Here is a 57671-nt window from a genome sequence, read left to right on the forward strand (position 1 = left end):
CCGGGGCACGGGAGGCCTGTCCCGGCGGGACGACGGCACGTACGCCGTCGAGGCCGAGGCCACCGAGGCGCGCGGCACCGGCGCGGTCCGGCTCGCGCTGACGCTGCGGGTGTCGGACGCCGGGGGCGGCCGGGGCGGCTCCACCCTCGCCTTCACCGGGACGGCCACGGCGGACGGGCGCGTCACGGACCTGCCGGCGGAGGCGGTCGCCTCGGCCGCGACCCGGCTGCTGGACCGGTTCGCGGAGAACCTGGGCCATGCGGCGCGACCGCACCCGGAGACCGCCGAGACCCTGGCCACCGAGGACTTCGAACCCTCGGCCGCCGGCGACTTCGACGCCGCCCCGGACGCGGACGACGCCCCCGTCCCGCCCGCGAGCCCAGCCGAGCCCGCCGCCGGCCCGCCCCCGGGCGCCGCCTCCGTCTTCGACACCGAGGTCCCCCCCTCCTCCCTCGACCCCACCACCGACGACGAGGGCGTCGACGCCGGGGAGGACATCGGCGCCGGGCAGGACAGCGACGCGGGCGAGGACTTCCCCGACGCCGCCGAGCCGCCCGCCGAGGCCGCGCACGCCCGCCGCACGATGATCGGGCGCAGCGCCGAGGAGGTCGACCACGCCCCGCCGCGCGGCCGGTACGCCCCCGTCCCGGCGCCGCAGACGGTCACCGTGTCCACCTCCCTGCGCTGGGCGGCCCCGGCCGCCGCGCTGGTGGTGGCGTCGGCGATCGTGGTGGGCCGCGTGCTGCGCAGGCGCCGCTGAAGCCCGCGTACCGGGTGAGGCCGCCCGGCGGCCCCAGTAGGGTCGTGCCGTGACCATCGAACCCATCACGCTGACCGCGGGCGACGCGGAGGCGACCGTGCTGCCGGGCAACGGCGGCCGGATCGGCGGGCTCCGCGTCGGCGGCACCGAACTGCTCCGCCAGGGCGACCGCTACGGCTGCTTCCCGATGGTGCCCTGGTGCGGCCGGATCCGCGAGGGCCGCTTCCGGGACGGCGCCGTCGTCCACCGGATGCCGCTGAACTCCCCGCCGCACGCCATCCACGGCACCGCCCGCGACGGCGCCTGGCGCACCGCCCGCGCCTCGGGTCGCGAGGCGGTCCTCACCCACGACCTGACCGACCCCTGGCCCTACCCCGGCCGGGTCACCCAGGTCGTCACGCTCGCCGAGGACGCGCTGACGCTGACGATGGCGATCGAGACGTACGAGTCGTCGTTCCCGGCGCAGATCGGCTGGCACCCCTGGTTCAACCGCGCCCTCGGCGGCGGCGAGGGCGTGCGGATCGACTTCGCCCCCGCCTGGCAGGAGGAGCGCGGCGAGGACCACCTGCCCACCGGCCGGCGCGTCGACCCCCGGCCCGGCCCCTGGGACGACTGCTTCGGCATGCCCGGCGGCGTCGACGTCACCCTCACCTGGCCCGGTCGGCTGGAGCTGAAGGTGACCAGCCCCGAGGAGTGGGTGGTGGTCTACGACGAGCAGGAGGCCGCCGTGTGCGTGGAGCCGCAGACCGGCCCGCCGAACGGGCTGAACACCGCGCCGCGCCTGGTCACGCCGCTGGAGCCGCTGGAGGCCACGACGGTCTGGAGCTGGCGGCGGCTTTAAGCTGGCCGGTATGACGGACGTACGCGGCGCGCTGCTGCAGCAGATCAAGGACAAGGCCGTGGTGCACGGCAAGGTGACCCTCTCCTCGGGCCTGGAGGCCGACTACTACGTCGACCTGCGCCGCATCACCCTGGACGGCGAGGCCGCGCCGCTGGTCGGCCAGGTGCTGCTGGACCTGACCGGGGAGCTGGAGTTCGACGCGGTGGGCGGCCTGACCATGGGCGCCGACCCGGTCGCCGCCGCGATGCTGCACGCCGCCGCCGCCCGCGGGCGGAAGCTGGACGCCTTCGTGGTCCGCAAGGCCGCCAAGGCGCACGGCCTCCAGCGCCGTGTCGAGGGCCCGGACATCGCCGGCCGCCGCGTCCTGGTCGTCGAGGACACCTCCACCACCGGCGGCTCGCCGCTGACCGCCGTCGAGGCGGTGCGCGAGGCCGGTGCCGAGGTGGTGGCCGTGGCCACCATCGTCGACCGGGCGACCGGCGCCGCCGAGAAGATCCAGGAGGGCGCGGGGGTGCCGTACCTGTACGCCTACTCCAAGGACGAGCTGGGCCTGGACTGAGGGCCTCGCCGGGGGCCCCGCCGAGGTCCGCTCGGAGGTTTCCGGTTCGTCTGGAAAGATGGGGCCGACGATGACGTCGCCCCAAGGTCTAGGTCAGGGCCGTAAGCACGCACCACACAGCCCACCCGCACATACAAGGAGCGGACAATGCCCATCGCAACTCCCGAGGTCTACAACGAGATGCTGGACCGGGCGAAGGCAGGCAAGTTCGCCTACCCGGCCATCAACGTGACCTCCTCCCAGACCCTGCACGCGGCGCTGCGCGGTTTCGCGGAGGCGGAGAGCGACGGCATCATCCAGATCTCCACCGGCGGTGCCGAGTTCCTGGGCGGCCAGCACAACAAGGACATGGTGACCGGCGCGGTCGCCCTGGCCGAGTTCGCGCACATCGTCGCCGAGAAGTACGACATCAACGTGGCCCTGCACACGGACCACTGCCCCAAGGACAAGCTGGACGGGTACGTCCGCCCGCTGCTGGCGCTCTCCGAGAAGCGCGTCCAGGCCGGGCTGAACCCGCTGTTCCAGTCCCACATGTGGGACGGCTCCGCCGAGACCCTCGCCGACAACCTGGCCATCGCGCGGGAGCTGCTGCCCCGCGCCGCCGCCGCGAAGATCATCCTCGAGGTCGAGATCACCCCGACCGGCGGCGAGGAGGACGGCGTCACCCACGAGATCAACGACTCCCTCTACACGACCGTCGAGGACGCCATCCGCACCGCCGAGGCCCTGGGCCTGGGCGAGCAGGGCCGCTACCTGCTGGCCGCCTCCTTCGGCAACGTCCACGGCGTGTACAAGCCGGGCAACGTCGTGCTCCGCCCCGAGCTGCTGAAGCAGCTGAACGACGGCGTCGCCGCCAAGTTCGGCCGCCCCGCCGACAGCAAGCCGTTCGACTTCGTCTTCCACGGCGGCTCCGGCTCCACGGTGGAGGAGATCCACACCGCGCTGGAGAACGGCGTGGTCAAGATGAACATCGACACCGACACCCAGTACGCCTTCACGCGTCCGGTCGTCGACCACATGTTCAAGAACTACGACGGCGTGCTGAAGGTCGACGGCGAGGTCGGCGCGAAGAAGACCTACGACCCGCGGACCTGGGGCAAGCTCGCCGAGGCCGGCATGGCCCAGCGGGTCACCGAGGCCTGCCAGAGCCTGCGCTCGGCCGGTACGAAGATCAAGTAACGGCTCCCGCCGCACGGGCCGCGACGCCCGGCCGTACCGTTCGCCGGTACGGCCGGGCGTCGCGCGTTGCGGCGATACTGGTCCCCATGGCCATTCACGAGAACCTGCTCGGGGGACCGCCCCCGACCCACCTGCCCGACGACCCCGAGCCGCGCGAGCTGCTGGCGAACGGCACGGCTCCCGCCGACGTCGCCGCCCGGTACCCGGCCTCCTCGCTCGCCTGGGCCCAGCTGGCCGACGAGGCGTTCGAGCGGGGCGGCGCCGTGGAGTCGTACGCCTACGCCCGCACCGGCTACCACCGGGGCCTGGACGCGCTGCGCCGCAGCGGCTGGAAGGGCCACGGCCCGGTGCCCTGGGAGCACGAGCCGAACCGCGGCTTCCTGCGCGCCCTGCACGCCCTGGCCCGCGCCGCGCGGGCGATCGGCGAGAAGGAGGAGTACGAGCGCTGCTCCCAGTTCCTGCGGGACTCCTCGCAGACGGCCGCCGAGGTACTGGGCTGATCCGCCGGTCCTCCGTTGCCCGTGGGCCCGCCTGTGCACAGGCGGGCCTTGCGGTTTCCTGGGACGATTGCGGAGGATGCCCGTGGGGACCGGGGCCCCCGTGCCGGTAACGGCAGGGGCGGACCGCTACCCGGAGTGCACAGCAGGAGACAGCGATGTCCCAACAGGCTCACGACATCCCTCAGGACCCGAAGAACCCTGAGACCCACGAGCCCGAGACCCCGCATCTCGACTTCGACGGCACGACGCCGTACGAGGACTACGTCAAGGCGGACGTGCTCACCCACCTCCAGCACACCCTCTCCGACGATCCCGGGGAGATGGTCTTCCTGGTGACCACCCAGGTGATGGAGCTGTGGTTCACCGTCATCGTCCACGAGTGGGAGACCGCCGCCCGCGCCCTGCGCGAGGACCGGGTGCGGCCCGCGATCGACGCGCTGAAGAGGTCGGTACGGGAACTGGAGGCGCTCAACGCCTCCTGGAAGCCGCTCGGCCAGCTCACGCCCGCGCAGTTCAACTCCTACCGGGGCGCCCTCGGCGAGGGCTCCGGCTTCCAGTCGGCGATGTACCGGCGCCTGGAGTTCCTGCTCGGCGAGAAGTCCGCGGCCATGCTCGTCCCGCACCGCGGCAGCCCGCGCGTCCACGCCGAGCTGGAGAAGGCGCTGCACGAGCCGAGCCTGTACGACGAGGTCCTGCGGCTGCTCGCCCGGCGCGGCCACGCCATCCCGGACGCGGTGCTCAGCCGCGACCTGACCCGGCGCTACGAGCCCTCGCCCGAGGTGGAGGCCGCCTGGACGGCCGTCTACGAGGGCGACCAGAACGGCGAGCTGGCCCGGCTCGGCGAGGCGCTGACCGACGTCGCCGAGCTGGTGTGGCGCTGGCGCAACGACCACCTCGTCGCCACCCGCCGCGCGATGGGCGCCAAGACCGGCACGGGCGGCTCCGCCGGGGTGGCCTGGCTGGAGAAGCGGGCGCAGAAGAGCGTCTTCCCCGAGCTGTGGACGGCGCGGTCGTATGTCTGACCTCATGAGGAAGGCCGGGGAACTGGACGCCGCCGATCCGCTCGGCGCCCTGCGCGCCCGGTTCGTCCTGGACGACGCGGTGTACCTGGACGGCAACTCGCTGGGCGCGCTCCCGGCCAACGTCCCCGCCGCCGTGGACGACGTGGTGCGCCGCCAGTGGGGCGAGCTGCGCATCCGCTCCTGGGAGGAGAGCGGCTGGTGGACCGCGCCCGAGCGGATCGGCGACCGGATCGCCCCGCTGGTCGGGGCGGCCCCCGGGCAGATCGTCGTGGGCGACTCCACCAGCGTCAACGTGTTCAAGGCGCTGGTCGCGGCGGTGCGGATGGCCGGGGAGGGGCGGGACGAGATCCTCGTCGACGCCACGACCTTCCCGACCGACGGCTACATCGCCGGGTCGGCGGCCCGGCTGACCGGCCGCACGCTGCGGCCGGTGGCCCCGGCCGAGGTGCCGGCCGCGCTCGGGGAGCGCACCGCCGCCGTGCTGCTCAACCACGTCGACTACCGCACCGGGCGGCTGCACGACCTGCCCGCGCTCACGGCCGCCGTCCACGCGGCGGGGGCGTACGCCGTGTGGGACCTGTGCCACAGCGCGGGCGCGCTGCCGGTCGGACTGGACGAGCACGGCGTCGACCTGGCGGTCGGCTGCACCTACAAGTACCTCAACGGCGGCCCCGGGTCGCCCGCCTACCTGTATGTGCGCCGCGACCTCCAGACCCGCTTCGACTCGCCGCTGCCCGGCTGGACCTCGCACGCCGAGCCGTTCGGCATGCGCGCCGCCTACGAGCCGGCCTCCGGCGCTCCGCGCGGCCGGGTCGGCACCCCGGACATCCTCTCCATGCTCGCCCTGGAGGCGGCGCTGGAGGTGTGGGACGGGGTCTCCGTCGAGGCGGTGCGGGCCAAGTCGCTGGCGCTGACGGACTTCTTCGAGGAGTGCGTGCGCGCGTACGCCCCGCCGGGGCGGGTGGAGTCGGTGACCCCGGCGGCGCACGCCGAGCGCGGCAGCCAGGTCGCCCTGCGCTGCGACGACGTCGGTGACGTCATGAAGCGGCTGATCGAGCGGGGCGTGGTCGGCGACTTCCGCGCCCCGGACGTGCTGCGCTTCGGCTTCACCCCGCTGTACGTCGGGTTCGCGGACGTGGAGCGGGCGGCCCGGGTGCTGGGGGAGGTGCTCGGAGAGGTGCTCGCGTAGGCCGGTGGCCCCGCCGGGCGGCCCACGGCCGCTTTTCGGGGTCACGCGGGGGGCGGCCCGGCATCCGGTGCCGGGTCCCCGGTGACGTACACCCCGGCCGCCGCGGCGGCGAAGGCGGCGCGGGCCGCGCGGTCCGCGGCGGCCCGGTCCGGGGCCTCGCCGGTGGTGAGCAGCGTGTAGTACAGCGGGGCGGACACCGCGCGGACCACCGCCGCCGGGTCCGTGCCCGCGGGCAGCTCCCCGCGCGCCACGCCCTGTTCGACGCAGGGTGCCCACTCGGCCACCCGCACCTCGTAGAACCGCCGCAGCGCCCGCGCCGTCCGGGGGTCGCAGGCCGCGGCGGCGATGACCGCGCGGAACAGGGCGCCCTGCCGTGGGTCGGCGAGGGTCCGCCGGACGAGGTCCGCGTTGGCGCTCAGGTCGCCGAGGACGGAGCCGGTCTCGGTACGGGGCAGCGACTGCTCGGCCATGTCCGCCAGGAGGTCGGCCACCAGGCCGGTCACCGAGCCCCAGCGCCGGTACACGGTCGTCTTGCCGACCTCGGCCCGCCGCGCGACGTCGGCCAGGTCGAGCCGGTCCAAGCCCTGCTCGGCCAGCACGTCGCCGGCCGCGCGCAGCACGGCGGCACGGACACGGGCGGTACGTCCGCCGGGACGTACGGTGCCGGGTTCGGCGGGCATCTCGGCCTCCTCCAGGTGAGCCAGGGCCCCGGTGCCGGGTACCCCGCCAGCGTAACGGCACAAAGGGACCGTTTAACCCTCACCCAGCGTGACATCCCCGTATCCGCGCACGTCACCGGCCTGGTACCGTCCCGCCAACGGCCGAAGTCCCGACCCCGGTCCGCCAACGCCGTGATGTCGCTGAGAGGTTGGAGCATGCCGGACGCCGCAGCACCGCAGAACGCCGCCGTCCCCGCCGGCGACCCGGCGGCCCGCGCCGCCGCGGAGGAGAAGTCGGCCTTCTCGCACCCGGCGGCGGCCCCCGACGCCACCGCCGCCTACGGCGGCCACCCCGACCAGGTGATCGACTTCTACGCCCCGCGCGGCCCGGCGGCCCCCGGCGGCCCGGCCCCCGTGGTGGCGGTCCTGCACGGCGGTGCCTGGCGGGCCCCGTACGACCGCCGCCACGTCAGTCCGTTCGCCGCCTTCCTGGCCCGCCGGGGCTTCGCCGTCGCCAGCGTGGAGTACCGCAGGGGAGCGGTGGACGCGGGCGGTGGCGCACCGGTCGCGGGGCGCTGGCCCGACACCTTCGACGACGTGGCCGCCGCCCTCGACGCGCTCCCCGGGCTCGTCCGCCGCTGCCTGCCGCGGGCCGACCCGGGGCGCACGGTGCTCACCGGTCATTCGGCGGGCGGCCATCTCGCCCTGTGGGCGGCGGCCCGGCACGTCCTGCCCGAGGGCGCCCCCTGGCGCACCGACGGGCCGCCGCCGCTGCGCGGCGTGGTCGCCCTCGCCCCGATCGCCGACTTCGCCCTCGCCGACGAGCTCGGCGTGTGCGGCGGCGCGGTGCGGCAACTCCTCGGCGGCGACGAGGGGTTCGCCCGGCACCGGCCGTACGCCGACCCGGCGCTGCTGCTGCCCACCGGCATCGCGACCACCCTCGTCCAGGGCCGCGCCGACATCGACGTGCCGCAGGCGGTCGCCGAGGCGTACGCGGACGCGGCGGCCGGGGCGGGCGAGGTGGTGGGCGTCACGCTCCTGGAGGACGTCGGCCACTTCCCGCTCATCGACCCGGCGGCGGACGCCTGCGCGGTGGTCGCGGAGGAGATCGCGCAACTGGCGTGGTGACCGGCGCCCCGGGCGCCCCGGCACGCACGGTCCCGGGCCGACGTCATACCTGAGAGCCACCTCGCGGAAGAGCTCTCCGGCGGGACGCCGACGACGCCGCCCGCTCCGTACCTTCCTTCCCGGCGGGCCCGAGGGGCGGGCGCCGGAAGGGAGGGCGGCGATGCGGCCGGAGACGATGGCGGGCGGGACGCGGCGGGGCGGGGGGCGCGGCAGAGGCAGACCGCGCCGCACCGTGTGCGCGGCACTCGTCGCCGGTGCCCTGGTGCTGCCCCTGTCGGCCGCCGCGCAGCCCCGGATCCCGGCCCCGGCACCCGCCGCGTCCGCGCCGGCCACGGCGGCCGCGCTGGACGAGGCGTACGCGGCCCACCGGGCGGGCGCGGCCGAGGCGGCCCGGATGGCCGCCGCCCACGGCGACCACCACCGGGCCGCGGCGGACCGTGCGCTGGCCGCGCCCGCCCGGCAGCTGCTCGCCTTCGACGGCCGCGGCGCCGGCCGGGCCACCGAGGTCCTCGGCGACCTGGCCCGCGCCCGCCACGTCGCCGTCCTGGTCCCCGGCTCCGACACCGGCCTCGACACCTACGGCCGTTTCCGCGCCGCCGCCGTCGCCCTGTACGACCGGCTCCGGGCGCGGGCCCCCGAGGGCACCCGTGTCGCGGTCGTGGCCTGGCTCGGCTACGAGACGCCCGGCACGGTGAGCGGCGCGGTCGCCACGACCGGCCGCGCCGAGCGGGCGGCACCCCGCCTGCGCGCCCTGGTCCGGCAACTGCGCGGCATCACCGGCCCCCGGGCACACCTGTCGCTGCTGTGCCACTCCTACGGCTCCGTGGTCTGCGCCCGCGCCGCCGCCGGTCTGGACGTCGGCGACATCGCCCTCGTCGGCAGCCCCGGCACCGGCGCCGACCGGGCCGCGGACCTGCGCAGCCCCGCCCGCCTCTGGGCGGCGCGCGGCACCGGCGACTGGGTGGAGCACGTGCCCCATGTGCGCGCCCGCCTGTTCGGCACCACCGTCGGCTTCGGCACCGACCCCGTCTCCGGGCGCTTCGGGGCCCGGGTCTTCGCCGCCGGCGACGGCGGGCACAGCGACTACTTCGCCCCCGGCTCCCGCTCCCTGGCCAACCTGGCGCGGATCGCGCTGGGCGAGACGGCGGAGGTGTCCCGTGCCTGAGCTTCGCGGCCCGCGCGGTGCGCGGCAGGCCCTGCGGCGGGGCGCGGCGCGTCTCGACGCCGCCACCCCCGAGGGCCGGGACCGCGCCCTCGACGCCCTGCGCGCCGCCGCGATCCTCGGCGTCGTCGTCGGGCACTGGCTGGTGACGGCGCTGGTCGCCGACGGCCGCGGCCTGCGCGGGGCCGGCCCGCTCGCGCACATGCCGTGGCTGGCGCCCGTCTCCTGGGCCTTCCAGACCCTCGCCGTGTTCTTCCTGGTCGGCGGGCACGTCGCCACCCGGGGGTACGCCTCGGCCCGCGCCCGCGGCACCTCCTACGGCGGCTGGCTGGCCGCCCGCCTGTCCCGGCTGTTCCGGCCGGTCGCCGCCCTCCTCGCCCTGTGGACCGTCACGGCGGCGGCGCTGCTGCTCCTGGCCGGCGCGGAGTTCACCACCGTCCGCACGCTGGTCAAGCTGGCCCTGTCCCCGCTGTGGTTCCTGCTGGTCTTCGCCGCGCTGACGGCGGCCACCCCGCTGCTGTCCCGGCTGCACCCGCTGTGGCCGCTGGCCGTCGTCCTCCACGTGGACCTGCTGCGCTTCGGCTTCGGCGCCCCGTCCTGGCTGGGCTGGGCCAACCTGCTCGCGGGCTGGCTGGTGCCGTACACCCTGGGCGCCGCCTGGGCCCGCGGCGAGCCGGACCGCCGCCGCGCGGGCGTGACCCTGCTCCTCGGCGGTACGGCGGCCACCGCGGCGCTGGTCGCCTGGGCCGGTTACCCGGCCTCGATGGTCGGCGTCCCCGGCGCGGAGATCTCCAACCTCAACCCGCCGACGCTGGCCGCCGTCACCTTCGGCCTGGCCCAGTGCGGGCTGGCGCTGCTGCTGCGCGAGCGGCTGCGGCGCGCGATGCGGCGCCCGGTGGCGTGGGCGGGGGTGGCCCTGGTCAACCTGTCCGCGATGACGGTCTTCCTCTGGCACCAGACGGCCCTGATGGCGACGACCGCCCTGGGCCTGACCGCCGGCCGCCTGCCCGGCCTGCACACCCCGCCCGACGGCCCGGGCTGGGTCGCGGCCCGGCTGCTGTGGCTGCCGGTCTTCGCCGTCGCCCTGGCGGGCTGCCTGGCGGCGTTCCGGGGCTTGGAGCACGGCGGCGGGCCCGGCCGCTCGCGCGTGGTCCTGCGCCACCGCCCGGCGCGACGCGGCGCGACCCGGGGGACGCACCATGTCTAGGGTGGACCAGGCGAGGGGGACGCGGAGGGGGAACCGGAACGTGGACGTGAGCCGTGCCGTGCGCGGGCTGCGAGTGCTGCGCGAGGACCTGTGGACCGTACGGGCCGATCCGCTGCCACCGGCCGCGCGGCTGCGGTGGCTGCCGCACGGGATCGTGTGCCTGGCCGCCTTCGGGGTACTGGCCGGCGGGCTGGCCCAGTTGGAGGACAACGGGGAGCTGGACCTCGGGTACGCCTTCGCGGTCGCCCTCGGCCAGGCCGGGGCCATGGTGCTCGCGCTCCGGCGGCCGGTCCCGGCGTGGTGGCTGTCGACGGCGGCCACGGTGCTGGGGGCGGCGGGGCTGCACCACCTGCTGCTGTCCGGCGTGGTGCGGAACTTCACCTGGCCCTGGACCGCGGCCGGGATCATCGCCCATCTGGTCGTCCTGCTGCTGCTCGCCCTGCGCGTCCGCACCCGCGTGGCCGCCGAGGCGCTCGCCCTCACCGCGCTGGTCACCTACGTCCTCCAGGGCCTGTGGGGCGCCGCGGGCTACCAGTCCACCGGCGTGGTCGCCGTGGCCCTGTCCGCCGTCGCGGTGGTGGTCGGCACCGCCCTGCGGGGCCGCCGCGAGGCGCGCGCCGAACTCGGCCGGCAGGCCACGCTCACCGCCGAGGAACGCGCCCGCCGCACCCTGCTGGAGGAACGCAGCCGCATCGCGCGCGAGCTGCACGACGTGGTCGCCCACCACATGTCCGTCATCTCCATCCAGGCGCAGGTCGCCCCGCACCTGGTGAAGGACCCGCCCGAGGAGCTCAAGGAGAACCTGGCGGGCATCCGGCACAACGCGCTGGAGGCGCTGACCGAACTGCGCCGCGTGCTGGGCGTGCTGCGCTCGGAGCAGCCCGGGGAGGAGGGCACCGCGGAATCCGCCGCCCGGCCCGGCGCCGGCGCCGAGGCGCACGCCCCGCAGCCCACCCTGGACCGGCTCGACGCGCTGGTGGAGAACACCCGGGCGGCCGGCCTGACCGTGGCCAAGACGGTCACCGGCGAGGTCCGGGACCTGCCGCCCGGGGTGGAGCTGTCGGCGTACCGGATCGTGCAGGAGGCGCTGAGCAACGTCCTGCGGCACGCGCCCGGCGCGAGCGCCGAGGTCCGCGTCGACCACGTGGCGCGGGGGCTGCGGGTGGAGGTCGCCAACACGCCTCCCACGCGCGCGGCGCCGCCGTCCCCCGGCGCGGGCCACGGGCTGCTCGGCATGCGCGAGCGGGCGGCCATGCTCGGCGGCACCCTGTCGGCGGGGCCGCTGCCGGACGGCGGCTACCGGGTCACCGCGTTCCTGCCCGCCGACGCCACCGATCTCTCCGCCCCCCACTCCCTCGAGGACGGCACCGCATGACGAGCAGCGACCCCATCCGCCCCATCCGGGTACTGATCGCCGACGACCAGCAGATGGTCCGCCAGGGCTTCACCGTGCTGCTCGACGCCCAGCCCGACATCGAGGTGGTAGGCCAGGCGGTGCACGGACTGGACGCCGTCGCCCGGGTCGCCGAACTCGCCCCGGACGTCGTGCTGATGGACATCCGCATGCCCGAGCTGGGCGGCATCGAGGCCACCCGCCGCATCACCGGCGCCCACCCGGACATCCGGGTGCTGGTGCTGACCACCTTCGACCTCGACGAGTACGTCTACGAGGCACTGCGCGCCGGCGCCTCCGGCTTCCTGCTCAAGGACGCCTCCGCCGAGCAGCTCGCCGAGGCGGTCCGGGTGGTGGCCGCCGGGGACGCGCTGCTCTCGCCCGGCATCACCCGCCGCCTGATCGCCGAGTTCTCCCGGCTCGGCGGCGACCGCCCGCACACCCCGCCGAAGGAACGCGTCGGCGGGCTGACCGAGCGGGAGACCGAGGTCCTCGCCCTCATCGCCGGCGGCCTGTCGAACGCGGAGATAGCCGAGCGCCTCGTCGTCGCCGAGCAGACGGTCAAGACGCACGTGGGCCGCATCCTGGTGAAGCTGGGGCTGCGGGACCGGACCCAGGCGGCGGTGTTCGCCTACGAGTCGGGACTGGTCCGGCCGTCCGGGTACTGACCGGGAGGCGGCCCGCGTAGTACTTGAGAGGGACCCGGCGGAACCGTCTCACAGGTGACGACCGGGCCGCCGTACCGGCCTACCGTTGCCGACGTGACCGAGACGACGACGCAGAAGCAGCCGATACCGCCGCGCGGCGAGTTCGGCGCGTACCAGCCGCGCAGCCCGGAGTTCCGGGCCGCCGCCGACGCACTGCGGGGCCTGCGCCAGGAGCTGTTCCACGACGCGTTCGCCTACCGCCCGCTGCCCCGGGCGGCCGCCACCGGGCGGGCGGCCCGGCTGCTTCCCGGCCGGCTGCGGCCCGGTGCGGCCTACGCCCCGCACCTGGCGGTGGGGCTGGCCGTCCTGGTGGCGTTCTGGGCCGGATCCGTGGCCAGCGGCACCTCCCAGGGCCCGTTCGCCCTGCTGCGCGGGCTGCTGTGCGCGGTGCCGGTGGCGGTGACGCTGTTCCGCCCGGTCGGCGCGTTCTGGCTGTCCATGGCGTCGACCCCGGTGGTGGCGGGCCTGGGCAGCGAGTCGTCGGGTGACTGGCCGTGGCTGCCCGGCAGCTTCGTCTGCCATCTCGTGGTCCTGGTCGTCGTGGCCCTGCGCACCCGGCCGCGCACGGCCGCCTGGATGTGGATCGTGACGGCCGCCTACGCCTTCGCCGTGGGGGTCGTGCTCGGCTGGGGGTACTACGACTCCAACACCGCGCCCATGCTGTTCGTCTCCGCGCTGGCCCTGCTGGCGGCCGCCGTCTGGCACATCCGCCGCGACGCCCGCCGCGAGGTGACCGCCCAGCGGACCGTCACCGCGCACGAGCGCTCCCGGCGCACCCTGCTGGAGGAGCGCACCACCATCGCCCGCGAGCTGCACGACGTGGTCGCCCACCACATGTCGGTGGTCGCCATCCAGGCCGAGGCCGCCCCCTACCGGGTGCAGAACCCGCCGCCGGAGCTGGAGCGGGCCTTCGCCACCATCCGCGAGAACGCGGTGGCGGCCCTCACCGAACTGCGCCGCGTCCTGGGCGTCGTACGCGCCGAGGACTACGAGGCCCCCCAGGACCCGCAGCCCACCCTCGCCGACCTGGACGGACTGCTCGCCAACGTGCGGGACGCGGGCCTGAGCGTGGAGAAGGCGGTCACCGGAGCGGTCCGGGACCTGCCGCCCGGGGTGGAGCTGTCGGCGTACCGGATCGTGCAGGAGGCCCTCAGCAACACCCTGCGGCACGCGCCCGGCGCGAGCGCCCGCGTGGAGATCTCCTACGTCCTCGGCGGCCTGGGCCTGCGCGTCGTCAACGGCCCGGTGCCCGCCCCGTCCCTCGTCAAGCCCTCGACCGGCGCCGGGCACGGCATCACCGGCATGCGGGAGCGGGTGTCCATGCTGGACGGCGAGATGACGGCGGGCCCGGCGGACGACGGGGGCTACGAGGTGGCGGTGTTCCTGCCGGTCGCCACCGTGAGCGACGGTGGCGCATGACCATCCGCGTGCTGATCGCGGACGACCAGATGATGGTGCGCGAAGGCTTCTCCGTCCTGCTGAACGCGATGCCGGACATCGAGGTCGCCGGCGAGGCGGTCGACGGCCGCGAGGCGGTGGACAAGGTCCGCGAACTGGCCCCCGACGTCGTCCTGATGGACATCCGCATGCCCGGGCTGAACGGCATCGAGGCCACCCGGGAGATCGTCGCCGCTGACGTCACCGCGAAGGTGCTGGTCCTGACCACCTTCGACCTCGACGAGTACGTCTACCAGGCGCTGCGCGCGGGCGCCTCCGGCTTCCTGCTGAAGGACGCCTCGGCCCGCCGGCTCGCGGACGGGGTCCGGGTGGTGGCCTCCGGTGAGGCCCTGCTGGCGCCCTCGGTCACCAAACGCCTGATCACCGAGTTCTCCCGGCTCGCCGGCACCCCGCGCCGGCCGGGCCCCGCCCCGGCGGCGTACGGCGAGCTGACCGAGCGGGAGACGGAGGTGCTGGTCCTGATCGCGCAGGGCCTGTCCAACGCGGAGATCGCCGGGCGGCTGGTGGTCGCCGAGTCGACCGTCAAGACCCACGTCAGCCGCATCCTGGTCAAGCTGGGGCTGCGGGACCGGACGCAGGCGGCGGTGTTCGCGTACGAGGCGCGGCTGGTGACGCCCGGCTGACCCTGGCCGGGCCCGGGGCCGGACGGGTAGCGTCCGGTCATGGCCGCCTTCGACCCGTGGGACCCCGCGTTCGTCGCCGACCCCTACCCCGCCTACGCCGAGCTGCGGGCCCGGGGACGCGCGCACCGCTACGAGCCGACCGGCCAGTGGCTCGTCCCGCACCACGCGGACGTCTCCGCGCTGCTGCGGGACCGCCGCCTGGGCCGCACCTATCTGCACCGCTTCACGCACGAGGAGTTCGGCCGCACCCCGCCGCCCCCGGAGCACGAGCCGTTCCACACCCTCAACGACCACGGCATGCTCGACCTGGAGCCGCCGGACCACACCCGGATCCGCCGCCTGGTGTCGAAGGCGTTCACGCCGCGCACGGTGGAGCGGCTCGTGCCGTATGTGCGCGGCCTCGCCGACGAACTGGTGTCCGGCCTGGCCGAGGCGGGCGGCGGCGACCTGCTGACGGACGTGGCGGAGCCGCTGCCGGTCGCGGTGATCGCCGAGCTGCTGGGGATCCCCGGGGCCGACCGGGCGGCGCTGCGGCCGTGGTCGGCGGACATCTGCGGCATGTACGAGCTGAACCCCTCCGAGGAGGCGGCACGCCGGGCGGTCCGCGCGTCGGTGGAGTTCTCGGACTATCTGCGCGAGCTGATCGCCGCGCGGCGCGAGAAGCCCGGCGAGGACCTGATCTCCGCCCTGATCGCGGCCCACGACGAGGACGACCGCCTCACCGAGCAGGAGATGGTCTCCACCTGCGCCCTGCTGCTGAACGCGGGCCACGAGGCCACCGTGAACGCCACGGTCAACGGCTGGTGGACCTTGTTCCGCAACCCCGCCCAGCTCGCCGCCCTGCGCGCCGACCACGCCCTGGTCCCCTCGGCCGTGGAGGAGCTGCTGCGCTACGACACCCCCCTCCAGCTCTTCGAACGCTGGGTCCTGGAGGACATCGAGATCGACGGCACGGTCATCCCGCGCGGCGCGGAACTCGCCCTCCTCTTCGGCTCCGCCAACCACGACCCGGCGGTCTTCACCGACCCCGGCCGTCTGGATGTGACCCGCCGCGACAACCCCCACGTCTCCTTCAGCGCCGGCCTCCACTACTGCGTCGGCGCCCCGCTCGCCCGCATCGAGCTGGCCGCGACGATGACGGCGCTGCTGGAGCGGGCCCCGGCCCTCTCCCCGGCGGCGGAACCGGAACGCAGGCCGAACTTCGTCATCCGGGGGCTGACGGGGCTACCGGTGTCGCTCTGAGCGCCGCCTCCGGCTCAGCAGGTACGCGACCAGCCCCCAGGCGAGCGCGGGCAGGACGGCACCGGCGACGGCGACGAGGGGCAGTTCGGTCCACAGGACACCGTAGTCGGTGCCCTCGCCCTCGAAGCCGTTGCCGAGGTGGCGCCGCGTGCGGCCGGAGGTCCCCCACCACAGCGTCGCCACCGTGGCGCCGGCCGCCGACAGCAGGCATCCGCCGCAGGTCATCGCGTCCCTCGTCACGACCGGGGAGGACGCCCCCGCACCGGCCGCGGTTCCGTCACGACGTCATGTCCCGGCGCCGCAACGCCACCAGTCCCGAGACGGACAGTGCCGCCGCCAGCCCCGTCAGCACCAGCACCGGTGCCCACGCCATCTCCCCGCCCGGCACCTTCGGCAGATGCCCGAACGGCGACACCTCCAGCACCGCCCGCGGCAGGTCCAGCGCCGGACCGACCCAGCCGAGCAGCAGCACCGCCCCGGCCACGCCCCACGCCGCCACCGCCGCCCGCGGCAGCAGCCCGTGCAGCAGTACGGCCGCCCCGCCGATCACCCACACCGCCGGGAGCTGGACCAGGCAGGCCGCCAGGAGGGGGCCGGCGTCCCTGCCGTAACCGAGGGCGTACCCGGCACCGGCGAGCAGCAGGATGAGCGCGGCACCGCCGAAGGCGATCACCAGGTGCCCGGCGGCCCAGCGCAGCCGCCCCACCGCCCCGGCCAGCACCGGTTCCGCCCGCCCCGAGGTCTCCTCGCCGTGCAGCCGCAGCACCGACGCCACGACGTACAGGGCCGCGACCAGGCCGAGCGTCCCGGTCATCGCCGAGACGAACGCGTCCGCCAGCCCGGCCCGCCCGCCCATCCGCGCGATGATCTCCCGGGCCCGCTCGTTGCCGCCGACCAGATCGGCCGCGCCTTCGGTGATCGCGCCGTAGACGGCCCCGGCGAGGAAGAAGCCGACGCTCCAGCCGAGCACGCCGCCCCGCTGCAACCGCCAGGCCAGGGCGCCGGCCGTGCCCAGGCGCCCGGTGGCGGGCCCCGGCCGGGCCGGCCGGAAGCTCATGCCGAGGTCCCGGCGCCCGGCCAGCGCGTACGCCACCGCCCCCTGGGCCAGCGCCGCGCCGGTGAACAGCAGCAGCACCCACCAGCGCTCGCCGGCGTACGCCCGCAGGTTCTCCAGCCAGCCCAGGGGCGACACCCAGGTCAGCACCGAGGAACCGTCGTCCGTGGCCGAGTCGCCCGCCGCGCGCAGCACGAACGCCGCGCCCAGCACCGCCGCCGTCAGGCCCCGGGCCGGCCGGGCGCTCTCCGTGAGCTGGGCGACGATCGCCGCCATCGTGGCGAAGACCATGCCGGTGCCGGCGATCCCGAGCCCGAGGGCCAGGGCCCCGGCGGCTCCCCGGCCGGCGAGTCCCGCCGTCACCAGCGCCGCCAGGACCGCGTTCGCCACCGCCGCGGCCAGCAGGGCCGCCGTCAGGGGGGCCCGCCGGCCCACCGCTCCGGAGACGATCAGCTCCTGCCGTCCGCTCTCCTCCTCGTCCCGGGTGTGCCGGACGACGACGAGCAGGCTCATCACCGCCGCCAGGGCGCCCGCGTAGACGCCCACCCGCCAGGCCGTCAGGGCGCCCAGGGAGTCGCCGAAGACCGGGCCGACCATCGCGCGCAGCGAGGAGTTGGTCTCCAGCTGCCCCATCAGGCCGGCGCGTTCGGCCGGGGTGCCGTACAGGCCCTCCAGGGTGTTCGGCATGGAGAGGACCATGAGGGCGTTCACCGCGACCCACACCGGGATCACCAGCCGGTCGCGGCGCAGCGCGAACCGCAGCAGCGTGCCGGTGCCGGCGAGCCGGCGGGCGCCGCCGGACCCTGCCGCGAGCGCCGTCATCGGGCCACCGCCTCCGCCTCGTCCTGGTAGTGGCGCAGGAACAGTTCCTCCAGCGTCGGCGGCGTCGATGTCAGCGACCGCACCCCCGACCGGCTCAGCGATCTGAGCACCGCGTCGAGCTTGTCGCTGTCCACCTGGAGCCGGACCCGCCGCCCCCGTATGTCGAGGTCGTGCACGCCGGGCAGGTGCGCCAGCCCGTCGGGCGGGCCCGCCAGCTCGGCGGTGACGCTGGTCCGGGTCAGGTGCCGCAGGTCGGCGAGCGACCCGCTCTCCACGGTCCGCCCCTTGCGGATGATGCTCACCCGGTCGCACAGCTCCTCGACCTCGCTGAGGATGTGGGACGACAGCAGCACGGTCCGGCCCCGGTCGCGCTCCTCGGCCACGCAGCGCTGGAAGACCTCCTCCATCAGCGGGTCCAGACCGCTGGTCGGCTCGTCCAGGATCAGCAGGTCGACGTCCGAGGCGAAGGCGGCGACCAGGGCGACCTTCTGCCGGTTGCCCTTGGAGTACGTCCGGCCCCTCTTCGTCGGGTCCAGCTCGAAGCGCTCGATCAGTTCCGTGCGCCGCCCGCGGTCGAGTCCGCCGCGCAGCCGGCCGTAGAGGTCGATGACCTCGCCTCCGGAGAGGTTGCGCCACAGCGTCACGTCCCCGGGCACGTACGCGATCCGGCGGTGCACCTCGACGGCGTCCGCCCACGGGTCGCGGCCCAGCACCCGGGCGGCGCCGGAGTCGGCGCGCAGCAGGCCGAGCAGGACGCGGATCGCGGTGGACTTGCCCGCGCCGTTGGGGCCGAGGAAGCCGTGGACCTCACCGGCGGCGACCTCCAGGTCCAGGCCGTCGAGTGCGCGCGTCCGGCCGAAGGACTTGTGCAGGCCGGAGACGGTGATTGCCTTCGTCATGCTTTTGAACGTACGCTTCTTTCAGAATTTTGTGAAGTTAAGGAAGCGTGTAAATCTTGGCTAGACTGGCGGGAGGCGGCTGAGCAGGGGAGATGATCGAGACATGGCGGACGCGAAGGCGGCGGGACGGAGCCCGGAGCCGGCGGCTGGGGGCGTCGAGCGGGATCCGGAGTCGGTCTCGCGGTTCGTGGAGCACTTCGCGGCCCAGCTCGTCGAGGCCGGTCTGCCGCGCATGCCCGCCCGCGTCTTCACGGCCCTGCTCGCCTCCGACACCGGCACCCTGACCTCCGCCGAGCTGGGCGAGCGGCTGAAGATCTCGCCGGCCGCCGTCTCCGGGGCGGTGCGCTATCTGGCGCAGGTGCACATGGTGTCCCGGGAGCGGGAGCCCGGCTCGCGCCGGGAGCGCTACCGGGTGCGGGCCGACCAGTGGTACGAGGCCCTGACCAACCGGGAGGTCGTCCTCAAGCGCTGGGAGGACGCCCTGCGCGAGGGCGTCGGCAGTCTCGGCGCGGACAGCCCGGCGGGCCGCAGGCTGGCGGAGACGCTCGCCTTCTTCGAGTTCCTCCAGGACGAGGTCGCGGCGATGATGGAACGCTGGCGCGCCCACCGCGACAAGACCTTCGGCGGGGGCTGACGCGGCGCGGGCGGCGGGCCCGCCGCCCGGGGCGCGTCAGCCTCCGCAGGGCCGCACATCCGCCCTGCGGCCGCGTACCCGCCCTCCGGGCGGCGCACCTGCCCTCCACCGGGCGCACCTGCCCTCCACCGGGCCGCGTACCTGCCCTGCGGGCCGCGCTCGTCTGCCGGGCCGCGCCCGTCCGCCGGGCCGCGCCCGTTCTTCTCCGGGCGGCCCGCCCTGGGTGGGGACGGGGCCGTTCCGTCCCCGCCGCTCAGTCCGGCAGCCGAAGCCCCCAGGCGCCCTCCCGCACCACCCACGTCCGGGTCCCTACCGGCCCCGAGACCACCGCGTCCGCGCGGTAGCGGAAGTGCGCCCCCGACACCGTCACCGTCCGGCCCGCCGCCGTCAGCGGCGACGCCTCCGCGCCCACCGACACCGGCCGCACCACCACCTCGGCCAGCCCGGCGTCCCCCGGCGTCAGCGACACCCCGGCCACCGGCTGGTCCAGGTCGACCAGGGTCTGGCCGTCGACCTCCACCCGCAGCCGGGAGGGCCCCGGGCCGGCCAGGGGGACGGGCCGGGCGGGCCGGGCGGCCGTCAGCGTCCGCACCAGGGAGCGGCACGTCCGCCGCCAGGGCCGGGCGGGCACCGCGGGGGACGCCTCCGGCCCGGCGTCGTCCAGCGGCGGGATGCCCACCGTGCCCAGCACCACTCCGTCGCTGTCGTCGACCAGCAGGTCCATCCGCCGCTCGGTGCCGTCCAGCGCCGCCCGCGCCGCCGCCACCGCCCCGGCCGGAACGCCGAGGGAGCGGACGAGATCCAGCTCCGGGCCGACCGGCACCACCGACAGGGCGCACGCCGCCAGCTCCCGCTGCCGGTGCAGCACCGTCACCGCCCGCAGCAGCGTCCGGTCGTCACCGACGACCACCGGCCGCCGCGCGCCCCGCCGCCGCAGCGCCCGGGCGAACTCCTCCGGGCCCTCCGGCAGGCACAGCTTCATGCGCGCACCCGCGCCGAGCACGTCTTTCGCGATTCTGACGGACTCACCATCCGTCCTCCGGGCGACCGGGTCGATGACCACCAGCAGCTGATCGGGCGTCGCGGAAGTCGCCACCTCGGCCATGCCTCGCTTCCTCGGGTAGCATCTTTGTGCAAGAGCCCCTTGCGCTATTGCGCCAGGGGCTTCGTCTATTCCGGGGCATCCGGGTCCGACGGTCAGCGGCCAACGACGGTCGCGGTGCACGCGGCAGGACACCCTCCGCGTACGCCCCTGACCCTGGACATGCCCCACCCGGAAGGGGTGTACGCGCGTGCCCGCACTTGTGCTGCTCGGTGCTCAGTGGGGTGACGAAGGCAAGGGAAAGGCCACCGACCTGCTCGGTGGCTCGGTGGACTATGTCGTGCGCTACCAGGGCGGCAACAACGCCGGCCACACGGTAGTGGTGGGTGACCAGAAGTACGCCCTCCACCTGCTCCCTTCCGGAATCCTGTCCCCCGGCTGCACGCCGGTCATCGGCAACGGCGTCGTCGTCGACCCGTCGGTCCTGCTCTCCGAGCTGAGCGGTCTGAACGAGCGTGGCGTCGACACGTCCAAGCTCCTGATCAGCGGCAACGCTCACATCATCACGTCGTACAACGTCACCGTCGACAAGGTGACGGAACGCTTCCTCGGCAAGCGGAAGATCGGCACCACCGGCCGGGGCATCGGCCCGACCTACGCGGACAAGATCAACCGCGTCGGCATCCGGGTGCAGGACCTGTACGACGAGTCGATCCTGACCCAGAAGGTCGAGGCGGCCCTCGACGTCAAGAACCAGCTCCTCACCAAGCTGTACAACCGGCGCGCCATCGCCGTGGGCCAGGTGGTCGAGGAGCTGCTGGGCTACGCCGAGCAGATCAAGCCGTACGTCGCCGACACCGTCCTGATCCTGAACAAGGCGCTGGACGAGGACAAGGTCGTGCTGTTCGAGGGCGGGCAGGGCACCCTGCTCGACATCGACCACGGCACGTATCCGTTCGTCACCTCCTCCAACCCGACCTCGGGCGGTGCCTGCACCGGCGCCGGCGTCGGCCCGACCCGGATCAGCCGCGTCATCGGCATCCTGAAGGCGTACACCACCCGCGTCGGCGCCGGCCCGTTCCCGACGGAGCTGTTCGACGAGGACGGCGAGGCGCTGCGCCGCATCGGCGGCGAGCGGGGCGTGACCACGGGCCGCGACCGCCGCTGCGGCTGGTTCGACGCCGTGATCGCCCGCTACGCGACCCGCGTGAACGGCCTGACGGACTTCTTCCTCACCAAGCTGGACGTCCTCACCGGCTGGGAGCAGATCCCGGTCTGCGTCGCCTACGAGATCGACGGCAAGCGCGTCGAGGAGCTCCCGTACTCGCAGTCGGACTTCCACCACGCGAAGCCGGTGTACGAGATGCTGCCCGGCTGGTCCGAGGACATCAGCAAGGCGAAGTCCTTCTCCGACCTGCCGAAGAACGCCCAGGCGTACGTCAAGGCGCTGGAGGAGATGTCCGGCGCCCCGATCTCGGCGATCGGCGTGGGCCCGGGCCGCGACGAGACGATCGAGATCAACTCGTTCCTGTAACCCGTCTCAGGGGCCCCTCCCAGGGCCCCTGAACGCCTGAAGGGGCGGTCGGCGCGCAGAGAAACGCCGACCGCCCCTTTCACTGTTCTTCGCCGTAGGACAGGCGATACGCCCAGCGCTCGGGAAGCTCGTGACCGATCAGGTCGGGCCACTTGTCATTCCGGAAGCAGTGACGCCGGATGCTGCGATCTGATGGCCACCGACCACCGCATCCGCTCGGCGGCCTTGATCCTGGCGAGAAGTGGCCCACCCGACCGCCAGCGCGCTCTCGCGCGCTGGCGCTATCCGCGCACGGTGGGCGGTGAGGCGCCGAACCGCGCTGCCCGTGCCCTCAGCTGAACACGATCATCGACCCCTGCGCCAGGCTCCGCGTCGCCGCCGCGTGCAGGCCCAGCCACACGTGCCGCTCGCGGGCGAAGGGGCTCGGGTCGTACGGGGCGGGTACGGCGGGTTCCTCCAGCTCCGTGGGGGCGAGCGGCGGCTGCGGGGCCGCCGGGGGATTGGCCGGGTCGATGCCGATCGCCGGGGCCACGTGCTCCAGCTCCCGCAGCAGGGCCTGGGAGGAACCCAACGGGCCTCCGCCGGCCAGGAGTTCGTCGCTGGACAGCGGGTGCGGGAAGTCCACCGGGACGTAGGCGCCCGCGTGGTCGTAGTGCCAGACGAGGTGCGACTGCTGGGCCGTCGCCTCGAACATCTCCAGCAACTGCTCGTAGTCGCCGCCGAGTTCTCCGACCGGCGTCACCGGAAGGCCGCACACGTGGAGCAGGTAGGCGCGGCGCAGGAAGTGCAGCGCGTCGTAGTCGAAACCGGCGACCGGGGCGACCTCGCCCGACAGGCCCGGCATGTACTGGTACACCGGGACCGGCGGCAGCCCGGCCTCGGCCAGCACCCGGTTGTATTCCGCGAGTTCCTCGGCGAACGGGTTGTCCGGGGTGTGGCACAGAACGTCGACGAGCGGTACCAGCCACAGGTCACAGGCCAAAAGAGGACTCCTCACACGGCACGGTGGTCATGGAAGCGTAATCGGTGCGGCGCGAGGGTGACTCCCCCCGTACGGGTCCCATACCCGCACGGCGCCGGGTCACGACGCGCCCGGGCCGCTCATCCGCCGGCGAGCCGCTCGACCAGGGCGAGGGAGTGGGCGTTGTAGGCGTCGATGATCGCGCGGGCGGCGGCGGTGTCACGGCGCGACAGGGCGTCCACCAGTTCCGTGTGGCCGCACCACAACTCACCCCGCAGATCGCGCATCCGGCGCAGGTGCTGCACCGCGCACACCCAGCTCTGCACGCGCAGCCGGTGCAGGAAGTCGGAGAGGTAGGGGTTGCCGAACAGGGCGCTCAACTCGCGCCAGAAACGCAGGTCGTAGCCGATGAGGACGGTCAGGTCCCCGGCGCCCGCGGCCCGCTGGGCCTCCTCGCCGCGCCGCCGGACCCCGGCGAGGGCGGCGGTGGCCCGGGCCTCCCCGGACCGCAGCCGGCTGAGCCGGCCGTCGCCGATGGCGTGGAACATCCCGTCGATGACGAGCCCGCGGGCCTCCACGATGCCCCGGAAGTCGTCCAGCGAGTACTCGTGCACCCGGAAGCCGCGGTGCTGGTCGGCGTCGAGCAGCCCCTGCGCGGACAGGTCGACGAGGGCCTCCCGGACGGGGGTGGCGGAGACGCCGTACTGCTCGGCGATCTCCTTCACCGTGAACTCCTGCCCGGGCTGGAGCCGTCCCGCGAGCACCTCGTCACGGAGGGCGTCGGCGATCTGCTGGCGCAGGGTGCTGCGCGTCACGGCGCCGGTGCCGCGGGGACCGGGCATGGTCGGGGGTCTCCTCGTCGCGTCGGGTGGCGTGCGCGGGCGGGCGCGGATGCCGCTCACGCCGTATCGCACAGGCGTGTCGTACGCGCGTGCCATACGTCTACGAGCACGCCACCTTACGCGTCCGGGCGCGGCCGGAGGGGACGCGAGGCTAGTCGGTGTACTCGTCCGCCACGGCCAGCGCCGCGTCCAGCGCCGTCAGGCCCTCCTTCAGCTCCGCCTCGCTCACGTTGCACGGCGGCACGATGTGCGTCCGGTTCATGTTCACGAACGGCCACACGCCGTGCGCCTTGGCGGCGGCGGCGAACGCGGCCATCGGCGCGTTGGCCGCACCGGCGGCGTTGTACGGCACCAGCGGCTCGCGGGTCTCCCTGTTCTTCACCAGCTCCAGTGCCCAGAACATGCCGGTGCCGCGCACCTCGCCCACGCTCGGGTGGCGCCGCGCCAGCTCCCGCAGCCCCGGCTCCACGACCTCGGACCCGAGCCGCGCGGCGTGCTCCACGACGCCCTCCTCGGCCATCACCTCGATCGTCGCGACGGCCGCCGCGCAGGCGAGCGGGTGACCGGAGTAGGTCAGCCCGCCGGGGTAGGGCCGCTTGGCGAACGTCTCCGCGATCCGCCGCGAGATGGCGACGCCGCCCAGCGGCACATAGCCGGAGTTCACGCCCTTGGCGAAGGTCATCAGGTCGGGCGTGACGCCGAACAGGTCCGCCGCGAACCACGTGCCGGTCCGCCCGAAGCCCGCCATCACCTCGTCGAGGACGAAGACGATGCCGTACTTGTCGCAGAGCTCGCGCACCCCGGCGAGGTAGCCGGGCGGCGGCACCATGATGCCCGCCGTGCCCGGGATCGTCTCCAGGACGATGGCGGCGACGGTCTGCGGCCCCTCGAAGACGATCGTCGTCTCCAGGTGCTCCAGCGCCCGCGCGCACTCCTGCTCCTCGGTCTCGGCGTAGAAGCGGGAGCGGTAGAGGAAGGGCGCCCAGAAGTGGACGACGCCGGCCGCGCCGCTGTCGCTGGCCCAGCGGCGCGGGTCACCGGTGACGTTGATCGCCTGCTGGGTGCCGCCGTGGTAGGAGCGGTACGCCGACAGCACCTTGGGCCGGCCCGTGTGCAGCCGGGCCATGCGCACCGCGTGCTCGACGGCGTCCGCGCCGGCGTTGGTGAAGAAGATCTTGTCCAGGTCGCCGGGCGTCCGCTCGGCGATCAGCCGGGCCGCCTCGGACCGCGCCTCGACGGCGAACGCGGGCGCGAAGGTCGTCATCTTCGCCGCCTGCTCCTGGATCGCGGCGACGACCTTCGGGTGCTGGTAGCCGATGTTGGTGAAGACCAGGCCGCTGGTGAAGTCGAGGTAGCGGTTGCCGTCGTAGTCCCAGAAGTACGACCCTTCGGCGCCGGCGACGGCGAGGGGGTCGATGAGCTCCTGCGCGGACCAGGAGTGGAACACATGGGCGCGGTCCGCGGCCTTGACGGCCGCGCTGGCCTCGGGGCTGGGCTGAGGGAGCTGAGGGGTCATGCGCCCGAGCGTAGGTGTCCGCACTGCGGACACGACATCGGCGTCCTGTCTGCGGTCCGGAGCTTTCCGCGACACGTTGTCGGCCGCTCACGGCGGGAGGGGTCGGCTCAGAGCGTGCAGCGCGTCGCCGATCTGCTGGTGGAGCGGGGCCTGGCCGAGTACCGGACCAACCCGGCCCACCGCCGTGCCAAGCTCCTCGCCCCGACCGCGGCGGGCCGGGACGCCGTGGCGCGCGTCGGCCCGGGCCACGCCGCCTTCGCCGGCCGGCTGGCCGAGGCGTACGGGGGGCGGAGCTCGCCGAGGCGGTCCGCGCGCTGGAACGGCTGGCCGCCGTGCTCGACGAGATCGGGCCACCGGCGGAGACGGAACCGTCCGGCCGGAAGACTCCTGCCCGGAAGACTCCTGTCCGGAAGGGGCCTGTCCGGAAGGGGCCTCTTAGGGAACCGTAGAACGGCGTCCGGCCCTGCGGGTCCGGGGCCCGCACTATTCTCGACCCGTTGCTCACTGGGGGGAAGGCGGCAGGCGATGGAGAGGCTGGGGCCCGGGGACCCGCAGCGCATCGGTGCCTACCGGCTGCTGGCGCGGCTCGGCGCCGGCGGGATGGGGTCCGTCTATCTGGCCCGCTCGGACCGGGGGCGCACGGTCGCCGTGAAGCTGGTGCGCGAGGAACTGGCCGCGCGGGAGGAGTTCCGGGCGCGGTTCCGGCAGGAGGTGCGGGCCGCGCGCCGGGTCGGCGGGCCCTGGACCGCGCCGGTGCTGGACGCCGACACCGAGGCCGCCGTGCCGTGGGTGGCCACCGGATACGTGGCCGGGCCCAGCCTCCAGCGGGTCGTCGGGCACGACCACGGGGCGCTGCCGGAACGGTCGGTGCGAATCCTCGCCGCCGGGCTCGCGCACGCGCTCAAGGACATCCACGCCGCCGGGATCGTGCACCGCGACCTGAAGCCGTCCAACGTGCTGGTGACGATCGACGGCCCGCGCGTCATCGACTTCGGCATCGCGCGGGCGCTGCGGACCGTGACCGACGGGGGCCTGACCCGGACCGGCGCGCTCGTCGGCTCGCCCGGCTTCATGGCGCCCGAGCAGGTGCGCGGCGACCGCGTCACGCCCGCGTCCGACGTCTTCTGCCTCGGCTCGGTGCTCGCCTACGCCGCCACCGGCGCCCTGCCCTTCGGCACCGGCGACAGCGGGGCGCACGCCCTGATGTTCCGCATCGCCCAGGAGGAACCCGACCTCGACGGCGTTCCCGAGGGCATCGCCGACCTCGTCCGCGCCTGCCTGCGGAAGGACCCGGCCGCCCGGCCCACTCTCGACGCCGTCCTGGAGCACACCGGCGCCCAGGACACCGTGGTGGACGGCCGGTCGCGCGAACCGTGGCTGCCGAGCGCCCTGGTGGCCCAGCTCGGGCGGCACGCGGTACGGCTGCCGGACACCGAGCATCCCGAAGGGCCGAGGGCGGGTCCGGGCGGCGACGCCGCGCCCCGCAACGGGACGGTGGTCGGCGCGGCGCCGGGCGGCGGCACCGCGCCCGAACACGCGCCCGCCCCCGAGGACGGCGGCCCGCACCAGCCCCCCGGCCCGTCCGGCGCCGGCGCACCGCTGAACGGCCTCCCCCCGGCGACCGCCGGCCGGAACAGCCCGGCCCCGCCGCCGCCCGCCCACCCGGCGGCCCACGGTCATCCGCAGCCCCACCCCCAGCCCGCCGCGCCCGGCGCCTGGGGCACGGCGCCCGGCGCCCCGGAGCCGTACCGGCAGCCGTACCCGGCTCCGTACGGGCCCCCGCCCGCCGGCCCCGCGCCGCACGAGCCGCGGCCGAGCGGCCGCGCCACCGCGCTGCTCGTCGCGGTCGCCGTCGTCGTCGCGCTCGCCGCGGGCGGGACGGTGTACGCGCTGATGAGCGGCGGCCAGGACGACCGTCCGGACGGCGGCCGCACGACCGCCCCGGCCACCGGCGCGCCCACGACGCCCGGCCCGGACGCGCCCGGCGTCCCGTCCCCGGCGCAGACCGGCGGCCGCCCGGCCACCACGGCGGCGGAGGGCGCCGTACCGGACGGCTACCTGGGCACCTGGACGACGACCATCGACAACGCGGCCGGCCACCACACCCGGCGGCTGACCATCCGGCAGGGCGAGGCGGGCGACCCGGTGCTGTCGCTCGTCGCGGACGGTCCCGCCGGGGACGGCACCTACCACTGCGTGTTCGAGGCCGAGCTGACGGCCGCCCCCGGCCCGGACGGCCCGCTGGCCGTCGGCCCGTCCACCGTGACCACGGGACGGCCCCGGTCCTCCTGCGCGCCGGGCGGGCCCACCCGGGTCACCCTGCTGCCGGACGGCGGGCTCCAGCGCGTGAACACCGGGACCGGCGAGACCCTGACCTACCGGCGGGACTGACTTGCCACCGGCCCGCCCGCGCGGTCCGGTCCTGTGCCGGCCCGCCCGCGCGGTCCGGTCCTGCGTCGGCCCGCCCGCGCGGTCCCGTCCACCGTCGGCGGGCCCGCGCGGTCCGCTCCTCCGCCGGCCGGTCCTGCGCCGTCCGCTCCTCCGCCAGGCCGGTTCAGCGCGGCTCCGGCGGCCGCTGCCGCGGCATGTTCGGCCGCGCGGTCCCCGGCGGGATGGCGAACCGGCCGTTGACCGCCGTCTGCTCCGGCCGGGGCCCGCCGGGCACCGCCGACTGGATCCCGAGCGGCGCCGACCCGGTCCGGAACTCCACCATCCAGTCCGCCGTCTCCGCGCGCACCAGCTCGGTCACGTCCTCCGAGAACCGGCGCAGCACCCCGAGGCACCGCTCGGCCGCCTCGCTCGCCGTCCCCTCGGCCGGTCCGAGCACCTCCCGGACGCTCTCCGAGGCCCAGTCGAACTGCAACGCCTGGAGCCGGCGCTGGACCGCCTGCGCGGTGGCCACGTCCCTCATCCACCCCGACGTCACCCCGAAGAACCGGTCCCCGGCCACGCACGCCACCCCGAGCAGCAGCGCCAGGTACCCCCAGGGGGCGACCCCGCCCACCACGCCCGTCATGTCCAGCAGCGGCAGCGCCGCCCCGGTGACCGCCCCCAGCGCGGCACCCGACCGCAGCGCCCGCGCCGCCCGCCGCTTCCACACCCGGTCCGCGAGATACCAGGCGGCCGTGTCCAGCGCCCCCCGCTCCACCCACCGGTACAGCTCGTCCAGCCGCTCGGCGGGCTGTCCCCAGTCGCCGAGCGGGAGCTCCCGCCCGGTCAGGTCGCCCGGCCTGAGCCCGGCCGCCCCCTCGTCGCGCCGCTCCTGCGCCCCGTCATGCGGCGTCCTCTCGGGCTGCATCTCCGGCTGACCCACCAGCACTCCCTACCGATCACGACAGATCCGCTGATCACCGTGCGTGACTACCCTGTCGCGCCCGCGTAACACCTGAGGACCCCTGTGGCTGACGCGCCGGCCCCCTTCCTACCTCCCAATGGGTGGCGACGGTCTCGGTTCCGCCGCTTTTCCGCCCGGAAGGAGGTCTTGATCAGGTATAGGGCGGGTGACCGACTCACTCGAAAGAGTGCTGGGGCGAGGGCCGCGCGGACCACGTAGGCTCGTGCCGAACGGGAAAAACCCGTACCGAACGAGCGCCGGAAGAGGAGCTGATCGTGATCCCCGGTGGTGGCCAGCCCAATATGCAGCAGTTGCTCCAGCAGGCCCAGAAGATGCAGCAGGACCTGGCCAGGGCGCAGGAGGAACTGGCGCGCACCGAGGTCGACGGACAGGCGGGGGGCGGCCTGGTGCACGCCACCGTCACCGGCGCCGGCGAGCTGCGGGCCCTCAAGATCGACCCGAAGGCGGTGGACCCGGAGGACACCGAGACCCTCGCCGACCTGATCGTCGCGGCCGTCCAGGCGGCCAACCAGAACGCGCAGGCCCTCCAGCAGCAGAAGCTCGGCCCCCTCGCCCAGGGCCTGGGCGGCGGCAGCGGCATCCCCGGCCTGCCGTTCTGAACCGGCACCGCGGGCTGCCTTCTAAGACAGTCCGCGGGCAACTACCGTACGTACTGAAGGAACCCCAGGAAGGACGGCAGTCCGTTGTACGAAGGCGTGGTCCAGGACCTCATCGACGAGCTGGGGCGGCTGCCCGGCGTGGGTCCGAAGAGCGCCCAGCGGATCGCCTTCCACATCCTCCAGGCGGAACCGGCCGACGTACGGCGGCTCGCTCAGGCCCTCATGGAAGTGAAGGCGAAGGTCCGCTTCTGCGCGGTCTGCGGCAACGTCGCGCAGGAGGAGCGGTGCGCCATCTGCCGCGACGTCCGCCGCGACCCGGCCGTCATCTGCGTCGTCGAGGAACCGAAGGACGTCGTGGCGATCGAGCGCACCCGTGAGTTCCGCGGCCGGTACCACGTCCTCGGCGGCGCGATCAGCCCGATCGACGGCGTGGGCCCCGACGACCTGCGTATACGGGAACTTCTCGCGCGGTTGGCCGACGGGACGGTCACGGAGCTCATCCTGGCCACGGACCCGAATCTGGAAGGCGAGGCCACCGCCACGTACCTCGCCCGCATGATCAAGCCCATGGGCCTGAAGGTCACCCGCCTGGCCAGCGGCCTCCCGGTGGGTGGCGACCTGGAATACGCGGACGAGGTGACCCTCGGCCGCGCCTTCGAGGGGAGACGACTCCTAGATGTCTGACGCCACGCTGCACGCGACCCACCAGAACCCGGACGACTTCGCGGTCCAGATCGCGGACCAGATCGAGAGCTTCCTGGTCGCGGTGACGGAGGTCGCCAAGGGCGACGAGCCGGACTCGGCGGTCCCCTTCCTCCTCCTGGAGGTCTCCCAGCTGCTGCTGGCCGGCGGCCGGCTGGGCGCCCACGAGGACATCGTCCCCGACGAGCGCTACGAGCCCGATCCGGGCCCGGAGGCGGACGTGGACCAACTCCGCGAGAACCTCGCCCGCCTCCTGGACCCGGTCGACGTCTACTCCGAGGTCTTCGACCCCTACGAGCCCCGCCGCGCGCCCGTGCCCGCCCGTATCTCCGACGACCTCGCCGACGTCATCACCGACCTGCGCCACGGCATGGTCCACTACCGTGCGGGCCGCACCACGGAGGCCCTGTGGTGGTGGCAGTTCTCCTACTTCTCCAACTGGGGCTCCACGGCCTCGGCGACGCTGCGGGCCCTTCAGTCGGTCGTCGCCCACGTCCGCCTGAACCAGCCGCTGGAGGAACTCGACGGCCTCGACACCGACCAGGACCTCGGCGACGAGATCCTGGAGGCGGAGGCCGGCCGCGTGATGGTCCAGGAGATCGCGGGACCGCTGGGCCTGCGGCCGGTCAAGTAGACGCGCGGGACGACTGTCTTCCTTCCGCTGGGTCGTTCCGGCCGGATTCGGCCGGTCCATTCGGGCTAACGACGCCGCGTCCGATCGGCATGGGGCTCGGTCCGGTGAATCTTCAACGGCTTCCTGGACGGCCTGGCTCCCGCGACGGCCCATGGCGCACCCGGCACGGGCCCACGGCTGTGACACCGGGCACGTTCCGAGTGACCGGTGCCCTCCTGGGCATGAGCCTGCCTGAACGGGCGCCGGAAATCTCACCATGCGATATAACGGAGGGGTTTTTCGGACGCTCGATAGACTGAGCCGACCGCTCTGCACTGACGTACGGGCGGCAAGAGACGGACTGAGCGAGGAGCGCACGTGGGCCTTGTCGTGCAGAAGTACGGAGGCTCCTCCGTAGCCGATGCCGAGGGCATCAAGCGCGTCGCCAAGCGGATCGTGGAAGCCAAGAAGAACGGCCACCAGGTGGTCGCCGTGGTTTCCGCGATGGGCGACACGACGGACGAGCTGATCGATCTCGCCGAGCAGGTTTCCCCCATTCCTGCCGGGCGCGAGCTCGACATGCTGCTGACCGCCGGGGAGCGGATCTCCATGGCCCTGCTGGCGATGGCGATCAAAAACCTGGGCCACGAGGCCCAGTCCTTCACCGGCAGCCAGGCAGGTGTCATCACCGACTCGGTCCACAACAAAGCCCGGATCATCGACGTCACGCCGGGCCGGATCCGCGAATCGCTGGACGAGGGCAACATCGCCATCGTCGCCGGTTTCCAGGGCGTCAGCCAGGACACCAAGGACATCACCACGCTGGGGCGCGGTGGCTCCGACACCACGGCCGTCGCGCTCGCCGCGGCGCTGGACGCCGAGGTGTGCGAGATCTACACCGACGTCGACGGTGTGTTCACCGCCGACCCGCGTGTGGTGAAGAAGGCCCGGAAGATCGACTGGATCTCGTTCGAGGACATGCTCGAACTGGCCGCCTCCGGGTCCAAGGTGCTGCTCCACCGCTGTGTGGAGTACGCCCGCCGGTACAACATCCCGATCCATGTCCGGTCCAGCTTCAGCGGACTCCAGGGCACCTGGGTCAGCAGCGAGCCGATCAACCAAGGGGACAAGCAGGTGGAGCAGGCCATCATCTCCGGTGTCGCGCACGACACCTCCGAGGCCAAGGTCACGGTCGTCGGCGTGCCGGACAAGCCGGGCGAGGCCGCCGCGATCTTCCGCACGATCGCCAACGCCGAGATCAACATCGACATGGTCGTGCAGAACGTGTCCGCCGCCGCCACCGGTCTGACGGACATCTCCTTCACGCTGCCCAAGACCGAGGGCCGCAAGGCCATCGACGCCCTGGAGAAGAACAAGGGAGCGATCGGCTTCGACTCCCTGCGCTACGACGACCAGATCGGCAAGATCTCCCTGGTCGGCGCGGGTATGAAGACCAACCCGGGCGTCACCGCCGACTTCTTCACCGCGCTCTCCGACGCCGGGGTGAACATCGAGCTGATCTCGACCTCCGAGATCCGTATCTCGGTCGTCACCCGCAAGGACGACGTCCCCGAGGCCGTCCGCGCGGTGCACACCGCCTTCGGGCTCGACTCCGACAGCGACGAGGCCGTCGTCTACGGAGGCACCGGCCGCTGATGACCGGGAGCGGACGGCCCGCACGGGCCGGGCGGCCGACGCTCGCGGTCGTGGGAGCGACCGGGGTCGTCGGCACCGTCATGCTCCAGATCCTGTCCCAGCACGCGGACGTCTGGGGTGAGATCCGCCTGCTCGCCTCGCCGCGCTCGGCCGGCCGCAAGCTGGCCGTCCGCGGCGAGGAGACCGAGGTGGCCGCCCTCACCGAGGAGGCCCTCGACGGGGTCGACGTCGCCCTGTTCGACGTACCCGACGAGGTCGCCGGGCGGTGGGCGCCGATCGCCGCCGCCAAGGGCGCGGTCGTGGTCGACGGCTCCGGCGTGTTCCGGCTGGACCCCGAGGTGCCGCTGGTCGTGCCCGAGGTCAACCCCCACGCGGTGCGGATGCGCCCGCGCGGGATCGTCGCCGGCCCCGACTGCACGACGCTGTCCATGATCGTCGCGCTGGGCGCGCTGCACGCCGAGTTCGGGCTGCGCGAGCTGGTGGTCTCCTCGTACCAGGCGGTCAGCGGGGCCGGGCGCGCGGGCGTGGACACCCTGCGGCGCCAGCTGTCCCTGGTGGCCGGCACGGAACTGGGGACCGCCCCCGGTGACCTGCGGCGGGCCGTCGGCGACGACACCGGGCCGTTCCCGGAGCCGGTCGCGCTGAACGTCGTACCGTGGGCCGGGTCGCCGCGCGAGGACGGCTGGTCCTCGGAGGAGATGAAGGTGCGGGACGAGGCCCGCAAGATCCTCGGGCTGCCGCGGCTTCCGGTGGCGGTGACGTGCGTGCGCGTCCCCGTGGTCACCACCCACTCGATGACCGTGCACGCACGGTTCGAGGGCGAGGTCACCGTCGGCAGGGCCCGGGAGATCCTCGCGACGGCGCCCGGGGTGGTCCTGTTCGACAACCCGGAGGCCGGGGAGTTCCCCACCCCCGCCGACGCGGTCGGCACCGATCCCACCTGGGTCGGCCGGGTCCGCCGGGCGCTGGACGACCCGACGGCGCTCGAACTCTTCGTGTGCGGGGACAACCTGCGCAAGGGCGCGGCGCTGAACACCGTGCAGATCGCCGAGCTGGTGGCGGCGGAGTCGGTCTGAGGCGACCGGTGCCCCGGTGGTCACGGGCCCGTTCCAGGTGCCGGAAGACCCCTGGCCCCAGCGGAAAACGTTTGTAGGATCTGTGGACCGCGTGTGATCCGGAGCTGTGCCGGACCGCACGCGACCGGGCCCTGCGGCGTCAGAGGACTCCCTCCCCGTTCCCCGCAACCACGCGGCGAGCGGGGAGCGTCTTTGCGGTCGCCTTCCGGGGTGTGGGAGCGCTTCATTTCAGGCGTGGGGACGCCGATGAGCGGGCGCGGGGACGCCCGTTCGTATGGGACTCAGGGGAAGAGCGGGACGCATGAGGGCATTTGATGCGCCGTCGGTTGTGCTGCCTGACGCGAGAACGCGGCCGGCCGCGGCGGTGTGCGCCGAAACCGGCGCGGACGTGACGCCCGGCACGTACAACCCTCGTGGGGGGACGCGTGTCCAACTGGCGTGGCAGAGGTACTCGACTTCAGCGTGGCGTCGCGCGGCACGGCCCTGCGGCCGCCTCGCCGGACCGTCCGTTCCGGCGGGGCCGGCGCGGCCGGTGGCATGCCGGTGATCGCGCCCATGCCCGCAGCGCGGCCCGCCCGCATACCGAGTCAGCGCGACGGCGCCGAGGAGGCCGTGGCGGCGGGCACCACCGTCGACCACCTCACCGAGACCTACCGCACGCACTACCGGTCGCTGCTGGGGCTCGCCGCGCTCCTGCTCGACGACACCGCCTCCTGCGAGGACGTCGTCCAGGAGGCGTTCATCCGCGTCCACTCGGCCCGCAAGCGCGTCCGCGACCCGGAGAAGACGCTGGCCTACCTGCGCCAGACCGTCGTCAACCTCTCCCGCTCGGCGCTGCGCCGCCGCATCCTCGGCCTGAAGCTGCTGTCGAAGCCCATGCCCGACATGGCCAGCGCCGAGGAAGGCGCCTACGACCAGCTGGAGCGCGACTCCCTCATCCGGGCCATGAAGGGCCTCCAGCGCCGCCAGCGCGAGGTCCTGGTCCTGCGGTACTTCGCGGACATGACCGAGGCCCAGGTCGCCGAGACGCTCGGCATCTCGCTGGGGTCGGTGAAGGCGTACGGCTCGCGCGGCATAGCGGCGCTGCGGGTGGCCATGGAGGCGCCGGCATGAGCGAGGGCCACGATCCGCGGCACGGGGCCCGCGCGCCACGCGAGCCCGGTGAAGCGCCCGGGCGGGCCGAGCCGGCCGTGCCGCACGGGAAAGAGCCGAAGCAACCGCACGCTGGGAACGGAACTGTGAACCACGGCCCCGACGTACAGGGCCCCGGAACCCCGGGCCCCGACGGGCCCGCGTCCGACGGGCTCGCCTCCGACGAGCTCGCGCTGCGCAGCATGCTGCACCAGGCGGTGCGGGACGTCGAGCCACGCGACGGAACCCTGGAGTACCTGCGCCGGGCGGTGCCCGCCCGGCGGGCCCGCAAGCGGCAGGCCGCCGTCGGCATGGCGGCCGCCGCCCTCTTCATCGGCACCGCGATCCCGGCCCTGGTGCATGTGACCGGCTCCGCGGGGGACGGCGCCAACCCGTCCGTGGCCGGCCACGCCTCCCAGGCGCAGGGCGGCACCGGCGAGGGCGGCAGCGGCCCGGGCGGCGGGCAGAGCACCTCCGACGGCTCCTCCCAGCGGACCGAGGACAAGGAGACGGCCGGCCCGCGCGAGAAGGACGAGGACGAGGAGCCCGGCGCCGGACCCGAGGGGACGACCAGCGGCACCGGCCCCACCTCCAGTGCCGAGGCCGGGGCGCCCCTGTGCGCGGCGGACCAGCTCGGCGGGGCCACCGCCAGCAGCGGCGGCCCCGACTCCACCGGCGCCGTCTACGGCTCCTTCCGGGTCACCAACGTCTCCGCCGCGGGCTGCGCCGTCGGCGGCCCCGGGAGCGTCAGCGTCCAGCCGCAGGGCGCCGCGGACCCCGCCAAGGTCGGCGTGGCACGGCATGTGGCCGGGGACGCCGCGGCCGGGCTGCCCGACCCGTCGCTGGAGGCCGAGCAGCTGACGCTCGCGCCGGGCGACTCCTACGAGGTGCAGTTCGCCTGGGTGCCCACGGAGACCTGTCCCACCGCCGACGGGGGCGACACCGGTGGCGGCGGCCAACCCTCACCGGTCCCGACGCCCACCGCCGGCGCCACCGAGACCGCCGGCACCTCCGCCGGCGGCGACACCGGCACCACCACCCAGCTGCTCGCCGAGGACGGCCCGGCCGACGGGAGCGTGGCGGTCACGTACACCGCGCAGACCGGTGCGGCCTCGGCGACGGCGACGGTGAGCGGCGCCTGCGCCGGGACCGTGTACTGGACGGGCGTGCTCGCCGGATCGTGACGCCGGGCCCGTCCCGGCCCGTCACGCCCCGGTCGGGCTGGGGCGCCGCGACCGCTCGGCGTCCTCGTCCGCCTCGGTCCCCTCGGGCAGCAGCCCGAGCTCGGCGTCCCGGGCGAACTCCACCTCCCGGCGGAACAGCCGGAACCACATGAAGATCACGAATCCCACGAAGGCGAACCACTCGGCCGTGTAGCCGAGGTTCTGGAACGCCTTCAGGTCCAGGCCGGTGTTCTGCGGCGCGCTCGCCGGTACCGCCGTCATGCCGGAGTCGCCCTTGTTGAGCGTGACCCACGCGTCGTACACGTCGTACGGCACGAGGTTCACCAGGGACGCCGCGCTGATGGCGGCGGTCTGTCCGGCGGGCAGGCCGCCGCGTGCGCTGACCCCGTTGTCGCCGGGCGTCTCCGACGCCTGGAGCGCTCCGGTGACGGTGACCTCGCCGGCGGGCGGCGCGGGCGCCCGGGCCGGGTCGGGCGCCCCGGGCAGCCAGCCCCGTACGACGGGCAGGGCCCGGCCGGAATCGGTGCGCAGCAGCGTCAGGACGTAGAAGCCGCTCCGGTCGTCCAGGGTCCGGTCGGGGACGAGGAACTGCCGGTCGTACCGGCCGGTCGCGGTCGTCTGCTTGCCGACGGTCGCCTTGTCCACCGGCAGCAGCTCCGCGAGCGGGCGGGCGGCCTCCCGCCGGTTCGACGTGGCCTGCGCCTGCGCGCCGCGGTGGTCCTCCACCCGGTCCTCGAACCGGCCCAGCTGCCAGGACCCCATGAAGACGCAGAAGGGGATGGCGAGCAGCACGAAGACGTTGATCCCCCACCATCGGGGCGTCAGCAGAAACCGGTACACGCCCTCCACGGTACGGGGCCCGGGCGCGGGACCGGCCGCCGGGGCGGGTGGCGGGGCGGAGTTTTCCACAGGCCGGGGGCCGGGCCAGCGGTGTGCCGGCGCGAGGCGGCAGTATGGGGCCATGACTGAGAGCAACGGATCCGTCCCGCCGGCCGGGCGGGAGCAGCAGGGCCGCACGGCCCGGCGGGAGATGCCGGACTGGGAGAAGCGCTTCCGCGCCCCCCGGGTGTCGCTGCCCGACTGGGCGCAGGACGCCCCGGACCGCTCCCTGTTCGTGTCGAACGCGACGGGGACGTACGAGCTGTACGCGTGGGACCGGTCCACCGGTGAGCGGCGGCAGGCGACGAACCGGCCGAACGGCACGACGGACGGGGTGCTCTCCCCGGACGGCGCCTGGATCTGGTGGTTCGACGACAAGGACGGCGACGAGTTCGGCGTCTGGCGCCGCCAGCCCTTCGAGGGCGGCGAGGACGAGCTCGCCGTGCCGGGCCTGGACCCCTCCTACCCGGCCGGCCTCGCCCTCGGCCGGGACGGGCGCACCGCGGTGATCGGCCGGTCCACCGACGAGGACGGTACGACGATCCACCTCGCGCGCACCGGCGAGGCGCCGGTGGAGATCTACCGGCACCGCGAGTCGGCGGGCGTCGGCGACCTCTCCCACGACGGTTCGCTCATCGCAGTCGAGCACACCGAGCACGGTGACGCGATGCACTCCGCGCTGCGCGTGCTGCGCCCCGACGGCACCAGGGTCGCCGAGCTCGACGACACCAAGGGCGGCAGCGAGGAGCTGGGCCTGGAGGCGCTGGGCTTCGCGCCGGTCGAGGGCGACACCCGGCTGCTCGTCGGCCACCAACGGCGCGGGCGGTGGGAGCCGATGGTGTGGGACGTGGCGACGGGGGAGGAGACCGACCTCGCGCTGGAACTGCCCGGCGACGTGAGCGCCGAGTGGTACCCGGACGGCAGCGCCCTGCTGGTCGTGCACGGCTTCGAGGCCCGCAGCGAGCTGTTCCGCTACGACCTGGCGACCCGCGAACTGGTGGAGATCGCCACCCCGGCGGGTTCGGTGACCGGCGCGACCGCCCGCCCGGACGGCAGCGTGGAGTACCTGTGGTCCTCTGCCGCCGAGCCGCCCGCGGTCCGCTCCACCACGGGCCGGATCGTGCTGGACCCGCCCGGCATGAAGGCGCCCCGCGCGGTGCCGGTGGAGGACGTGTGGGTGGAGGGCCCCGGCGGCCGGATCCACGCCCTCGTCCAGAAACCGGAGGGCGCCACCGGGCCGCTGCCGACGGTCTTCGACATCCACGGCGGCCCCACCTGGCACGACAGCGACTCCTTCGCCGCGGGCCCGGCGGCCTGGGTCGACCACGGGTACGCGGTGGTCCGGGTCAACTACCGGGGCTCCACCGGGTACGGCCGCGCCTGGACCGACGCCCTCAAGCACCGGGTCGGTCTGATCGAACTGGAGGACATCGCGGCGGTGCGCGAGTGGGCGGTCGCCTCCGGCCTCGCCGATCCCGCCCGGCTGGTCCTCACCGGCGGTTCCTGGGGCGGCTACCTCACGCTCCTGGGGCTCGGCACCCAGCCGGACCACTGGGCGGTGGGCATCGCCGCGGTGCCCGTCGCCGACTACGTCACCGCCTACCACGACGAGATGGAGAGCCTGAAGGCCCTGGACCGCACCCTGTTCGGCGGTACCCCGGAGGAGGTCCCGGAGCGCTTCGAGGCGTCCTCGCCGCTGACGTACGTCGACCGGGTCAAGGCACCGGTGTACATCTCGGCCGGCGTCAACGACCCGCGCTGCCCCATCCGCCAGATCGAGAACTACGTCAAGCGGCTCCGGGCGCGGGGAGCCGTCCACGAGGTGTACCGCTACGACGCCGGGCACGGCTCCCTGGTGGTGGACGAGCGGATCAAGCAGGTCCGGCTGGAACTGGACTTCGCGGCGCGGCACCTGCCGTGACGGCGGTGGCGTATCCGCCGTGAGCCGCCCGGGGAGCCGACCCGTCGCCTCCGCGCCGGTTCCGTGACGGCGGTGGGCTGTCCGCCGTGACGGCGGCGACGGGGTGGGCGGGGCCGCCGGGCGGGCCGGTGCCCGTTCACGCCTCCGCCCGCTCCCGGCCCCGGCGGCCCAGCAGCTCGGCCAGCCCCCTGCGGGTCGCCGCCAGCACGACCCGGTCCCCGGGGCGCAGCACATAGGTGTCGGGCACGTCCCACACCAGCCCCGACGGCGGCCGGTCCGTGCCGGGCTCCTCCGTCCCGGGCTCGTCCCGGCGGCGCTCGTCCGGCGCGGAGGTGTCCAGTGCCAGCACCCGCCAGGAGCCCGGCCTAAACGCCTCTCCGACGGTCCTGTCCCTCAGCTGGGGGTGGCCGCCCACCTCGACGGCCGCGAACAGCAGCACCCGCCGCTCCACCGGTATCGCGCCCAGGATCTGCCGGCCCATCATCGCGCCGGCGAACGCGGGCGCGGCCAGATGGGACACGCTGCGGCTGCGGGTGAGCGCGCCGGGGTGCGCGGCGCGCAGGGTGCGGTACACGGCGGTGGCGAAGTCGTCGTCGTACAGCCGCAGCACCACCCGCAGGTCGGGCCGTACCGACCGCGCGTACAGCACGGCCTCCAGGTTGGTGGTGTCCGCGCTGGTCAGCGCCAGCAGGGCGTGCGCGCGGTGGATCTTGGCGGCCTCCAGGACGCCCTCCTGGGTGACGTCACCGAGCACCACCGGCACCCGCAGCCGGCGCGCGGTCGCCAGGCCCCGCGCCTCCGGGTCGGCCTCGACGCACACCACCGGGATGTGCAGCTCGCGCAGCCGGGTCAGCACCCGTGTGCCGATCTTGCCGAGGCCGAGCAGCACCACGTGCCCGCCGAGCCCGCGCGGCGGCTTGCGCAGCGCCGACGCGGTGCGGAAGGTGCCCAGGGCCTCCAGGACGGCCGCCAGCAGCACCGGCAGCAGCAGCAACCCGATCAGCCCGGAGAGCAGCTGGAGGATCTGGCGCCCGGTCGGTTCGCTCAGGGCGGGCTCGTTGATGGCGAACAGGTCGAGCAGCGTCACGTACGTCGCGTGCAGCGGGTGGTCCCCGGTCACCACGGTCAGCGCGACGGCGAGCGCGACCACGCAGCCCACCAGGCCGGCCAGCGACCACCGCAGCCGCGGGGAGAACAGCGAACCCAGCGGCGGTACGCCCGCGCGGCCGGCCGGCAGGGACGGCCCGGAGTAGGCCACCCGCTCCAGGACCACGGTTCCGCGCCCGGTGGCCGCCTCCACCGCCGCCGCGTCGGGCAGCAGCTGCGGCCCCTGGGCGCCGCTGCTCTCCGAACCGTCGGCGCCGGCCGGGTCGGTACTCGTCGCGGACAGCAGCGCCAGGGTGCACAGCCCCGGGTCGGCGACCTCGCCGGGCCGGGGCGGCCGCCGCTCCACCGCGTGCAGCAGCAGGCCGTCGGCATGGACGACCTTGCTGGTGCCGGCGAGCGCGGTGGCCGCCAGCGCCGGGGCGGCCGTGTCGGCGTCGGACAGGACGGTGGTGGAGGCGTCGAAACCCGCCGGGGTGTCCCCGGTCCGCCCCGTCGCCAGCGCGGCGGCCTGGTCGAGGAGTTCCTCGATGTGCTGGCCGAGCCGCCGGTTGTACAGGCGCAGGACCAGCCGGAGGCGGGGGTTGAGCCGGCGCGCGGTCAGCGCGGCCCGGATGTTGGTCTCGTCGTCGTCGTACACGAGCGCCAGCGCGGCGGCCCGGTCCACGCCCGCCTCGGCGAGCACCGCCTCGGTCGCCTCGGCGGCCTCCAGCACCCGTGCGGGGCCGGCGGGCTCACCGCCGGGCGACCGGTTGACGGCCGCGTTCACCACCCGGTCGAGCAGGGCCGCCGAGACCGCGCGGGCCCGCCCGACCACGGGCTGCCGCACCTGGCCGCGGGAGGGCGGGACGACGAGGGTGACCTGCTCGCCGTAGACCCCCCGCAGTTCGGCGGCGAGCCGGTGCGCGAGTCCGTCGTCGCCGCACACCACCATGTGCGCCGACGGCGCCTCACCCGGCGGCCGTTGATTCGGAATGCTCCCCACGAGGCAGAAGACTGCCTCAGGGGCGGGGGTGGTTCCAGAGGGTGGTTCCCGTCCGGTTGCCTCCCTGCGGTGTCCTGTCCGCCTCGTCGCGCCGCTCCGCCTCCGCCGCCGTGCCCGGATGCGGATCCGGGGCGGTGGAGGTGTGATGGAGCAGGTGGCTCTCGGACCCACCGGGCCGACCGCCGCGCGCGCGTCCCCGCGCGTGACGGCACCACCCCAACCGCACGTCTTCCGGGACAGCAGGGACAGCGCCATGACCCAGCCCAGCGATTCTCTCGACCCGTGGACCGACCGGCTGCGCACGCTCTCCCCCGACATCTCGCGGGAGGACGCCCGCCGGTTCGTCCAGGACCTGTACCAGCACGCCCAGACGGTCCGTGACCAGGAGCGGTCCGACGCCGACTACGAGCGCGAGGAGTGAGATCGTCCGCCGCTCCGGCGCGTCGCCGGGCGTCCGGTCGGGGGCGCCCGGGGCGGGTCGGGACGGCGGGCTCCGGGGCCCGGCGGCCGGCCCGCCGGTTCAGGACTGGTACGGCTGCCGCTGGTGCGGCTGCCCGTACCCCTGTCCGTCGGGGGCCTGCGCCTGCGCCTGGAGCTGCTCCGCCTGTTCCCGGGTGACCTTCTGCTCCGCGCCGCAGAAGGTGCACTGGGTGGCGTACTTGGTGGAAAACGGGAACAGCGGCACGAAGAACAGCGTGAACTTCGTGACCCGCTTGCGCAGGGTGTGGGCGGCGGGATTGCCGCAGCGGCCGCACACCAGCGTCAGTATCGCGAGCTGGTACAGGTAACCCTTGGTGCCGAAGATGATCACGCTGATGGTCCTTCCCGAACGGGTGCCTGTCTGCACAGTGCCAGTGGGAGTGGGGGGACGCAAAGGGCGGCCGGACATACGCCGGGCGCCGGCGGTGAGACCGGGCGGGCGTGCCCCGCGTCGACGGGTTAGGGTGCGACGCACATCATCGGGAGGGGAACACACCACATGGGGAATCGTTTCACCCGGAGCGTGGCGACGCTCGCCGGTCTGGTGCTCGCGGGCACCGGCCTGGCCGCCGTGAACGCCGCTCCGGCCGCCGCGAGCGTGTACGACTGCCCGGCGGGCTATTTCTGCGGCTGGTCGGGCGAGAGCGCGACCGGGCAGATGTACAAGACGAACAAGAGCGTCGCGGACCTGGGCGGCTGGGACAACACGTTCCGCTCGCACATCAACCGCACGACGTCGATCGCCTGCGTCTACGAGGACAAGAACTACGCGCCGGGGGGCGGCTACTACCCCGAGAAGCCCGCCGGCGCCGGCGAGTACTCCTCCTACCCGACCGCGACGACCAGCTCGATCAAGTTCGTCCGCACCGCGCGCGAGTGCAGCCAGAAGGCCTATCCGCGCTGGCTGTCCGAGACGTCTCCGAAGACGCAGGGCTTCGGTGACATGAACGGCGACCGCAGGGCCGACGTCATCGTCCGCGACGAGGCCGGGCGGCTGTGGTTCACCCCGGGCGACGGCACCGGCCGGCTCATCGGCTCGGGCGGCTGGAACGCCATGAACGCCCTCACCCGGCACGGCGACTTCAGCCGCGACGGACGCGAGGACCTCATCGCCCGCGAGGCGTCCACCGGCAAGCTGTGGCTCTACCCCGGCACGGGCACCGGCTCCGTCGGCACCCGCAAGCTGATCGGCTCGGGCGGCTGGAACGGCATGTCCCGCATCACCGCCGTCGGCGACCTGACCGGCGACGGACGTTCCGACCTGCTGGCGGTCGAGAAGGCCACGGGCAAGCTGTACCTGTACCCGGGCACCTCCGCCGGCGCCCTCGGCTCGCGCAAGCTCCTGGGCACCGGCGGCTGGAACGCCATGAACGCGCTCGCCGGCGTGGGCGACATGACCGGCGACGGCCGCCCCGACCTCTACGCGCGCGAGGCGTCCACCGGCAAGCTGTGGCTGTACCCGGGCCGCGCCTCCGCTCTGGGCGGGCGCGTCCTGGTCGGCAAGGGCGGCTGGAACGCCATGGAGAACCTCATCGCGGTCGGCGACTTCTCCGGTGACGGGCGTCCCGACCTCGCCGCCGTGAGCAACGAGAAGTACGCGATCGACGGCTTCGTCGGCCACCCCGGCTGGCTGCTCACCTACCGGGGCCAGGGCAACGGCCTCCTGGCGGGCGGCGAGCGGACCGACGGCGAATGGTGGGGCCTCAACGGCTTCTGCTAGGGCCCACCGGCCGCCGCCCGAGCCCGGTTTCCGGCCACGGCACCCCTGCCGCGGAGGGGACCGGGCTCCTGCGTTCCCCGGCACCCGGGGCCGTGGTCTGCGCATGGCGGGCTACGGCCGGGCTACGGCCGGGCTGCTCGGGGGAGCTGAGTAGCTGCGCTCTGTCCGGTGATGCGACGAGCCGGAACGCTGGGGCCATGAGCCAAGGACGACGGAAGTACGCGCCCGAGACGGTGGTGGCCCTCGCGGTGACCGCGGTGACACTGGCCGTGTGGGCCGGGTGGCTGGGCTGGGACCAGCGGAGCGATGTGCACCCCGACGGCACGACGACCGGCCCGTACGAGGCGTGGCAGGTGATCGGGCTGGTGCTGACCCTGCTGGTGACGGTGTGGTGGGCGGCGTCCCGGCGCTTCTTCGCGGGCGCGGTGGTGGGCACCACGGCGGGCCTGGGCGTCGCTTCCTTCTACGACTGGTCGGACGACGGAAGCGGCCTCTTCGTGATCGGGGTGATGCTGATCGCGGCGGTGAGCCTGGCCGCGACCACGGCCCTGTCCGCCGTGATCGCCGCGCTCACCCGGGACGGACGGCGGGCCGGGGCCTGACGGCCGTACCGCGCCCGCCCCGGCCGGCCGCCCGACCCGCCGGTTCGGCCGCCCGCCCGACCCGCCGTCCGGCCGGCGGCCCTACCCGGTCGTCCCGGCCTCCCCACGGCGCCGGCCTGCCCGGCGCTCGGCGGCCTCCACGTCGAGCCGGCCGGCGGGATCCCCGCCGCGGCGGATCACCGCGCCCCGTACCAGCGCCAGGTAGAAGAGGGCGGGGGCGCACGGTGCCCACGCCCGTTCCGGCTGCTTCAGGATGAAGTCGAGGACGGAGTCCGGGTCGGCCGGTACGAAGGCATGGCTGTCGTGCTCCCACTTGTCCCGCACCCCCCGGGACCAGCGCCTGCGCAGGTCCTCCTCGCCCAGGTCGGGCAGCACCGCCCGGAAGAACGCCGCCCACTGGTGGAGGCGGAGGTCCAGCCCGAAGCCGAGAAGCTCCAGGTCCACCTGGTCCTGCGCGGAGACCCCCAGCTCCTCCCAGAGCGCCCGGCGCGCGGTCGCGTGGAGGCTGATCGGCGAGCCGTCCCCGGGCAGGTCGTGGGTTCCCGACAGACCCTCGCTGGCGGACGCGTTCCACCTCCGGGGATGCCCCGCGACATGGGGGCTGCTCCGGGCGAAGAGCATCCTGCCGTCGGCACCGGTCTCCACCGCCACGATCACCCCGAAGCTGCTGGAGAGGAACGCGGGGGCGTGCACCGGGTCCCTGTCCTCCAGATAGAGGCGGCGGAGCGTGAGTCCGTCGACCGGGCGAGGGCGGTCCAGGTTCAGCGACACGGCCAGGAAGTCGTAGTAGTCCGCGTCGCGCAGTCTCAGGTGGACGACCGGCTCGCCCCGTTCGGCGGTGCGGGTGACGGTGATGCCCTCCAGGGCGAACCGGGGGCTGTTCCAGCGGTGCGGCTCGCCCGCGGCCGCCTTGCGCGTCTCCTCCGCCTCGAGCTCGTCGCGCCATCGCCGGACCTCGGCGGGCAGTTCGACGTGTTCGGCCGAGTGGTGCACCAGGACGTTCCGCTCGGGGATGGCGCGGGTGCCGTCACCCTCGTACAGATGGCAGTCGGTGACGCGGCCGCCCAGCGTGAACGTGTCCCGGGCGGGAAACCACCGGCGGTCCCGGAAGGGCGGGCTCGGGGCCCGCGCCGGAGCGTCCTGAGACGTGGGAGGTCCGATCACGCGCCGGGGCGGGGGCTGGGGCCGGGTCGGTGTCCGGGTCGGTGTCCGGGTCGGTGTCCGGGGGCGGCCGGTTCGGCCGGCGAGCGCCTCGGCCAGTTCGGCGGCCGTGGGCCGGCCCGCCGGATCCGGGTCCAGACAGCTGCCGAGGATGCCGCCGAGCGCTCCGTCCACACCCGCTCGCTCCCAGACGCCGCGCGGCGTATCGGAGCGGAAGTCGCCTGCCCACCGCCCGGTCGCGGCGGTGAGGAGGATCGCCCCCACCGCGTACACATCGCTCGCCGTGGTGACACCGAGGCTTTCCCGCGCTTCGCGGGCTTCGAAGTCGACATCGCGGCGGAACGCATCCCGCAGACGGCTGGGCACGCCGTCCACGGAGGCCGTCATCCAGCCGACGAGCTGCATGCCCTGGTCGGTGACCAGCACACAGTGGGGTGCCAGCGAGCCGTGGACCAGCCCCACGCCGTGGGCGTGGCGCAGCGCCTCGGCCAGGTCCCGCCCCAGGCGCAGCACCGCGGCGTGTTCCAGCACGCCCCGCTCCTCCAGCAGGAGACGGAGGTTCGGCGCGGGGCGGGCCCGCCGTTCCCCCTCCCGTCCGTGGGTGCACTCCGCCGCGAGCCAGGGCGGAAAGTCCTCGACGCTGTGGCCCAGCAGCCTGGGCGCGTGGGCGCCCGCCAGCCGGGTCAGGGCCTCGGCCTCGGTGCGGATCAGCGCCTCGGCGGTGTCCCGGCCGGTGGTGAGCGGTACCCGTACGGTCACGGTCTCGCCCGCTTCGTCGAGCCCCAGAAACATCACCACGCGCGACCATCCGCCGAGATAGCGGGCGTACAGCGGGTACGGCCCGGCCCGGCGGGGGTCGTCCGACCACAGCCGCGACCAGGCGGGCCCGGGGTCGAGGATCTGGTGGGCGAGATGTTCCAGCCCGTTGCGGGCCAGCTCCAGGGCGATGTCGCGGTCGGACCGGGCGGCCGGCTCCGATGCGCTGTCCGTCGCGCGCTCCCCGCGGAAGTAGTCCTGAAGACGGCGGAGGAAACCACGGCGTTCGTCGCGCGTCCCGGCGATGGACACCAGCTCACTCGGTTCGATGCCCGTCCCGGCGAGGGACCGGTCACGCGCCGTCCGCGCCAGGGCGGGCGAGGCGGTCACCGCGTTCATCAGCGCGACCTCCCCGAGCAGGGCCGTTCCCGAGACGTCGACCGCGTCGGCCGGGGCCTGCGCGGTCGGCGTCTCGTCCGCCGCGGGGCGGGGGACGGTGGGGAGGCCCAGCATGCGCAGCGCGGCCGTACCGGCCTCCGCGAACGGCCGGAGGTCGGCGGGCAGCCTGCTCGCCGCCTCCGGGGAGTGCAGGACGGCCTGGATGCCGTGCGGTGCGTGGGGATGGTCGGCGAGGTGCGCGCTCATCGCCTGATGGACGAGCCGGGCGTCGCGACGGGTCAGCTCCTGGTGCAGCCGCTCCTGGGCGGCGGCGGTGAAGCTCAGCACGGGTTCATGGCCTGTTTCACGTGAAACGGTGAGGAGCCCGCTGCTGAGTACTTCGGCGAGGTCGGACAGGCGGGCCTCCGGCAGGGCCCGCTCACGCAGGACTTTGAGCATCGGAACGGTGAAGCTGTGCAGCGTCGACCCCAGGACGGCCAGCCGGACCGCGGCCGGTGGGGCCGTTCGGACGAAGGCGTCGGCCATCGCCGCAGGGGAGGGCGGATCGTCGTCCATCCGCCTCCGGCGCGGACGGCCCTCGGCCGGCACGAAGACCGCCTCGCACCCTTCCGCGTCCGCTCGCATCACGGTGTGCGCCCAGGCGCGCAGGGCCTGCGGGGTCGGCGTCAGCGTCGGTAACGCCTGCCCGCGTCCGTGCGGTCCGGTGGACGCGGGGCCGGTGGGGCGCAGAGCGGCGGTGGGGGCGGCGGGATAGGGCCCGACGGCCCGGCAGGGCGGGTGGTCGAGAGCGGAGCGGTGCCACAGACGCCGGGGGAGGGGATCGACGAGGGCGAGGGGAGCGGAGCGACCCCAGGCGCGCAGCATGTGCCACGGCTCGTCCTCGCGCCATCCTGGCGCCGCGCAGTCGGTGAGCACGAGGATCAGCCGCCTGCCCCTGGGGCTGCCGCTGTGCTGCGCCGCCCGGTGCGGGGGGACGGCGTGCCCCCGGTGATCGTGGAGCCTGGGTGCCCGGTCCTGCCAGGTGAGCCGCCAGGTGTGGACGGCGCGGAAGGCTCCCAGGCCCTGCATGAGGCGGCTCAGCGCCTGCGCCAGGTCCTCCCACAGCGCCATGGTCACGGAGGTGTCCACGACGAGGATGACCTCGAACCACCGCTCGGGAGCCCGGCTGAAGACGGGCACCAGGGCGCCGCTGCGGGCGTAGTGGTCGACGGTCGCGTCGAGGTCGAGCCGGGTGCGGGTGCCGCCCGGCCAGGGCCTGCGGAACGGCCGGAGCGCACGGGCGAGCGCCAGCCCCTCGGGGAGGGGGGCGGGGCGTTCCACGGACAGCGGCACGCCGCGCACGGGGGTGGCGCCGTCGGGGCGCCGCACGGACACGGGCGCGGAACGCGCGGCCGGCGGTGGCGCGGGTCCACCGGCGGCGTCGGTCCCCGGTCCGGCGGCGGGGCGGTCCGGCTCCGGCTCGGCGGACGCCTCGGGACCCGGCGCTTCCCGGACCCCGGTGTGCGCGGCGCGGGCCGCGGCCAGCCAGGCGGCGTCGGCGAGCAGGGTCGCGTCCGCATCGCCGACGTGGGCCCGCACGGCGGCGAGAAGGCGCGGCAGGGCGTCAGTCACGGGCGAGTTCTCGCAGCAGCAGGGTCCGCAGCTGTTCCGCCTGGGTGCCGTCGGGCCCGTCCGGGGCGGTCAGCAGCGCGATGGCGTTGAGGAGCTGGTCGACGGCCAGGTGCTCGCCCTGGCTGATGCGCGCCGCGAACTGACGGATCAGCTCGCTGGCCCGGGCGTCGGACGGCTGCCCCAGATGGGCGCTCACGATGTCGGTGAGCGCGTCGGTGCCCAGCCGGGGCATGGTGAAGCGGATGCAGCGCCTGAGGAACGCGGGCGGGAAGTCCCGGTCGCCGTTGCTGGTGAGGACGATGAAGGGGAACTCCGTGCACTTCACCGAGCCGCGGTCGATCTCGTGGGTGTCCCGGCTCGCCCACATGCGCACCCTCACCTTCGGCTCGCGGTAGCGCACGAGTTCCGGGATCTCGTACTCACCGCTCTCCAGCACGTCCAGGAGGTCGCTGGGCAGGTCCGGGTCGCTCTTGTCGATCTCGTCGATGAGCAGCGCGCGGGGGCGGTCCGTGGGCAGGAGGGCCGTGCCCAGGGGTCCGAGTTGCAGGAAGGGGGCGATGTCGTCCTGCCGGGACTCGCTGCCGCCGCGGAGGTTTCCCAGGTTCTGGGCGTGGATGCGGCCCAGGGCGTCATAGCGGTAGAGGGCCTCGCCGAGGGTGCTGCGGGAGGTGATGTGCCAGCGCAGGACATCGCCGAGGCCCAGCTCGTGAGCGACCTGGTCGATGACGGTGGACTTCCCCGAACCGGCCGGGCCGGTGATCAGGAGAGGGCGGCGCAGGTGCAGGGCGGCGTTGACCGCGTCCGTCATCCCGGCGGGCGGACGGTACTGCGCGTGCTGGGACCTGCGGGGGAACGTCCGCCACGGCGGTGGCGGGGCGAGCTCCACCTCGCGGCACAGGCCGTCCCCTCGGTAGTAGGGCATCCAGTTCACCATGTCTCCTTCGGCGCTGACACCGTGCGGCTGGTGATCGTCCAGCAGAAGTTCAGCCACGTCTCGTCGTGTGAGACCGCGTGCAGGTCGCACAGGCACGTGTCGGGTATGTGGGAGCTCTCGTGCTTGCGGTAGGCGTCGGCGAAGTCCCGCGGCTGCCGGTGCCAGTACGTGCGCACGCGGGCGCGGAACACGTCGTCCAGGGCGGGGGCGCCGGGACGGGGCCAGACGACGATGGGCGCGTAGGGCAGCAGGGTGGTCAGCGCGCGGTCGAGCGGGGAGTTCTCATCGAAGCCGATGGCCGGTCCCAGCCGCCCCGTGGCGAGCTGGTGCCGCAGGAGCTTCTCGGCTTCCGGTCGGAAGACCCCGGGATCGAGCCAGGCGACCGGCTCGGCACGGCAGGACATCTCCCCGAGGGCCTTGCGTGCCGCGTCGTTGATCTCCGTGATGTCCGTGATGTCCGTGACGCCGGGCACCGAGGGATCGGGGCCCAGCCGACCGCTCCAGCGCATCAGCAGCGAGTGCCGGGCGCCGAGGGTGAACGTCCCGGCCGGCTCGTCCTCCAGGGCCCATGCCCGGTCCATGAGATCGGCGAGGAGGCTCACGGGCGCCGCGACGTCGACGTGCTCCAGCGGCTCGTCCGCACCCAGGTGTTCTCGTGCCCAGGCCAGCGCGCGCTTGATCGCCTCCACGACGCCGGTGCGATCGTGCGCGAGGGACACCGGCTCGCCGGTGCGGATCGCCCTGCCCTCGCGCGTGAGCCAGTACTCGGCCTCTCCACCCGACCCCTTGCGCACATCGGCGAGGCTGATCACGAGCCGCAGTCCGGGGGCGGGCCGGGTGAACTCGTCGATCGCGTCGTTGAGCTGGACCAGCAGGCCCCGCGCGCCGGCCCACTCGGTGAGCCGGGTGTCGGCGCGGTCGGCCCGGGCCAGACAGACGAGCCCGGCGACGACCCTGGCGAGCACGGCGCCGGGAGCGGCGGCGAGCGGCTGGGCCTCGAAGACGGCGTACTCCAGCACGTCTCGCAGCGGGTCGGCACCCGGGACGCCGGGCGGCAGGCCGGCCAGGCGGGCCGCGGCGCTCAGCCGCTCACTGGTGAGCGCGCCGGGTAACAGGTCGGCGAGGAACTCGGCGGTCACCGCGCACTCCATCAGCCCCGCGACGGCGCAGGCCACCCGGTCCGACGCCGCGCACGGCCGCTCCTCGGCGTCGAGTTCCCGCCGCCAGTGCAGGAGCTGGGCGAACGACACGGCGGCGGGAACCGCGGCTCCCGGCCGCCAGGCCGCCACCGCCTCGCGCAGCTCGCCGGCCCCGAGGGCACCGGCGACCTTGTCCCTGCCCATCGCCCGCCGGACGTCCGCCGGCACCGAGGTGCCCTCCCGGGGGGCCTGCACCACGGTCTGCCGTCCGATGTACGTCACACTGCTGCCGTCACCGACGGCGTTGCCCCGCATGTGCCCGCCGACGCCCAGGGACCCCTCGCCCCGCGCGGCGACCCGCGTACTCTGCTGCCGGACCGCACCGGCGTCGGCCACCGCACCGGCGTCCCCGGGACCCGGCACCACGGAGGCGTCCTGCGGGAGCTTGTTCCCCGCCGGGCCGTCACCGGAGCCGCCACGGCCGAACAGCCGCCACCACGACGCGCGCGTCAATGCTCGCTGTCCTCCCCGATCGCGTTGCCGACGATGTCCTCACCGGCGCTCACCGTCCCCTCGCCGCGGGCGATGACGTCCCGCCCGCCCGATGGCCGCGAGGCCGCGGCCGGCGGTTCGGCGGCCGACGGGGGCCCCGTGACCCTGGCACGGTCCCCGATGGCGTTGCCGCGCACCGAGCGCCCGGCGGCGACAGCCCCCGTCCCCGCGCGCGCACGGTCACCGCACCCGCCCCCTGCCTGCCGCCCGCCGGGGGCACCAGCGGCGTGATCAGCGACAGGGCCGGCCCGGCCACGGCCACCACGGCCCCGACCACGCCGGCGGTGCGGTCCTCCACGTCCGGATCGAGCACGGCCACGACCGGCAACCCGACGACCACGCCGAGACACACCCCACCGACCACCCAGGCCAGCACCCGCCGCGTACGAGCAGACATCTCAGGCCCTCATCCCCCGAGGCGAAACACCCCTAGGACGCTAGCGCCACTTCGCGCCCGATGAGAAGCAACACCGGAGAAACCCCCGCGGGCGGAGCGCGACCGCCGGCGGTACGGGCCTCGTGACCCTACGGCGGGAAGCCCGTACCGCCGGCGCGTGACGCCGGGAGAGCCCGCGCCCACCCGGGCATGAAGCCGGGCGTCCGCTCGGCGAGGGCGTGCAGCCGCGCGAGGTAGTCCCGCGCCGCCGGCTCGGCGCTGTACCGGTGCCGCAGCTCGGCGGCGAGTTCCCCGCTGACCATGAGCAGGGACGGGACCGACCGCCGCTCCCCGCGCGCCGCCGTCACCCCGAGCGTGACCCGCGCCTCCGCGTCGCGCATCGGCGAACGCTCGGTGCCGTCGACGTCCGTACCGGCCCGCAGCACCTCCTCGGCGAGCGCGCGGGCCAGCTTGTCCTCACCGGCGAGGCGGTAACAGTCCATCGCGTAGAAGTCGAACTGGGCCGGGTCCACCACGAAATGATGGTCGGGATTCTCCGGGTACGGCATCCCCTCGAGCATCCGCCGCCCCTTGCCGAGGGCGGCCTCGGCTTCGCGCCGGTCCCCGAGCCGCGCCCACGCCTTGGCCTCCTGAGCCGCGAGCTGAACCGCCACCCCGTGATGCGGCGCCGCGTCGAGCCCGGCCCGTGCCGCAGCGACGGCACCGCGGTAATCGCCGGCCGTGAGAGCGAACCAGGCCCGCATCTCGTACGCCCACCCGGCCACCTCCGCGTGCCCGGCCTCGGTGGCGAGCGAGAGGGCGGCGCGACGCGTCGACTCGGCGGCACGGCGGTCCCCGGTGTCGTACTCCAGGCAGCCGACCAGCAACGCGAGCCGGCCGGACAGAACGAGCACCTCACGGCGCTGGGCAGGCGTGAGGCTCCTCGTGCGGAGCCCGGCCACCCGGCGCAGCCACCGGCGCCCCTCACCGAGGAGCCGCTCGCCGGGCACGGACGAGTAGGCGGAGCCGAGCTGGCCGGCCACGACGCGGAGCGCCTCCAGCGCGGCGTCATCGACATGGACCCCCTCCAGCCGGCTCACGACCTCCGGGGTCTCCAGGCCGCTCGCAGCCAGGCCCTCCTTGCCCCCTCCCGCCGCGACGGCGCCGGGAAGAGGGCATGCGTCACCCCGGCCGTCAGGGACTACGCCGAGGCACTACGGAGCTGGCACAAGGCTCCGTTAACCCGAGCGGTGAGGGACTCTGCCAAGATGGCAGTCGCGAGCGATAGCCGTAACGGAAGGGCACCGGGTGCTGCTCCCTCACGACACCAGCGCGTTTCCCCCCGCACCGCCACCGGACCTGGATGACCCCCAAGTCATCGCTGCGCACGACTGGGCGGCCTTCGACCGAGTGGAGGAGATGAGCAACCACTGGGACCGGCGTGGGTGGACTCCATCGACGCGTGCCTACTACTGGATGCTCGGCTTTCCCGCAGATTCCGCACTCGCCGAGCACGCTCAGCAATGCCAAGGCGAGATCCGGAATCTGCACTTCGATTCCATCGACGCGGATGGCCTGCATTTGACTCTCGGTCGGATCGGGACCATCGAGGATGTCTCCCTGGGCGAACTGAAGGCACTACTTGCCGCTGTGGCTGAGATGTCGACGGACCGGTTCCGGTTGCAGGCCGTACCCATGACCGCATCCCGCGGTGCGGTTCGCTACAGCATCGCCCCCTGGACCCCCGTACTTGACCTGCACGCCAAACTGTCCGCCGCTGGTGCGCAATGTCGGCTGCCGTTCCGGAAGCCGACCTCGGTGTTGAGACCACACATCGGCATCGCCTACTGCAACCGCGTGGCAGACGCCCGCATGGTTCGGGAAACGATTCGCCCGCTTCGCGACATGGACTGCGTCCGCGTGCCAGTTGAGCGTCTTCACCTGGTCGAGATGCGCCGCGAAGAGCGGGCCTATCGCTGGCGTGTCATCGATCAAGTCAACCTGGCGTAAGTGCTTTCCGCGATATCCTTCATAGAGTCCTGGCAGGCTCGTAGCCGACCCACAACCGGCTGCCAGCCTGACTGAGTACTTCGTCCACCACGGCCACGAGGAGCTCCCTCCTTGGAGTGGGTGGGTGGGGACATCAATGGTCCGGAGAATCGCCGTTTGCCCAACCGGCGATCGTCGGCTACGGTGCGTCGCTTTCCGGTCAGCGGCGGCTGGAATGGTTCAGGGGGCCCTGCGTCAGCGGATGTTGGGCTCCGAGGGGCCCTGGCACCGACTGCCTGGGACGGGCGTCTCGTGGCAGTTTTCGGGCAGGGCGGGCAGGTGGGCGCTGCGGCGCAGGCGCCAGACGAGGACGTCGCTGATGGAGGTGGCGGTGTCTAGCTCGCGCCGCCGGGCAGCGTCAGCCAGCAGGGCCGCTAGGTCGTGGCCAGCCTTCCGGTCGTCGTCAAGGGTGACCGGCAATGCGGGCCAGCCGTCCTCGGCCCGGATCCGCTATGCCAGCTCTGGCAGCACCTGGCGAACAAGGTCGGCCTGCCGCTGCGGAGGCGCGGGGCCAAGCGCCGGCCTCGCTGGCCGCATGCGGCCATGGTCTCCCCTGCAGCGGCCTGGTAGGCGGGGCTGTGGTGCTTCTTGGCGTGCCAGTTCGCCGCGGCGGTGGCGAGGAAGAAGGCCATGTTGATGAGCATCGCGGCGGTGGCGCCGTCTTCCCCTCGGCCGAGGGCTGGCCCGCTGCGGACGAGGTCGCGAGCGGCTTGGCGCAGCGCCCGGTCATGCCCGCGTACGGCCCTCACGTGGGAACGGCTGGCCCGCTCGAACGCGAGGGCTGATTCACGGAGTTCAGCGCGAGTGTGGGCGGCGGACTTTTTGGCGAGCGCGTCCAGCACCTCGCCCGCCGCAGCGATCTGGGCCGCTGCCGTGCCCTCGTCGCCGTGATCGATGATCAGCAGGGCCTGCCAGGTCGCGGCGGTGGCCCGGTGGCGCGCGAACGCGGGGCCGGTCACGTCCGGCAGGGCGGGTTGCTCGGGGTAGGAGCCGTCCGCCGAAGCAGCCTCCGCGGGAAGCGTCCAGCGTTCGCGGATGCGGGGCAGGGACAGATCGGGCGCGAGCTTCGAGCCGGAGTAGAAGACCGGCTCACCGTTCTTGTTCCGGTCGTCGGGCAGGGCGGCCTTGTAGCCGAGCAGGTCGCCGGAGGGCGCGATGCGCTTGCGGATCAGCAGACCGGCGGCGGCCAGGTGGTCGAAGAACTCCTCCGTGGATGCGGTGCCGGCGGCGGCGCGGCGCACGGTCTCGCGCAGTTCCTCACGCGCGGTGCGCTTGCGGCCTTCCCGTTGGGCTTTGTGGCGTTCGGCGCTGGTGGGCCGCTGGGCGGCGGTGCCGTCGCCGGCGTGGAGGCGGCGCAGCCCGTAGTCGATCTCGATCTTGCGGGCTTCGGCCTGGGAGCGTTTGCCGTCCCGGCGGAGACGGGCCTGGCGGCCGTCCTCGCGGACGATGGTGGTGATGATGTGGATGTGGTCGTCGGCGTGCTGGACGGTCGCCCAGCGGCACGTGTCGTCGTCGGTCGGGTGCGATACCGGTGGCCGCGACCATCCTGCGAGCTATCTCACCCCACTGCTCGTCCGACAGGATCGGGTCTTCGGGGGCGGCGCGAATCGACAGGTGCCACACGTGCTCGGCGGGCCGCCGGCTCTTGGGTAGGGCCATGACCGGCTGGTCGAGCAGCCGCTGGAGATCGCTGTACGTGCTGTCGGGGTCTCGGCCGGGATCGGGGGAAAGACCGTCCCAGGCGGCCACCAGGTGGGGTCGATGTGCTCCTCGTGCGTGCCGGGCCCGTACAGGTAGTGGAGCAGGCCGATGGTGCGCGTGCCCCTGGTGTGGACGCGGGGAACACGCAGCCGCCTGGTTTTCCAGGTGCTGCTGGGTGAAGGCGTCGACTCGTTTGGCGGCACGCTGGACGGCGGCGAGGACCGCCTCGGCCTGCGGGGCGTCGGCTCGGGAGTCCAGCGCTTTGGCTACCTGGTCGAGGTTGTTCCCGATCTGCCCGAGGTGCCGCCGCAGCGCGAACAGCTCCCGCAGCATCTCTTTCCCGCCTGCGATGTCCGCGGCGGTGCGGTCGAGGCCGCGGGCAGCGCTGAGAGCCGAGTGGGCAAGGAACCCGGCCACGCTCAATGGCACTCGGCGGCTGCCCGGACGAGCAGTTGGTACTCGTCGTCGTTCATGCGGCAGCTGGGCTGGCGCACACGCTTCTTCTCGTCACGCAGACGCTCACGCTGCTGCACATGGGGCTTCAACGGGTCAGCGTGAGCGCAGTCGGTGCTGTGGCACGTGCGCGGTTCTTGCCTCTCAGGATGCGGTCCGCCCTCGGTCCTTCTCGTCAGTGCCCCACAGCTCGCTCCGGTTCCCCCTTCGGACGTGGAAGGACACGTCCAGCGCGTCGGGCTGGTCCGTCCCCAACCACAACATCGGCTCCAGTCCCAGCGCACGTACCTTCTCGCAGACGCGCAGTTCGAACACGCCGGGGTCATGAACGAATCGACGGGCACCGCGGTGGAGCACCCAGTAGAAGGCGAGCGTGGGCAGACGCAGGATCTTGGGCCTGGTCTCACAGCTCGGCGTGCCACAGCTCTGGCTCCGGCTCCCCCGCGCCTGGGGCAAGGGAACGCCGCACCCCGCGCACACGGTCAGCGTCACGCCGTTCTCCGCCAGCCGTCGCTCATACGCCGCGCGCACGAACTCCATCACATACGGTTCTCCGGCCGTCGGTCCCGACGGCATCTCCTGCTGCAGCGCCCGTACCTCCAGGTCGCTGATCACCGGCCGCTCGATGACCAGGTGCCGCAGTCGCACGTAGATCTGCCCGACATCGCGCCCTTCGCGGGCATTGGCCTCCGCCACCAGCACCAGCGCTTGGTGCACACGCTGCTCGGCGATGTGAGCCTCTGGGTCACCCCAGGCACCCCGCACGGCCTCCTCGGCGAACTCGCTCGGCTCCTCGCCGTCCAGCAGGCACACGTCGACGTCGGCCGATGAGAGAGCCATCCGCAGTGGCCACTGGCCCAGCGGTACCCGGCACAGCTCCAGCACCCCGTAGTCGTTGCGAGGGGGCTCAAGCCCTGCCCAGAAGAACCACCACCACAGACGCGTGACCGCCTCCTGCCAAGCTCCTGGCAGACCGGTGTCCCGCCTCTCCGCCTTGGACCAGGGATGACGCGGCGCTCCAAGATTCTCCAGGCGCCGCTTCATCTCGACGAGGCCGTGGGACAACAGCGCAAGGAGGATGTAGTCGTCCTCCCACACGGCCGTGCCGCGCTCCGGACCCGCCTCGTCCACACTCAACGCAGGCACGCGGAAACCCCTCCCACCTGACCCAAAGTGGCAAGAGTGTCGCAGACGGTAGTAACCGTCTGCTTCTGGTGACCGGAAGCTCCTCCCAAAGGGTGACGAAGAGCCTTCTCTTCATCGTGCCCCTTGCAAGGTTCCCGCGCAGTTCCAGTCGAGTGGGCGCCGGATCTGCATCTGATCGGCGCGAAAGTCAGCGCCAGCTGAGAGGAACCCGTTTCGCAGGTGGGCCCGCTATCCAGTCGCGCATCGGCCCAGTAAGTCAGGGAAGTCCGCACGGCGTCCACTAGCGAGATGGCACGCGTATGGTCGCCGCTTTCGATGACGCGGTTCATCGCGTAAGCGAAAGCACTGCTGGGCTCCGGATTGGCGAAGGCGAGCGAACTTCGCTCGGGGCCATCGACGTCAGGACCGCTCCTGCGAGGCCAAGGCGGTGGGGCCGGCTAGGGCCGAAACGCTGAGCCAGCGCGCTGTCGCGGAGATCCCTTCCTCAAGCCCTACAGGTGCCACCGTTGGGAAAAGCGCCCGCAGACGACTGCTATCGGCCTGAGAGTGAGGGACGTCGCCGGTGCGAGCAGACACGTGCTCCCGCCGGACGCGGTGACCAGTCGCCGTCTCGATCTCCGGGATGAGGTCCAGGAGCGGTGTGCGAGTCCCGAAGGCCAAGTTCACAGGGCGGGGCTCGACGATCCGGCGGAGGAGGGCGTCGGTGAGGATGCGGCACACGGTGCCCACGTACGTGAAGTCGCGGGTCTGGGTGCCGTCGCCGTAGACGGTCACGGGCTCGCCGGCGAGCGTGGCGCTGATCCACTTCGGGATAACCGCGGCGTAGGCGTGGTCCGCGCGCTGGCCGGGGCCGTAGACGTTGAAGAAGCGGAAGGGCAGCACGGGCAGGTCGAAGCTGTGGTGGTAGGCGCCCAGGTACGCCTCCGTGGCGAGTTTGGTCACCGCGTACGGACTCATCGGAGCTGTGGTGAGGTCCTCGTGCTTCGGCAGGTGAGGGTTCGCGCCGTACACGGAGGACGAGGACGCGGCGATCACGTGCAGGCCGCCCGCGCGGCGTGCGGCTTCCAAGACTTGGAGGGTTCCGGTCGCGTTGGCCTCGTGGCTGGCCAGGGGGTCTCGGACCGAGCGCGGTACGGAGGGCAGCGCGGCGAGGTGGACGATGGCGTCCGCGCCGCGGAACACCCGGTCCAGCAGGTCGGCGTTCTGGATGTCGCCCTTGAAGAAGTCGACGTCGAGGCCGGCGATGTTGGCCTCGCGGCCGGTCGAGAGGTTGTCCACCACCCGGACCTGGGCGATCTTGGGGTGGTCGGTCAAGGTACGGGCAAGGTTGCTTCCGATGAACCCGGCGCCGCCGGTGATCGCGAGCTTCACGTGGCTACCCTTCAGAGAGAGTCGACGTGTGCGCCGACGAGCTGACGGCGGCAGTCGAGGATGTACGGGGCGTGCGCGGTGATCAGGGGGTAGTCGAAGGCGTCGTGGTCGGCGAGGAGGACGACGGCGTCGGCCGCCGCGAGTCCGGCCGGCGTGACGTCGACTCGCCTGAGGTTCGCCAGGCCGTCGGCGCGCGGGTGAGCGTCGTCGCTGACGTGGGGGTCGGCCGCCTGGACCTCCGCGCCCATGCCGGTGAGCAGCTCCGCGATCCGCGCCGCCGGTGTTTCGCGGGCGTCGCCCGTGTTGGCCTTGTAAGCGAGGCCGAGCAGCAGTACTCGGGAGCCGTTGACGGACTTCTTGCGTTTGTTGAGTCCGTCGACCAGTCGCCGGACGACGTAGTCGGGCATGTGGTTGTTGACGTCGTTCGCGAGTTCGACGAAGCGGAAGTTGCGGCCCACGGTCCGCTGGACGCGCCAGGACAGGTAGGAGGGGTCTATGGGCAGGCAGTGGCCTCCGACTCCTGGTCCCGGGGTGAAGCGCATGAAGCCGAACGGCTTGGTGGAGGCCGCGTCGATGGCGGCCCAGACGTCGATGCCCAGCTCGTGCGCGAAGATCGCCAGCTCGTTGGCGAGCGCGATGTTCACGTGCCGGAAGGTGTTCTCCAGCAGCTTCGTCAGCTCGGCTTCCTTGCAGCTGGCCACTGGGACGACCTTGTCGACGAGGGACGCGTAGAAGTGGCGGATTACTTCCTGGGACGCCGTATCGATCCCTGAAACGATCTTCGGGGTGTTCTCCAGTCGCCAGATGGGGTTGCCAGGGTCGATGCGCTCAGGGCTGTAGCCAAGGTGGAAGTCGGTGCCCGCCGTGAGACCAGAGGTGCTTTCGAGGAGGGGGCCGAAGACTTCCTCCGTGGTGCCCGGGTACGTCGTCGACTCCAGGACGGCGGTCGCCCCGCGAGTGAGGTGGTGGCCCAGCAGCAGCGCCGAGTCTTCGACATGCGACAGGTCCGGAGCTCCGTCGCGGAGCGGCGTGGGCACCGTGACGACCGCTACGTCGAATCCCGCGCAGTCGGAGGGGTCGATG

Annotated in this window: 49 protein-coding genes and 2 pseudogenes (1 of these 51 running past the window's edge); 31 read left to right on the forward strand and 20 right to left on the reverse strand. The window is 74.0% G+C overall.

Going from position 1 to position 57671, the window contains the following annotated elements; all coding sequences use genetic code 11:
• The 7 genes and pseudogenes from AB0L74_RS12660 to kynU all read left to right on the forward strand — a co-directional run.
• Positions 1-760: pseudogene (locus tag AB0L74_RS12660) on the forward strand (serine/arginine repetitive matrix protein 1); the annotation flags it as partial.
• A gap of 49 nt (positions 761-809) precedes the next feature.
• A complete protein-coding gene (locus tag AB0L74_RS12665) occupies positions 810-1601 on the forward strand; it encodes an aldose 1-epimerase (RefSeq protein ID WP_365649546.1) in 792 nt (263 codons plus the stop codon).
• Between the two features lie 10 nt (positions 1602-1611).
• Positions 1612-2160 (forward strand): orotate phosphoribosyltransferase, encoded by a 549-nt coding sequence (pyrE, locus tag AB0L74_RS12670; protein ID WP_365649549.1) that lies wholly within the window; start codon positions 1612-1614, stop codon positions 2158-2160.
• 147 nt (positions 2161-2307) lie between these two features.
• Entirely contained in the window at positions 2308-3339 is a 1032-nt protein-coding gene (gene fbaA, locus AB0L74_RS12675) for a class II fructose-bisphosphate aldolase (RefSeq protein WP_365649552.1), read from the forward strand.
• 86 nt (positions 3340-3425) lie between these two features.
• A complete protein-coding gene (locus AB0L74_RS12680) occupies positions 3426-3839 on the forward strand; it encodes a DUF3151 domain-containing protein (protein WP_365649555.1) in 414 nt (137 codons plus the stop codon).
• 155 nt (positions 3840-3994) lie between these two features.
• On the forward strand, positions 3995-4861 hold the full coding sequence (locus tag AB0L74_RS12685; protein WP_365649558.1) for a tryptophan 2,3-dioxygenase family protein: 867 nt from the start codon (positions 3995-3997) through the stop codon (positions 4859-4861).
• Positions 4854-6050, forward strand: coding sequence for a kynureninase (gene kynU / locus AB0L74_RS12690; RefSeq protein ID WP_365649561.1), 1197 nt, complete (start codon positions 4854-4856; stop codon positions 6048-6050). Before AB0L74_RS12685 ends, kynU begins: the two co-directional genes overlap by 8 nt.
• Positions 6051-6091: 41 nt before the next feature.
• Here kynU and AB0L74_RS12695 read toward each other — a convergent pair whose 3' ends face one another.
• Positions 6092-6730 (reverse strand): TetR/AcrR family transcriptional regulator, encoded by a 639-nt coding sequence (locus AB0L74_RS12695; protein WP_365649564.1) that lies wholly within the window; start codon positions 6728-6730, stop codon positions 6092-6094.
• A gap of 195 nt (positions 6731-6925) precedes the next feature.
• Between AB0L74_RS12695 and AB0L74_RS12700 the strand changes: the two genes are divergently transcribed.
• The 8 genes from AB0L74_RS12700 to AB0L74_RS12735 all read left to right on the forward strand — a co-directional run bounded on the left by AB0L74_RS12700 (position 6926) and on the right by AB0L74_RS12735 (position 15629).
• Positions 6926-7837, forward strand: a complete 912-nt coding sequence (locus AB0L74_RS12700; protein ID WP_365649567.1) for an alpha/beta hydrolase — start codon at positions 6926-6928, stop codon at positions 7835-7837.
• 175 nt (positions 7838-8012) lie between these two features.
• Positions 8013-9002: an alpha/beta hydrolase gene (locus tag AB0L74_RS12705; RefSeq protein ID WP_365650054.1), complete on the forward strand. Its 990-nt coding sequence runs from the start codon at positions 8013-8015 to the stop codon at positions 9000-9002.
• On the forward strand, positions 8995-10206 hold the full coding sequence (locus tag AB0L74_RS12710) for an acyltransferase (RefSeq protein WP_365649570.1): 1212 nt from the start codon (positions 8995-8997) through the stop codon (positions 10204-10206). The genes AB0L74_RS12705 and AB0L74_RS12710 overlap by 8 nt, the downstream gene beginning before the upstream one ends.
• Positions 10199-11581 carry a sensor histidine kinase gene (locus AB0L74_RS12715; RefSeq protein WP_365649572.1) on the forward strand — a complete coding sequence of 461 codons (1383 nt, stop codon included), beginning with the start codon at positions 10199-10201 and terminating at the stop codon, positions 11579-11581. The genes AB0L74_RS12710 and AB0L74_RS12715 overlap by 8 nt, the downstream gene beginning before the upstream one ends.
• On the forward strand, positions 11578-12267 hold the full coding sequence (locus tag AB0L74_RS12720; protein ID WP_365649574.1) for a response regulator transcription factor: 690 nt from the start codon (positions 11578-11580) through the stop codon (positions 12265-12267). Before AB0L74_RS12715 ends, AB0L74_RS12720 begins: the two co-directional genes overlap by 4 nt.
• 93 nt (positions 12268-12360) lie before the next feature.
• A complete protein-coding gene (locus AB0L74_RS12725) occupies positions 12361-13725 on the forward strand; it encodes a histidine kinase (protein ID WP_365649576.1) in 1365 nt (454 codons plus the stop codon).
• Complete coding sequence (locus AB0L74_RS12730; protein ID WP_365649578.1) at positions 13722-14387, forward strand: response regulator transcription factor; 666 nt, start codon at positions 13722-13724, stop codon at positions 14385-14387. The genes AB0L74_RS12725 and AB0L74_RS12730 overlap by 4 nt, the downstream gene beginning before the upstream one ends.
• Before the next feature lie 39 nt (positions 14388-14426).
• Positions 14427-15629 carry a cytochrome P450 gene (locus AB0L74_RS12735; protein ID WP_365649580.1) on the forward strand — a complete coding sequence of 401 codons (1203 nt, stop codon included), beginning with the start codon at positions 14427-14429 and terminating at the stop codon, positions 15627-15629.
• Here the strand turns inward: AB0L74_RS12735 and AB0L74_RS12740 are convergent.
• The 3 genes from AB0L74_RS12740 to AB0L74_RS12750 are packed head-to-tail and all read right to left on the reverse strand — an operon-like array spanning position 15612 to position 18404.
• The gene (locus tag AB0L74_RS12740) at positions 15612-15869 is read right to left on the reverse strand and encodes a hypothetical protein (RefSeq protein ID WP_365649582.1); all 258 of its coding nucleotides are present in this window, start codon (positions 15867-15869) and stop codon (positions 15612-15614) included. The two genes, AB0L74_RS12735 and AB0L74_RS12740, sit on opposite strands and share 18 nt — an antisense overlap.
• Positions 15870-15906: 37 nt before the next feature.
• On the reverse strand, positions 15907-17505 hold the full coding sequence (locus AB0L74_RS12745) for an ABC transporter permease (protein ID WP_365649583.1): 1599 nt from the start codon (positions 17503-17505) through the stop codon (positions 15907-15909).
• Positions 17502-18404, reverse strand: a complete 903-nt coding sequence (locus AB0L74_RS12750) for an ABC transporter ATP-binding protein (protein WP_365649586.1) — start codon at positions 18402-18404, stop codon at positions 17502-17504. The genes AB0L74_RS12745 and AB0L74_RS12750 overlap by 4 nt, the downstream gene beginning before the upstream one ends.
• Before the next feature lie 103 nt (positions 18405-18507).
• Between AB0L74_RS12750 and AB0L74_RS12755 the strand changes: the two genes are divergently transcribed.
• Positions 18508-19038: a MarR family transcriptional regulator gene (locus AB0L74_RS12755; protein ID WP_365649588.1), complete on the forward strand. Its 531-nt coding sequence runs from the start codon at positions 18508-18510 to the stop codon at positions 19036-19038.
• 253 nt (positions 19039-19291) lie between these two features.
• On the opposite strand, the gene AB0L74_RS12760 is transcribed toward AB0L74_RS12755, so the two are convergent.
• Positions 19292-20143, reverse strand: a complete 852-nt coding sequence (locus AB0L74_RS12760) for a diacylglycerol kinase family protein (protein ID WP_365649589.1) — start codon at positions 20141-20143, stop codon at positions 19292-19294.
• A 187-nt stretch (positions 20144-20330) separates the two neighbouring features.
• Here AB0L74_RS12760 and AB0L74_RS12765 point away from each other — a divergent pair, with 187 nt between their 5' ends.
• Complete coding sequence (locus AB0L74_RS12765) at positions 20331-21614, forward strand: adenylosuccinate synthase (protein ID WP_365649591.1); 1284 nt, start codon at positions 20331-20333, stop codon at positions 21612-21614.
• Between the two features lie 331 nt (positions 21615-21945).
• On the opposite strand, the gene AB0L74_RS12770 is transcribed toward AB0L74_RS12765, so the two are convergent.
• From AB0L74_RS12770 to AB0L74_RS12780, 3 genes are all read right to left on the reverse strand, one after another.
• Positions 21946-22596 carry a hypothetical protein gene (locus AB0L74_RS12770; protein ID WP_365649593.1) on the reverse strand — a complete coding sequence of 217 codons (651 nt, stop codon included), beginning with the start codon at positions 22594-22596 and terminating at the stop codon, positions 21946-21948.
• A 119-nt stretch (positions 22597-22715) separates the two neighbouring features.
• Entirely contained in the window at positions 22716-23417 is a 702-nt protein-coding gene (locus AB0L74_RS12775; protein ID WP_365649595.1) for a GntR family transcriptional regulator, read from the reverse strand.
• Between the two features lie 151 nt (positions 23418-23568).
• The gene (locus AB0L74_RS12780; RefSeq protein ID WP_365649597.1) at positions 23569-24933 is read right to left on the reverse strand and encodes an aspartate aminotransferase family protein; all 1365 of its coding nucleotides are present in this window, start codon (positions 24931-24933) and stop codon (positions 23569-23571) included.
• 525 nt (positions 24934-25458) lie between these two features.
• Here AB0L74_RS12780 and AB0L74_RS12785 point away from each other — a divergent pair.
• A complete protein-coding gene (locus tag AB0L74_RS12785) occupies positions 25459-27324 on the forward strand; it encodes a protein kinase (RefSeq protein WP_365649599.1) in 1866 nt (621 codons plus the stop codon).
• Between the two features lie 163 nt (positions 27325-27487).
• Here the strand turns inward: AB0L74_RS12785 and AB0L74_RS12790 are convergent, their stop codons facing one another.
• Positions 27488-28246: an SLATT domain-containing protein gene (locus AB0L74_RS12790; protein ID WP_365649600.1), complete on the reverse strand. Its 759-nt coding sequence runs from the start codon at positions 28244-28246 to the stop codon at positions 27488-27490.
• 296 nt (positions 28247-28542) lie between these two features.
• Here AB0L74_RS12790 and AB0L74_RS12795 point away from each other — a divergent pair, with 296 nt between their 5' ends.
• From AB0L74_RS12795 to AB0L74_RS12825, 7 genes are all read left to right on the forward strand, one after another.
• Positions 28543-28887 carry a YbaB/EbfC family nucleoid-associated protein gene (locus tag AB0L74_RS12795; protein ID WP_365649602.1) on the forward strand — a complete coding sequence of 115 codons (345 nt, stop codon included), beginning with the start codon at positions 28543-28545 and terminating at the stop codon, positions 28885-28887.
• 84 nt (positions 28888-28971) lie between these two features.
• Positions 28972-29571, forward strand: coding sequence for a recombination mediator RecR (gene recR, locus AB0L74_RS12800; RefSeq protein WP_029381674.1), 600 nt, complete (start codon positions 28972-28974; stop codon positions 29569-29571).
• Positions 29564-30223 carry a DUF5063 domain-containing protein gene (locus tag AB0L74_RS12805; RefSeq protein ID WP_365649606.1) on the forward strand — a complete coding sequence of 220 codons (660 nt, stop codon included), beginning with the start codon at positions 29564-29566 and terminating at the stop codon, positions 30221-30223. Before recR ends, AB0L74_RS12805 begins: the two co-directional genes overlap by 8 nt.
• 357 nt (positions 30224-30580) lie before the next feature.
• Positions 30581-31858 carry an aspartate kinase gene (locus tag AB0L74_RS12810; RefSeq protein ID WP_365649609.1) on the forward strand — a complete coding sequence of 426 codons (1278 nt, stop codon included), beginning with the start codon at positions 30581-30583 and terminating at the stop codon, positions 31856-31858.
• Entirely contained in the window at positions 31858-32934 is a 1077-nt protein-coding gene (locus AB0L74_RS12815) for an aspartate-semialdehyde dehydrogenase (protein WP_365649612.1), read from the forward strand. Before AB0L74_RS12810 ends, AB0L74_RS12815 begins: the two co-directional genes overlap by 1 nt.
• 537 nt (positions 32935-33471) lie before the next feature.
• Complete coding sequence (locus AB0L74_RS12820; protein WP_365650057.1) at positions 33472-34047, forward strand: SigE family RNA polymerase sigma factor; 576 nt, start codon at positions 33472-33474, stop codon at positions 34045-34047.
• 125 nt (positions 34048-34172) lie between these two features.
• The gene (locus AB0L74_RS12825; protein WP_365649615.1) at positions 34173-35249 is read left to right on the forward strand and encodes a hypothetical protein; all 1077 of its coding nucleotides are present in this window, start codon (positions 34173-34175) and stop codon (positions 35247-35249) included.
• A gap of 21 nt (positions 35250-35270) precedes the next feature.
• Here the strand turns inward: AB0L74_RS12825 and AB0L74_RS12830 are convergent, their stop codons facing one another.
• The gene (locus AB0L74_RS12830) at positions 35271-36089 is read right to left on the reverse strand and encodes an SURF1 family protein (protein WP_365649617.1); all 819 of its coding nucleotides are present in this window, start codon (positions 36087-36089) and stop codon (positions 35271-35273) included.
• 121 nt (positions 36090-36210) lie between these two features.
• Here AB0L74_RS12830 and AB0L74_RS12835 point away from each other — a divergent pair, with 121 nt between their 5' ends.
• Positions 36211-38049 (forward strand): prolyl oligopeptidase family serine peptidase, encoded by a 1839-nt coding sequence (locus AB0L74_RS12835; protein WP_365649620.1) that lies wholly within the window; start codon positions 36211-36213, stop codon positions 38047-38049.
• A 136-nt stretch (positions 38050-38185) separates the two neighbouring features.
• Here AB0L74_RS12835 and AB0L74_RS12840 read toward each other — a convergent pair whose 3' ends face one another.
• Positions 38186-40087, reverse strand: coding sequence for an NAD-binding protein (locus AB0L74_RS12840; RefSeq protein WP_365650060.1), 1902 nt, complete (start codon positions 40085-40087; stop codon positions 38186-38188).
• A 304-nt stretch (positions 40088-40391) separates the two neighbouring features.
• Between AB0L74_RS12840 and AB0L74_RS12845 the strand changes: the two genes are divergently transcribed.
• Positions 40392-40559, forward strand: a complete 168-nt coding sequence (locus AB0L74_RS12845) for a hypothetical protein (protein WP_365649623.1) — start codon at positions 40392-40394, stop codon at positions 40557-40559.
• A gap of 99 nt (positions 40560-40658) precedes the next feature.
• Here the strand turns inward: AB0L74_RS12845 and AB0L74_RS12850 are convergent, their stop codons facing one another.
• The gene (locus AB0L74_RS12850) at positions 40659-40949 is read right to left on the reverse strand and encodes a zinc-ribbon domain-containing protein (protein ID WP_365649626.1); all 291 of its coding nucleotides are present in this window, start codon (positions 40947-40949) and stop codon (positions 40659-40661) included.
• A 168-nt stretch (positions 40950-41117) separates the two neighbouring features.
• Here AB0L74_RS12850 and AB0L74_RS12855 point away from each other — a divergent pair, with 168 nt between their 5' ends.
• Entirely contained in the window at positions 41118-42338 is a 1221-nt protein-coding gene (locus tag AB0L74_RS12855; RefSeq protein ID WP_365649629.1) for an FG-GAP-like repeat-containing protein, read from the forward strand.
• A gap of 197 nt (positions 42339-42535) precedes the next feature.
• Entirely contained in the window at positions 42536-42940 is a 405-nt protein-coding gene (locus AB0L74_RS12860; protein WP_365649632.1) for a hypothetical protein, read from the forward strand.
• 81 nt (positions 42941-43021) lie between these two features.
• Here AB0L74_RS12860 and AB0L74_RS12865 read toward each other — a convergent pair whose 3' ends face one another.
• The 4 genes from AB0L74_RS12865 to AB0L74_RS12880 all read right to left on the reverse strand — a co-directional run bounded on the left by AB0L74_RS12865 (position 43022) and on the right by AB0L74_RS12880 (position 50968).
• Complete coding sequence (locus tag AB0L74_RS12865) at positions 43022-46867, reverse strand: SAV_2336 N-terminal domain-related protein (RefSeq protein ID WP_365649635.1); 3846 nt, start codon at positions 46865-46867, stop codon at positions 43022-43024.
• Positions 46860-47798, reverse strand: coding sequence for a MoxR family ATPase (locus tag AB0L74_RS12870; RefSeq protein WP_365650063.1), 939 nt, complete (start codon positions 47796-47798; stop codon positions 46860-46862). Before AB0L74_RS12870 ends, AB0L74_RS12865 begins: the two co-directional genes overlap by 8 nt.
• On the reverse strand, positions 47795-49453 hold the full coding sequence (locus AB0L74_RS12875; protein ID WP_365649638.1) for a hypothetical protein: 1659 nt from the start codon (positions 49451-49453) through the stop codon (positions 47795-47797). The genes AB0L74_RS12870 and AB0L74_RS12875 overlap by 4 nt, the downstream gene beginning before the upstream one ends.
• A gap of 564 nt (positions 49454-50017) precedes the next feature.
• Positions 50018-50968, reverse strand: a complete 951-nt coding sequence (locus AB0L74_RS12880; RefSeq protein WP_365649641.1) for an XRE family transcriptional regulator — start codon at positions 50966-50968, stop codon at positions 50018-50020.
• A gap of 208 nt (positions 50969-51176) precedes the next feature.
• On the opposite strand from AB0L74_RS12880, the gene AB0L74_RS12885 reads away from it, so the two are divergent.
• Positions 51177-51878, forward strand: coding sequence for a 2'-5' RNA ligase family protein (locus tag AB0L74_RS12885; RefSeq protein WP_365649644.1), 702 nt, complete (start codon positions 51177-51179; stop codon positions 51876-51878).
• A gap of 234 nt (positions 51879-52112) precedes the next feature.
• On the opposite strand, the pseudogene AB0L74_RS12890 reads toward AB0L74_RS12885, so the two are convergent.
• A pseudogene (locus tag AB0L74_RS12890) lies at positions 52113-53767 on the reverse strand (relaxase/mobilization nuclease domain-containing protein).
• Here AB0L74_RS12890 and AB0L74_RS12895 point away from each other — a divergent pair.
• Positions 53727-54176, forward strand: a complete 450-nt coding sequence (locus tag AB0L74_RS12895; protein WP_365650092.1) for a hypothetical protein — start codon at positions 53727-53729, stop codon at positions 54174-54176. The pseudogene AB0L74_RS12890 and the gene AB0L74_RS12895 overlap by 41 nt on opposite strands.
• A 39-nt stretch (positions 54177-54215) precedes the next feature.
• On the opposite strand, the gene AB0L74_RS12900 is transcribed toward AB0L74_RS12895, so the two are convergent.
• The 3 genes from AB0L74_RS12900 to AB0L74_RS12910 form a co-directional block, all read right to left on the reverse strand.
• Positions 54216-55217 (reverse strand): hypothetical protein, encoded by a 1002-nt coding sequence (locus tag AB0L74_RS12900; RefSeq protein WP_365649647.1) that lies wholly within the window; start codon positions 55215-55217, stop codon positions 54216-54218.
• 399 nt (positions 55218-55616) lie between these two features.
• On the reverse strand, positions 55617-56588 hold the full coding sequence (locus AB0L74_RS12905; protein ID WP_365649650.1) for an NAD-dependent epimerase/dehydratase family protein: 972 nt from the start codon (positions 56586-56588) through the stop codon (positions 55617-55619).
• Between the two features lie 11 nt (positions 56589-56599).
• A protein-coding gene (locus AB0L74_RS12910) for a nucleotide sugar dehydrogenase (protein ID WP_365649653.1) crosses the window boundary here: on the reverse strand, positions 56600-57671 show its 3' portion. Its footprint extends 224 nt past the window's final position; only the last 1072 of its 1296 coding nucleotides appear in the window; its start codon lies off the right edge, out of view; the stop codon is at positions 56600-56602.

Source organism: Streptomyces sp. NPDC052020, assembly GCF_040680575.1.
GTDB lineage: Bacteria > Actinomycetota > Actinomycetes > Streptomycetales > Streptomycetaceae > Streptomyces.

Coding starts and splice junctions, on each gene's coding strand:
- AB0L74_RS12685 (WP_365649558.1), top strand. CDS start 3,995: ATGTCCCAACAGGCTCACGACATCCCTCAGGACCCGAAGAACCCTGAG.
- AB0L74_RS12780 (WP_365649597.1), bottom strand. CDS start 24,933: ATGACCCCTCAGCTCCCTCAGCCCAGCCCCGAGGCCAGCGCGGCCGTC.
- AB0L74_RS12840 (WP_365650060.1), bottom strand. CDS start 40,087: ATGGTGGTGTGCGGCGACGACGGACTCGCGCACCGGCTCGCCGCCGAA.
- AB0L74_RS12855 (WP_365649629.1), top strand. CDS start 41,118: ATGGGGAATCGTTTCACCCGGAGCGTGGCGACGCTCGCCGGTCTGGTG.
- AB0L74_RS12735 (WP_365649580.1), top strand. CDS start 14,427: ATGGCCGCCTTCGACCCGTGGGACCCCGCGTTCGTCGCCGACCCCTAC.
- AB0L74_RS12815 (WP_365649612.1), top strand. CDS start 31,858: ATGACCGGGAGCGGACGGCCCGCACGGGCCGGGCGGCCGACGCTCGCG.
- AB0L74_RS12760 (WP_365649589.1), bottom strand. CDS start 20,143: ATGGCCGAGGTGGCGACTTCCGCGACGCCCGATCAGCTGCTGGTGGTC.
- kynU (WP_365649561.1), top strand. CDS start 4,854: ATGTCTGACCTCATGAGGAAGGCCGGGGAACTGGACGCCGCCGATCCG.
- AB0L74_RS12730 (WP_365649578.1), top strand. CDS start 13,722: ATGACCATCCGCGTGCTGATCGCGGACGACCAGATGATGGTGCGCGAA.
- AB0L74_RS12700 (WP_365649567.1), top strand. CDS start 6,926: ATGCCGGACGCCGCAGCACCGCAGAACGCCGCCGTCCCCGCCGGCGAC.
- AB0L74_RS12715 (WP_365649572.1), top strand. CDS start 10,199: ATGTCTAGGGTGGACCAGGCGAGGGGGACGCGGAGGGGGAACCGGAAC.
- AB0L74_RS12755 (WP_365649588.1), top strand. CDS start 18,508: ATGGCGGACGCGAAGGCGGCGGGACGGAGCCCGGAGCCGGCGGCTGGG.
- AB0L74_RS12895 (WP_365650092.1), top strand. CDS start 53,727: ATGGTGCGCGTGCCCCTGGTGTGGACGCGGGGAACACGCAGCCGCCTG.
- AB0L74_RS12775 (WP_365649595.1), bottom strand. CDS start 23,417: ATGCCCGGTCCCCGCGGCACCGGCGCCGTGACGCGCAGCACCCTGCGC.
- AB0L74_RS12820 (WP_365650057.1), top strand. CDS start 33,472: ATGCCGGTGATCGCGCCCATGCCCGCAGCGCGGCCCGCCCGCATACCG.
- AB0L74_RS12805 (WP_365649606.1), top strand. CDS start 29,564: ATGTCTGACGCCACGCTGCACGCGACCCACCAGAACCCGGACGACTTC.
- fbaA (WP_365649552.1), top strand. CDS start 2,308: ATGCCCATCGCAACTCCCGAGGTCTACAACGAGATGCTGGACCGGGCG.
- AB0L74_RS12705 (WP_365650054.1), top strand. CDS start 8,013: ATGGCGGGCGGGACGCGGCGGGGCGGGGGGCGCGGCAGAGGCAGACCG.
- AB0L74_RS12745 (WP_365649583.1), bottom strand. CDS start 17,505: ATGACGGCGCTCGCGGCAGGGTCCGGCGGCGCCCGCCGGCTCGCCGGC.
- AB0L74_RS12860 (WP_365649632.1), top strand. CDS start 42,536: ATGAGCCAAGGACGACGGAAGTACGCGCCCGAGACGGTGGTGGCCCTC.
- AB0L74_RS12845 (WP_365649623.1), top strand. CDS start 40,392: ATGACCCAGCCCAGCGATTCTCTCGACCCGTGGACCGACCGGCTGCGC.
- AB0L74_RS12835 (WP_365649620.1), top strand. CDS start 36,211: ATGACTGAGAGCAACGGATCCGTCCCGCCGGCCGGGCGGGAGCAGCAG.
- AB0L74_RS12750 (WP_365649586.1), bottom strand. CDS start 18,404: ATGACGAAGGCAATCACCGTCTCCGGCCTGCACAAGTCCTTCGGCCGG.
- AB0L74_RS12680 (WP_365649555.1), top strand. CDS start 3,426: ATGGCCATTCACGAGAACCTGCTCGGGGGACCGCCCCCGACCCACCTG.
- AB0L74_RS12695 (WP_365649564.1), bottom strand. CDS start 6,730: ATGCCCGCCGAACCCGGCACCGTACGTCCCGGCGGACGTACCGCCCGT.
- pyrE (WP_365649549.1), top strand. CDS start 1,612: ATGACGGACGTACGCGGCGCGCTGCTGCAGCAGATCAAGGACAAGGCC.
- AB0L74_RS12785 (WP_365649599.1), top strand. CDS start 25,459: ATGGAGAGGCTGGGGCCCGGGGACCCGCAGCGCATCGGTGCCTACCGG.
- AB0L74_RS12720 (WP_365649574.1), top strand. CDS start 11,578: ATGACGAGCAGCGACCCCATCCGCCCCATCCGGGTACTGATCGCCGAC.